Here is a 57,671-nt window from a genome sequence, read left to right on the forward strand (position 1 = left end):
TGCACCGCGAACGATGTGTTCTCGATCATTACTATCATCATTCGAAAGGAAGAAGCAGCTGCCTACGAACAGGCCATTGCTTTTATCACCCGTTTGCTGAAGCAGGGCTTCCCCAAAAGTTACAATATCAAGCTCAAATCCAGCGTGAAGCAATATCTGCCCGTTAAAGGCCTCGCGAAGTCGGATACGCACCGATTTTTTGCAAACGCGCTGGAGTACCCAGAGCTGCGTCCGCAGCTTGAAGAATATGCACGTGCAGCGATCGAAGAGTTCGAATTTTATGCGGATACAGAGGGTGAAAAGAACTGTATGCCAGGCAGTTATGCAACCTTCGGACTTGGATTGGCAGATGAGCGGTATTTCCCGTTGGTTGAATATTACATGGGTGAAGTGGATGATGAGCATCAGTTGGTACAGGATAAATTCACCGTTGCCTTTGCTGAGACACATGGTGTAACGGCCGGTTCCATACCTGCATTAGTTACCTGCCTGCGTCGTTCTACGGATTCCTTGAAGCTGAAGATCCAGCCTGAACTGGAGAATGAGGAGAAGCTTGAACTTCTGGTCCGATCGCTGCAAGGATTGGAAACTTATGAAGTGGAGCATGTGCTGTATCCGATCTGGGGCAAGGTGGAGAAACTTGCAACGCTGGCACGCAAGGCTGAGGGAAGACGGAAAGAATTGCTGTTAGAACTGTTAAAGGCCGCTGGGAAATAAGGAAAGGCCCATGACGGATTTTCAATGTTGATGTGATGTATAACGATACAATTAAGGTGGATGAGTATATGGGGCCATTGAATCGGGATGTATGGGAAGAACTGTCCGCTCAGGAAAAGGAGGAGCGGCTGCGTAATTTGGTCAGTCATTTTCCCCCAGGTATGAAATATGAAGGATTGGAGATATTTGAACGATTCGGTCAGCGAATCGAGACAGGTGTATTTTCGTATGATGCGCAGAAATTTGTGTTTGTGCCTGGTGATCAGGTGACACTTGGCTGGGATCGCTGGCAGGATGGAATGAATGAAGAGACTTCTGCGGATTTGCTGGAGACGGTTAGTGAATATGGTGTGGATGACGTGGATTCTTTTTTAAGTAGCCAGATGTCTCCGGTCAGGGAAGTGCACATTGCTCCCATGCTGGTGGAGTGCAGCAACCATTCCCTTGGTTGGATTGAAGTGACGGAAGCTGAAGCGATGGCGCAAGAGAGTGCCTATTTTGCAGAAGAGTTGGAGAAGTTTAAGTTGTCCGATCTGAACCAGTATGAGCTGCATCAAGAGTTCCGTCTGGTTCGTCAAGGTGAGGCAGTACAGATATTTTGGTTCAATGAAGATTTGACGTTGAATTATTTAATCAATGAAGAAGCAAAAGCGGGTTTTGGTTTGCTTACTGAAGATGAGTGGGAGTATCTGTATGGAGGGGGCTGCCGTACGTTATTTCCATGGGGAGACAGCTTCGACTACACGATGAAATTGAAGCATTTTGGAAGCCTCGAAGAGGTGGAGGGAATTGTGGATGAATCGGCAGAGCCTGACCCTTCTCTAGTAGTTGAGAATGACCGTCCGTATGATCTGGAGCTGCCCAACTTTTTTGGCGTCCAGTTTGCTGGAGATCCCTATAACTATGAGCTCACGCTTGATGCGTCTGGAAAATTGATGCCCAAAGGTGGCGACGGTGGCGCGATGATCTGTGGTGGCAATGGGCCATTGGTTGGGTTTCTACCCGCTGCAGCTGTATACTATCGTGATGGTAATGCAGGGGAGTTGGACTGGGAAGATATGATAGATTATATGAACTATCGGAGAGTGATTCGTTTACCGGATTGACGGCTGTGTTTACAGCAAGAAAATAAGTAGGGAAGGGGAACCAGAATGATAAAAGGACCGGGATTCAGCTGGATAAAACATTTGGGTTTCAATTGGCCCGAATAGATGGTACGCAAAAATCATTCCCCACAATCCCTAAACACAGATACGTCTGCTAGATACAAAGGAACATCCTATCGGCAGGATGCGTTTAATAAGTATTTGGTTTGTTATGCTGCGGAGGGCATTCGTTTCAGTGTAGGTACGCTGGTGTTCTTCTTTCTTAACGTATTTCTCCTTATTCCAATATTCAGTGTTCCGTTCCAATTCTTATATGCTTCTATTCTACTGCCAATTCTAGCAGTTATGAATGTATGGGCCATAGCTCTAATTATCGCGCCCCGTAGGCTGCAACTGAATTATGTCCTGTTTCGCGGAGTGTTTGGGGTCGTCTGTTCATTAGGCTTTATCATTATGGTTCAAAAGTTCGCCTATGGCATGTTGGGATTGACAACACCGTGGTATGCGATTGCTTCGTTTACTTTATATGGTTTGGCCTTATTTCAGTATTCCAAGTTTCATTTGCGCAAACTGCAACAGTCTACCCATGGGGAAAAAGCGCGTGTAAGCGCCCAAATGCCCCTCACTACGTTAGCCCTGCTGACCGGAGCAGGATATATACTGGCTAATATTTCTCTTGCTTTTGTCACGCAACAGACGGTTGTTGTTGTACTTATATGTGTGTATACTATGTTGGCGTTTGTTGTTTTTCATTTTATTATGGATTTGCATCGCTATTACTGGCTGCTGCACCATCGTCTTAAATAGGACAAAACACACATCGAATTTGTCCCCTTATCACTGGAGGATCAGAATGATGTGTGTTTGTTATGTTGTATGATTTTTAGTGTGAATTTTTGATTTTAGCTGCGAAATTATTTCACTTTGTGCACAGATACAGCCATTTGCTCCAGCTGTGTGTGAGTCAATGCATTATTTGCCGAGCTGAGAGTCACATAGCGATCATCCAGTTTGAATGTCAGCATGTTGGTTTGATCCGGTGTGTACCATTTGGCGGTAACGCCGTTTGGCAATTTAACATTTTTACCGTCATAGCTGAAGGAATAGTCTTTAGGCGACACAGTGACATTCATGTGATTGAAAACAAAGTTTACACCATCGCCGCCAGCAGCCACGCTTTTGAATGAATCTCCGGCAATCATGTGTTGTGGTGCGTATGCAGTCTCGAATCCTTGGAATTTGGCAAAGGCTTTGCGGATGGCAGCTGACTGCTCTTGGGTATATTTTACATCAGCGAAGCCCGTAACGCCCTGATCATTGCCTTGCACCTTTTGTACAGATACAGCCACTTGCTGCAACTGAGCCTGAGATAGCTTATGGTCAGGTGAGCTTATTGTGACATACCGATCATCCAGTTTGAACGTGAGCATACCCGTTTGATCGGGTGTATACCATTTGGCTGTGACACCATTGGACAGTTTTACGTCTTTGCCATTGTAACCGTCCGAATAGTCTCTTGGAGACACATCCACTTTCATATGATTAAAAGTAAAGCTTACTCCATCTCCGCCAGCGCCTACATTTTTAAACGTATCACCTGCAATCATCTGTTGAGGAGCGTATGCTGTCTCGAAGCCGTCGAACTGTGCAAATGCCTTTTGAATGGCTTCTTTTTGCGCTGCGCTATAGGTTACATTGCTCAATGTAGAAGGATTGCTTGGAGCTTCGCCGATGATCACCTGTCCTTTTTTACCGTCATACGATACAGGTACATGCAGCGCATCAGCAATGGCACGTACAGGCAGATAAGTTGAATTGTTGTAAGTGATTGGAGCGAGTTTCTTGCCATTGCCATCCGTTGGTGAGTACGCCGCACCGTCTACATTGAAACTGATCCCATGATTGAGATATGCTGAGATTTTCTCCAGTTGAGTACCTGCGAATACGCCCGTTGCTCCTGTTAATGTCATGCCCAGTACCATCATCGTTGCTGCGGATTTCTTCAAGTTTTTCTTCATGTGTATAACTCTCCTTTTAATTGTGTTATTTATAATGGCTTGCTGTCCTTATGGCTTTATATTACCCGCTGAACATATCCAGAATAATTCTGAATTATCTCCAACTTGTAAACATGTGTAAGGATCTAGGCATTTGGAATTTGTTATTTAGGAGAGCATTCACATTATAGATGTTGGAGAAGCAAGGAGAGAGAAGTGGGAGAGATAGTAGATGACTCTGAGCAGGGATATACACACGAAGATAATTCTTTCAGCAGGAAAAGTCTTTACGAACAATTACATACGTGGGTGGTACGTGGACTCTTGGCCATCATATGAGTGAGGGGAATGGTTCGCCAAACCATCCCATATGTACAACGTAACCTTGAATTAATCAAAAAGTTCAAAAATGTACTTTGCTGAGAGTATGCACTATTCAGTTCACTAAATACAGGATGAAACCGCCTATGCCGAGAACGATGGCACCAACGTATACATAGGTAAGTTTGCTCAGATTTTGCTTGGTCCTGCGATCATACTCGGGATTGCTGGTCTGATTCGCTTTTGAATTCCCGATGATCATGGTAGCAATTCCACCGAACAGGGCAATTCCAACAATTAAAATATAGGGCAGCAATGTCATGCGATGACCTCCTTCATTGAAATCAATCGTTCTTTTCATTGTACTTCAAGTTTACCTTGGATGTAAGCTTTTATTGATAAATTAAGGAAAATAAAGTCCTTCACTTACAGTAATTATGCAGTGCTGAAAGGAGTGGTTCACTATAATTTTAAAATTTTAAATTTGAGATAAACCTTGTTGTGGCGCGTATTTGCGGCTTTCCTGGACGGAGGCTGCAATTTTTTTGCCCAGAGAGGTGATCCAGATTGAAGAACCTTGCGTTACACCCTATGAAGACGACGACGAGGAAACAAAGGATAAACAAAACTAACCGAGGAGTGACCACGTAATGAAAATGAAAATGAAGAAATTTATCGCACCCATGCTGAGCTTGACGTTATTGATGCCGGGAATCGCAGGGGCTGCAGCAGCACCACAGACACCAATGACTACAATGAAGGCAAGTGTGAATACACCTGCTGCTGACCTGAGAGCGAGCCTGGATCACCTATTATCCGAACACTTTGCACTCGCAGTAACCGCAATGGCGAAGGCATATGACGGAGCAAAAGATGCAGACGCAGCTTATAAAGCACTCGACCAAAATGCATTGGATATGCAGCCGGCAATCGCTTCCCTTTACGGTGATGCAGGAGCCAAAGAATTCGAACGGATCTTCCGCGCGCATAACAAATATACAGATGATCTTGTGAAAGCAACTAAGATGAGTAACCAGGCTGGAATCAAACAGGCACAGAATAATATCAACGGTTTTGTAGAAGAATTCTCTACATTCCTGAGCACAGCAACGGAAGGCAAATTGCCAAAAGCGGCAGCTAAAAATGCTTTGAAAGTACATGAAGATCTCGTGCAAAAAGTATTTGATGAATATGTCGCTGGTGACTACACCGATGCATACAAAGCTTACCGTGAAGGTTTCAAAGAAATGTTCGATGTGAGTAAAGCACTTTCCACTGCAATCACAACACAAATGCCTGAGAAATTCGAGAACAGCAAAGCGGATACACCAGCAGCTGATCTGAGATCTGCACTGAACCACTTGGCTTCCGAGCACTTCGCATTGTCGGCTCTGCAAATGCAAGAGCAATATGATGGCCGCACAGCAGCATCCAATGCACTGGTTACAGCTGAAGCTGGAAACACAGCGGATTTCAAAGCAGCGATCGCTTCCATATACGGTAATGACGGTGCCAATGCGTTCGAGAAAATTTGGGTAACCAACCACGTGAATGCACAAAGCGACTATGTAACAGCCGTTAAAAACAATGATGCAACGGCTCGTGCAGCTGTCGAGAAACGTATTGACGTATTCACGACGGAGTTCGCGACATTCCTGGATTCCGCTACAGCGGGCAACCTGCCAAAAGCTGCCGGACAACAAGCATTGACTACACATGAGAAGCAAGTACAACAAGTATTGGATCAGTACGCTGCGGCTAACTACGAAGGTTCGTATACGACTAACCGTGAAGGGTTCAAAGTAATGTTTGGTGTAGGTCAAGCCCTTGGTAATGCAATTGTGACGCAATTCAATGATAAATTCCAAGAGCAACCCACTACACCAACAATGCCTGAAACAGATACAACTACCGTATGGATGCAGCTGAACAGCAAAACGCTGAAAATCAATAACAAGACAACCAACATGGACACCACGCCAATGCTCTGGAAAAACACAACCTACATTCCACTGCGCTTCTTGAGTGAAGGAATTGGTGCAACCGTGAAATGGGATAAAAAAGCACAACAAGTAACCGTTATGGCTGGTAATGATACATTGAAGTTCTGGGTGAACAACAACGTTATGGAAGTGAACGGTATGAAGAAAAATGTGGGTGCAACGGTCTTTGTTAACAAAGACGGACGTACACAAGTGCCACTGCGTTTCATCGCTGAGCTTCTTGGCTGGGATGTAAAATGGGCGCAAAAAGATGGCTCGATCACACTGACTAAATCCATGTAATTACTATTTATAAAAGAAGAACGAAAAAAGCTGCCCCATACGGCAGCTTTTTTCTATTGTCGGTTCAGTGCCTTTACCTTCATCATACTTGGTGAACCTGCAATCCAATCTGTATCACATGGACGCAAAAAGGCCACATCAAAATATTCAAATATTTGGTATAATCAAGACAGTCAGAAACCTCGCCGCAACGTGTTATTGATCATGGTTCGGTGGTGTACTGTACATAATCGTAATCACTAGCCCGTTGGAGTCATGTATGTTGTATTATTATTCGGTATGATCAAACAAGAAAAGGGGGTTCAAGCGGATGGACACAGCTTCAAAGCCTGAGCGACGGGCAAAACATATTGATACCCGTCTGTTTATTGCCTGGGCCGTATCAGTCATTGCGACTGGAGGCAGCCTTTATTTTAGTGAGATTAAGGGATACATACCCTGCGATCTATGCTGGTTCCAACGGATCTTCATGTATCCGTTAACGATTTTACTTGGCATAGCCTACTTTAAGGATGATGTGGGAATCACCAAGTATGTTCTTCCGCTGAGTTTTATTGGAGGCGGAATCTCGTTATACCATGTAACGATTCAGCGTATTTACTCGGCTACGGGCAGTTCAGTGGCATGCGGCCAAATTCCGTGTTATACCGATTACTTGAACTGGTTTGGTTTTATCACAATTCCGTTACTTGCACTGATCGCATTTATCATCATTATTGTTATGCTGTGGGGAATTGGCAAAACAGCAAAATCTTCTTCATAAGAAAGGACAGATGATTGATGAGCGGACAAGTCCGTTGGTTCATGCCCTTCATCATTCTGATCCTCCTGACTGTGGGTTGTTCGGAACAGAAGCAGTCCCAGTCAGGTGAGATGCCGGAGATGATCAAGGTGAAGCTCATGGTACCGGACAAGGTGTCCATTAAGGAAAATGTTTCCTTGCAGATCCAGCTTACACAAGGGGGGCAGCCTGTGAATGATGCGGACCATGTGCAGTTTCAGATCTGGAATGAACAGGATGAACCCGAGGCACCATCTCTGGAACAAGGCATGATGAGTGCAGAAGAGCTTGAAGCCAAGGGAGCCATCACCGCGAAATCAGCAGGTGAAGGATTATATGAAGCAAGCTACGCGTTTGAGCAATCCGGAGTCTATATCGTTCAGGTCCATGTCACTGCTGGTGCAATGCACACCATGCCCCGAACGAAGGTAACTGTGGAAGAATAAATCGATAAATACAGCCCGATAATGTTTACGTACAAGCCACTTCCGGCTGCGTCGTTTATCGGGTTTTTGTATGTGTAATTCGTAATTATAAATTTCTCATTTTTATACCTTGACCTTGAAGTATACTTCAAGGTTTATCCTTGATGTATTACAACATGTTGGAGGTAAGTCGATGAGAATTTTGGAATGGATATTGGTCATTGTGACGGTTATTAGCGCAGCTGTCATGTTGATGGCTCCCAAACGTCAGGCAGTGAAAGTGGGTACGTTGTCAGCACTGGCACTGGTTATTCTATTGCATGGGGTAGTCGATCATTTTCGTGTGCAGCTGCTGCCCACCTATATCGTAGCCCTTGTTTTACTGATTGTATTGGCGATTCAACTACGGAAGTCGGGACGCCGTATGCAGAACACACAAAAATCGAAACGTCGTTTGTGGTTCAAAACCATCTTGGCATCGATTCTAGTGCTGGCTCTCAGTGCAGGTTCAATTGTGCTGACGTCGCTTTTCCCTGCATTCACGATGCCTGAACCGACAGGTTCATTCGCCATAGGTACCTATTCGCAGCAGTTAACGGATGAATCTCGGGAAGAGACCAAGACGGCTGAAGCGGGTGATAAGCGAGAACTTATGATTAATGTCTGGTATCCTGTAGATCAGGAAACAGCCAAAGGATTACCGCTAGAACATTATCCTGCCGAGTTGGGAGAGGCGATCAGTCTCGTATTTGGAATTCCACCGATGGTGTTCAGTTATCTCGATACAATTCCCACGCATGTGGTTAAAGGCGCTGAGGTGTCTGCCGCACAGAGCAATTATCCAGTATTGCTGTTTTCACCTGGAATACGCTCTGCACGCTTTCAAAGTATGACCGCGATTGAAGAGCTGGTCAGCCACGGCTACATTGTTGTTGGGATTGACCATCCGTATACCTCTGCTCAAGTGACATTCCCGGATGGACATGTTGCTTCTTATGAGCCGGATCCTGACGATCTAACGTCAGAGGAAGTGTATCAACATAATATAGAAGGTGTTGGCATTCGTGCAGCTGACGCAAGCTTTGTACTGGATACGCTCACCCAGTGGAATAAACATGATCCGAATCAACTGCTCGAAGGCAAGCTTGATCTGGATCATGTGGGTATCTTTGGACACTCCTATGGTGGTGCGACAACAGCGGAAGCACTGGCCCAGGATAGCCGTTTCAAAGCAGGACTCAGTTTGGAAGGCGGATTCTGGGGAACTGTATCCACGACAGCCTTGCAACAGCCGTTTATGTATATCATGTCAGGTGGAACAGCCAAAAGTTTTGACCCGAACGCCACTGCCAAGGATAAAGTGTTTTATCCCGAGTTTGAAACGGATTTGGATCAGGTGATGACAAGCAGTCTCAATGACACGTATTACTTGACCGTGGATCATTTCTTCCATCAGAGTTTCACGGATATTCCGTTAATTTCACCTATCATGTTTGCCAAAGGCATAACACCAGAGCATAATGTGGACATTACAAGATCATATACATTGGCCTTCTTTGACCGTTATTTGAAGGGAGAAGGGCAGCAGCCTTTGCTGGAAGGGCCGTCAGAACGTTTTCCCGAGGCGACTTATGATACCAAGTATACCAAGCTGCGGAACTATCAGGCCGAATAACGTGGAGATGGATGGAGGAGTAGCATGAAAACCATGACAAGAGGAGAGTTAGCCAAACGTACGGGTGTGAGCATGGCAACGCTCCGGTATTACGAGGACAGTGGAATTCTGCCTGCTCCCCGTCGTTCGTCCAACGGATATCGTGTGTATACCGAGGATTATCTGGTTAAGGTCAAATTCATTAAGGATGCTCAATCACTGGGTTATTCCTTAAAGGAAATACATGATACGTTGCAACTGCTCAGCCAGGAGGACATGGAGAGTGAAGCACTAAAAACACTTGTACGTGATCGAATTGAAGAGATTCAGCTGCATATCGATAACCTGCAGCGGATGCAGACACTTCTTGCCGGGTTGCTTCTGACGCCAGAGCATGATATTCACAATTACATTGAATCTTTCCGAATCAACAAGGAAGATGGAAATTCATAAGATAACCCTTAAGCCAATAAACACCTTCGAAGATCATCTCTGACGCGTTTGGCGTGAGAAATATCTTTGAAGGTGTCTTTATGCTTCCGGCTATTTATAAAGATTCAAGCAATTCAAAACAGGCCTACTTCGCGCAGGAAATGGTGCACAATTTCCGTCTGATACTTGATCCGGTCTGATCGGTTCAGACTCCAGCAGGTCTCCACGGTAACGGAGCGGGCTTGAAGCAGGCGAGCTGCGGCTGTTCGTGCTGAACCGGGCAACTCATGCTGCTTCAGATTGAAGTGCCTGTCACGAATGGGAATCGACCGATTCATTCGTCCTATAATTCGTTTGCATACCGGAACAGCCTTGCTGCCTGGATTGGTAATCAAGGTTTGTCCCAGTACCCGTGAGCTGCGTTGGGATAATCCATTGGCTTCATGCAGGTCCAGCCACCAGGCAGGTCCATGTTGACTGGCAAGTTGAAAGACAGCCGAAGCAAGCGGATGTTTGGCTTTGCCAGAAATATGCCGCGGGAAGGTGCGATTTAAATCAGGTTTTCCTCGGCTTTTGTTACGATAAGCCTTCTGATTCACTCGTGGAATAATAATGAGGAGTCCGCGAACCACGTGTCGACGCCCGGCCATGCAGTCATTAGCCAGCTTCTGCGCAGCGGCCATGCTCGCGGTTTCATTTCCGTGAACTCCCGATGTAATCATGATGACGGGTCCGGGATTCGTGCCTCGAACGAGGTAATAGGGAGTGGCGTGTGCACTGGATGCAGCAAGTGTGTGTTTGGTAACAAGCATGACACTTCACCTCCGCTATTACAGTACGTCATGTCCTTCCCGCATGTAACGGCATTTGAACAGGCCCTCATCCAGTTCTGAATAAAATAGGCCAGTCAGTCAGTACACTCGATGAATAATATCCTCGAAATCCGGTTCCTTCATCTCGACATCCTCAATCTCGCCCCATTGTTCGAGCTGCTTCAGAATGTCCATCGTGCTCCACTCTTTTCGATTTACCTCCACAGTGACGATCTGGTTCTCTGCCCCTGTGATCTGAATGGCGGATGATATAGCGTCCGGGATGTGATACGAACCTCGATACGTAACTCGAATAAGTGTTGGCAGACCGATGGTGTCGCGCAGAGAGGGGATGGAGCCGTCATACGTAAGTTGACCGTGATTGATCACCATCACCCGATTGCATAGTTGCTCAATGTCGTCCATGTCATGGGTGGTCAGCAGAATCGTTTTGCCAAACTCTTCATTTAACGTACGAAGAAATTGACGAATGTTTCGCTTTGCGTTCACATCCAGTCCAATCGTCGGTTCGTCGAGAAAAAGCAATTCCGGGTCATGCAGCATGGAAGCTGCCAGATCGGCACGCATTCGCTGTCCAAGCGAGAGCTTGCGGACAGGCGTAGCCCAGAACGATTCCAGATCCAGCAGCTCGGCGAACTGGGCTAATCGTTTCGTTTTGTCCTCGGCACGGACTCCGTACATCTCGGCCAAAATATCATACGAATCCTTCACTGGCAGATCCCACCAGAGTTGGCTGCGCTGTCCGAACACGACACCGAGGCGCCCAACCGTGCGACGTCTTTCCTGGTGTGGATTCATACCACCGAGCAGCACCTCACCCGAGGTCGGATGAAGGATGCCCGTCAGCATTTTGATCGTGGTGGATTTGCCAGCCCCATTGGGGCCGATATATCCAACAAATTCTCCTTTGCCAATATCAAAGCTAATGTCTCGAACCGCTTCCTTGGACAGATACTCACGTGAAAACAAGGTGCGAAGCCCGGAAAACCGGCCCTCGCGTACCACAGGGGTTTTGAACTCCTTTTGCAGATGCCGCGCTGTAATCATAGTCATGACGATATTCTCCTCCTTAGCTACCTGTACTTTGATATTTGGTTAAACCAAATTTCCAGAAACGCAGACTTGCGGCCAGACTCAGGACGGCCACAATGACAATGGCACCAAGAACCCATGCACCTAGTTCGCCGCGAAGCAAATAGAGTGACGGAACATAGTTGACGAAACCCACCGGGATTACGGTCAGTAGAATGCCAGACATCCATTTGGGATACAACGTCAGCGGATATTGGGCAGCCGTACGCGCCGCATCCTCGGTGATGGTTTGCAATTCCTCAATGCGTGTGGTCCAAAATCCAAGCGTTGCCGTGGCAAGCCCAATCGAAAAAAGAATGATGGCACCGGTCAAGATGACGAGCAGTGAGAAGGGGATGACAGTCCAGCTGATCTGTCCGCTATGCATCATGCCTGCCAGAGACCAACAGAGAATAAACCCGCCTTGTAACACTTCACCAGCCATGATGCGGAAGTTTTGTGGCAGTAAAGCCAGCAATACGGGCATAGGACGGGTTAACAGTTGATCGAGTTCGCCGCCGACCAGATATTTTTCCAAATGATGCACTTCGTTGCCAAACGTTCGATATAACGTCTTGGACAGGGTCATGATCGCGAAGAGGTAACCAATCTCATGAAGGGACCAGCCTTTAATGGCTCCGAATTTGTGCAGCACCAGAGCAACCATCAGAAACTCGGAGATTTGAATCAATGCGGCCAGAACGGAGGCCATGACGAAATTGAACTTGTATTGCATCCGACTGCGGATGCTTGTTCGAATGAGCATTTTATATAAAGTGAACCAGGAAGTTGTTTTCATCCGCCCTGCACCTCCACTTTACGGCGCAGTACCTGGGTGATCGCCAGACAGACGAATGTCATGAGGACGCACCAAATCAAGGTTCCCCATAGTAAGGAGCCATTTTCATAACCCAGATAGATTCGGGTCGGGACATAGAGCAGGAAAGGATAGGGAGATAACCAAGCAATTCGTTCCAACCAGTCTGGCAGCCATTCCAGAGGAATGAAGAAACCAGCGAGCAGATTCATCATGGCGTGATTGCCCCAATGCAGCCAGGAGGACTCCGTCGTCCACATCGCGGTGGCGCCAATAATGTAATTCATACAGATGGATAAATAGGATGCGCCGGCAAGACCAATTGCGGCAAATAACAGGGTTGAAGCTTCTGAGGGCCATTGCAGAGAAAATACGATGGAGAAGAGTAGGTAAATTGGAATGCTTTTGTACACGAACTGGTAGGCAATCTGCCCCCATTCACGTGCCATCAGGTGGGTGAACAGATGAACCGGCCTCATGAGATCAAGCGCGATCTGCCCTGTCCTGACCGTGAGTGGAATACCAAGTCCATTGGTGAGAAAACCCGAGATCCAGAGAGAGGATTGCGTAAACGCAATGTAACTGATCATCCCCTGTGTCCCGTATTCTCCGAGAGAATGATCGGCCCCGATGCCAATCCAGAGACAGGCATACATGTAACCGAACATGGCGCTTGCCAGGTTATGTACCATGTGGGCCCCGCGGTATTGCAGGTTCCGGGAGTAGGCTTTGGAAGCCAGAGTGAAATAAAGCATGTGACACCTCCGATAAGTTGGTTGAACGGCGGTTCCGTTCACTTCAGTCAAGGCGAAAAAGAGAGAAGGACAACAGCATACCAATATATTCCTTCACAGGCAAGACATTTTTTTGGCATATACCGGAAGAAAAGAGGCTGTTCAACAATGCGCCACAAGACAGTGGTTTGTCCGTTCCTTTATAATTGGGGAGCAAAGACGCAAACGTTTACAATATGAACTATTCAAATTTTAAATAATCCGCCGGGCATGTGCCTGACGATTGAGGATACAGCTTCAACAATCCGGCAAGAGAGAAGGTTGGAATGAGGAAAATTGCATGGGTCACGGACAGTACGAGCACACTCGATCCGCTATTTGCTGAGCAGAATCATGTGTACATCGTACCGCTGCGCATCGTTTTTGGAGAGGAATGTTATCGGGAGACAGAAGACATCTCGTCGGAATTGTTCTATGAGAAACTGGATGGGGCTTCACGCGCAAGCAGTTCACAGCCGCCGATTGGTGAATTTATTGAACTGTATGAGTCGTTGAAGGACCAGTACGATGAGATCATTACCATTCATTGCTCCACTGCGCTTAGCGGTACGCTGCACACATCAATGCAGGCTGCCGAGATCGCAGGTGTGACGGTTACCGCCATCGATTCCAGAGCAGGCGCTTATCCGCTGCGGGAGATGATTTTGCAAGGACTGGAATGGCAGAAGCAAGGCCATACAGCTGCCGAGATCAAACTTCACATCGAACAGATGATAGATAACATGTCCTTTTACCTCATTCCGGCCAGTCTTCAGCATCTTCACCGCAGTGGACGTGTGTCGGGAACCCAGCTTATTCTTAGCCAATTGTTGAAAATTCATCTGCTGCTTCGATTCGAAGAGGGCAAAGTGGTTGTGAATGAGAAAATTCGTACGTTCAAACGGGCCAAACAGCGTATGCTGGATGTGCTCAAGGTGGATATGGGGAAAGTGAAGCATGTATGCATCATGCATGCAAACAATCAGGAAGAAGCCGTTACAATCAAACAGCAGATTGCTGATCTGCTTCCCCGCCTGAAGACGGAAATTATGCCTTTTATACCTGTGGTAGGAATTCATGCAGGTGCGGGAACGATTGGGCTGTGCTGGATACGAAGCGAGACGGTATAAGGTTGTAAATGAGACCTGGCAGGAGGTTCACTTTGAAACATGAAGTGGCGATCCTGTCGGGTTTTTCGTATTTCATTGCCAATTGATGCAAACTGTGAGGTAATAAAGGAAAACGTTCATGTTGGAGGGAATAGCGTGTCAAGTTATCGCTTGCTGCTTGTTGAAGATGATCGCTCAATTAGTGAAATGGTCGGTCCTTATTTGGAAAAAGAGGGCTATGACGTCTCTTATGCATATGACGGACTGGAGGCGGAACATCAATTCAGCCAATCACCGTCAGAATATGACTTGGTCATTCTCGACCTGATGCTACCACACAAAAATGGGATGGAAGTGCTCCAGACCATCCGTGCCACCAGTCTGGTGCCAGTGCTCATCCTGTCTGCTAAGGACGGAGAGGTGGACAAGGCCCTCGGCCTGGGATTTGGCGCTGATGATTACTTGAGCAAACCATTCTCGCTGATCGAGCTGACCGCTCGGATCAAGGCGGCTATTCGTCGTGCCAACTATACCGCACAGCCTGCAACGGAAACTACTCCAAAGCCACAGCGCATTCACATTGGCGGACTTGTGGTTGATACGGAAACGTATGAGGTCGAGCGTGATGGCATACCTGTAAAGCTTACTTCCAAGGAATTTGGTATTCTCAAAATGTTTGTCACCCACCCTGGCAAAGTATTTACCAAAGCTCAAATCTACGCTTCGGTCTGGAATGATCATTATTATGGCGACGAAAATATCATTAATGTTCATATGCGTCGTCTGCGCGAGAAGCTGGAAGTTGATCCCTCCAACCCCCGGTATATTAAAACATTGTGGGGTATCGGTTATAAGCTGGAGGTGGACCCGGCGTGACGTTGATCTTTGCCTTTTCTACCGGGATATTGGCTCTTATCGTCATTCTATTAAGCATAAGGCTGCATAAACGTAGTACACATCTAACTTACATACATGAGAAATTGACCTCTATTATAGATAAGAACACATTTGAACGCCTGCTCGTCTTCAACAGTGACCCCCAGATAAGCCAGCTCCTTAAGGACATGAATCAGTTACTGGATCATGCTCATCGGGCTGAGGCGGGTTATGCCAATCAGGAGAAGGAGATGCGCAACATGCTCTCCAATATCTCACATGATCTGAAGACGCCACTTACGGTTGTGCTTGGTTATAGTGAAACGCTGCTGCATAGCAATTCACTAACCGATCAGGAACGTGTGATCATGACCGGCAAAATCCAGGATAAGGCGCAGGAAGTGCTGCGTCTGATTCATTCCTTTTTTGATCTGGCGAAGCTGGAGTCGGGGGATAGCGAGCTTGCTCTGACCAGAGTTAATGTAAGCGAATTGTGTCGCTTGAAGATGATCTCTTTTTATGACATGTTAACGAATCTGGGGCTGCAAGTGGAGCTATCCATTCCGGAAAGTGATGTCTTCGTGAAAGGCAATGAGGAAGCGCTGGACCGTGTGCTAGATAATCTAATCACAAATGCTATGAAATATGGAGCAGATGGCAAGGTACTTGGCCTTTCACTGGAGTATTCAATAGGGGAACAGGTGACACTTAACATCTGGGATCGGGGCAAGGGCATTCCTGAACAGGAGCACAGCCGTGTATTTGAACGTATGTATACGCTGGAGGATTCTCGTAATCGTCTCTATCAAGGCAGTGGTCTGGGTCTGACCATTACGAAGCGGCTGGTGGAGCGGATGGGCGGAAGTATTGAGCTGCATAGCGTACCTTTTGTACGAACTGTATTTTCGGTTTCTTTGAAACCTTGTTAGGTGCATTTTATAGTTTTCACGATAAGCTTAAGGTTTTTGTAAGATTTGATTAATAAAAAAGAAGACTTTTCTCTTTACAATACAGATATAAGAACCCGTCAGGGACGAACGTAAAGGAGAATATGAACATGACCTATATTGCGCGGACGATAGGTGTGACCAAGACGTATGCAGGGGCAGAGGTTGTATCAAACGTCAATATGAGTATCAAGCAAGGGGAGATCTACGGGTTTCTTGGTCCGAATGGAGCGGGGAAAACAACAATGATGAAGATGCTCACCAATCTCGTGAAGCCGACTATAGGTGAGATTGAATTGTTCGGAGAAAAGCTCACGCCTACTTCCTATGAATTGCTGAAACGAATGGGCAGCATCATTGAATATCCTTTTTTTTACGATAATTTGTCCGCCAAGGAAAATCTGGATCTCCATTGTGAATACATGGGGTTTCATAACAAGAAGGTCATTAACGACATGATGGAAAGTGTAGGTCTCAAGGACACAGGCAAGAAGCCTGTTCGTGACTTCTCTTTGGGAATGAAACAGCGTCTGGGCATCGCTCGTGCGCTGATCACAACACCGGAACTGCTCATTCTGGATGAACCGATCAACGGGCTCGATCCCGTAGGCATCAAGGAGATGCGCGATTTGTTCAAACGTCTCAGCTCCCAGTATCGCATTACCTTGTTGATCTCCAGCCATATCCTTGGGGAAATCGAGCAGGTTGCAGACACCGTTGGAGTCATTCGAAATGGCCGTCTGGTTGAAGAAGTATCGATGGACAGCATTCGTGGGAGCCACAGCGAGTATATTGAGCTGCAAACGTTGGACCCGCGTAAAGCGACCTATGTGATGGAACATCAGCTGGGGTTGAAAAATTATAAAATGATCGATGACCATACCGTACGTATCTATGATCCGGGCATTGCTCCATCGGAATTGACAAGCAAGCTGATCGGGCATGGCGTTGAGATTGAATCCATTTTCAAACGAGCTCATTCATTGGAAGAACACTTCATGAGCTTAATGAAAGGGGATGGGGACGTTGCTTAAACTGATCCAGCTGGAACTGCGCAAACATCGGTTTGCCCGAAATTTCAGAACGGCAGGTATCGCCAATCTCGCCCTTATCCTGTTTCTCATCATGATTGGATTCACCGATCAGGGGGCTGAAGATTACGCTTTTGCCGATTACCACGTCTCCTTCATGTTAATAGATACGTTTGCCAGAGCCGTGTTTATTATCTTTGGCGGTGCGCTGATAGCGAAACTGATCATTAGTGAGTATCGAAATAAAACGATGAACGTCATGTTTACCTATCCAATCAAGCGCCAGAAAATTATTGCTGCCAAACTCATCATTGTCTTTGTGTTTACCTTTGTAATGATTTTGTTTACCGATCTGCTGATGGGAGCCTTGCTGGTTATCACAAACCAATTCTACTCCTTCATTCCCGACACTTTGACGATGAGTGATGCACTGGTACTGTTGCTGAAGTACACGATTAGTTCCTTGTCCGCTGCGGCCATGGCTTTGATCCCTCTATTCTTCGGAATGCGCAAACATTCGGTCACGACCACACTGGTATCATCCATTCTGCTTGTACTTGTGGTGTGTTCAGGATTCAACGGGCCTACATTCTCCATCAACACGCTTATCGTGATTCCATTAACACTGGGGGCAATCGGACTGTGGATTGCTTCGCTGTCCATGATTCGTCTGGAGACAAAAGATGTGAACTGATTCCTTTGGAAACCATACTCCGTATGGCTTCACATGCCATTGACATCTGCTCGTACAAGGGATAGGATAATGTCAACTGAAGGACGAAGGAGAATGCAACTACCATGACGATTCCAAAAACATTAACAATCGCTGGTTCGGATACGAGCGGCGGTGCTGGGATTCAAGCAGATTTGAAAACTTTTCAGGAGCTTGGTGTGTATGGCATGACTGTGCTGACTACTGTTGTGGCTATGGAGCCTGATACGTGGGATCACCAGGTCTTCCCTGTGGAATTAAATGTAGTCGAGGCTCAACTGCGTACCGTTCTGGATGGTATCGGCTTTGATGCAATGAAGACGGGTATGCTGGGTTCTGTAGACATCATTGAATTGGTTGCGAAGCACATCCGCCGGAGCGGACTGCCACAGATCGTTATCGATCCGGTAATGGTCTGCAAAGGTACGGACGAAGTGCTGCAACCTGAGAATACAGAAGCAATGATCGAATTCCTGTTGCCGGGTGCTGATCTGGTTACCCCAAATCTGTTTGAAGCATCGCAGCTCGCGAAAAGTGGACTGATCCGCTCGAAGGAGCAGATGGAAGCTGCAGCAGCTGTCATTCATGATCATGGGGCGAAACATGTCCTGATCAAGGACAGAGGCGTTATTAACCCGGGCAAAGCAATGGATCTTCTCTATGACGGAACGAACTACGAATGGTTTGAAGCCGATGTTGTTGGCTCCGGATATACACATGGTGCAGGCTGCACCACATCTGCGGCAATTACCGCAGGTTTGGCGCGCGGTCTTACCGTGAAAGAGGCTGTTCGTGAAGGTAAAGCCTTCGTGACCAAAGCGATTGCTGGCGGATTCCCGCTGAACCGCTTTGTTGGCCCAACGTTACATGTGGCACACCGACTGGAGAATCAACGCTAAGCGGTGCGCACATGTAGTGTGTAATCGCGGAGAAAAACGTGGTCTCAGCCGGAAGTAGCTGTCAATGAGCAGAGGATTGCTCGTTGACGGCTTCTTTTTTGTGCGAAAACGTATGGAATTTAGTAACTTTTGGTATATATTAATCGTATATAAGATGGAGTTCATTCCAGAACATGGCTGGACACACGGACGACACACGGAATCGTTATGTTAACAACAGAATGCTAAAAGGAGAGTCGGCCATGGTCAGAACAGTGCTTCTGGTGGAAGATGAAAGCCGCATTCGTGAGATTGTGGCCGATTATTTCATAAAAGAACAATGGAACGTTATTGAAGCAGAACATGGGGTAGAGGCGCTGGAATTGCTGGCACTGCATGAAGTGGATCTGGTCATCCTGGATGTGCTGATGCCGGAAATGGATGGATGGACCCTCTGTGGGCATATTCGTTCCCAGTCGACCGTACCTATTATAATGCTGACTGCCCGATCGGAAGATGATGACAAGATTCATGGCTTCCAGCTCGGCGTGGATGATTATGTTACGAAGCCATTCAGTCCTCGTGTACTGGTGGCACGTGCAGAGACATTAATGAAGCGAGTAGAGGGTGCCGTTAGCAAGGAGCAGAGTGTAATTCGGTTTGGGTGTGCCACACTTGATCCCTGGGCGCGGCGGCTTGAGAAGGATGGAATCGAAGTGGAGCTTGCTCCCAAAGAATATGACCTGCTGCTGTATTTAACTCGCAATCAGGGAATTGTACTGTCCCGTGATGCCATCCTTAATCGGGTATGGGGGTATGATTTTGAGGGTGATTCGCGTGTGGTGGATACCCATATCAAAAAGCTTCGCAGCAAACTTGGGGATGAAGCCAAGTGTATCCGAACGGTTATCGGTACCGGATATCGATTCGAGGCCGAGGCATGAGACGTAACGGTGTAACGATGAAACTGTTTCTGGTCATGGCTGGATTTCTGCTTCTTCTATATGGAACAACCGTGATTGCCCAACTGGTCTGGTTCCCGGACTTTTACCAACATCAGAAGATCAGCAGCATTAAGAAAAAATTGACGAAATTCGAACAACAATATTCCACTGGACATTGGAACGATGTGCAGCTGGCCAAGGAAACCGGGAAGTTCATGCGGCAGAATCAGTCGCATCTGGTCATCCTGACGAATACAGGTAAGCTGGTTAATGACCCATTCCACATCGTGCTTTTGCAAGAGGATGGCAAGCAGGTAAATATATCGCTGTCGTTGTTTATCAACAGTGAGAACGCAGGATGGCTTGCTTCACACTTGAAGTATGGTCAGCAATTGACCGTTACAGGTTCGGCAAGTGGAATGAATGATCCTATGGTTTATCCGCTGAAGATAAAGGATCAGAGCTCCGTAGTCAGCGGAACGGAAGATTTTCAGGAGTTAACGGAGCCGGTAGAAGAATGGTCAGGAACATTGAAGGATGTTGTTCTTCCCAACCTGGGGACATGGAGTCAGAGACAGGGTCTGCTCGTGCAGGCGCTGGATAGCCGCTTCCCACTATCTACGGAAGACCAGCTTAGTCTCGCCAATGGGAAAATGATTAATGAGGAATGGACCGATAGCTGGAGTGGTGTACGAAATGTGCTTACCATTGCTCCGGTGCACAGCTCGGGACCTCAGCAGCAACTCATTTTTTCCCTGACGTCCCTGCAGGAGATGAGGGAGGCGAGTGAAGCTACACAACTATTTTATGCGTATTTTGGTATTGCTGCATTTGTGCTGATTGTGTTCCTTTCACTGCTTCTGTCCCGAATTGTCACCAAGCCGTTGCTTGCCCTGAACCATGTTGCCAAAAAGATGTCGACCCTTGATTTCACTGTGAAATCGCCCATCCGCCGCAATGACGAGATTGGCAGTCTGTCCAATAGTCTCAACGCGCTGTCCACGACATTGGGTCAGACTTTGGAAGAACTAAGGCAGGCGAACAGTCAGATGCGCACTGATATGGAGATGAAGCAGCGAATTGAACAGCGTCAGCGAGAGTTTTTTGCCGATGCATCCCATGAACTCAAAACACCTATCAGCATCATCAAAGGGTATTCCGAAGGGTTAAAAGATGGAGTCAGTGAGAGCAAACGTGAGCGTTACATCGAGATCATTGCCGATGAAGCGGTCAAGATGGAAACGATGGTTGAAGAGATGCTGGATCTGGTACGGTTGGAATCCCAAGCGATTAAGCTGAACACCGATGCAGTGGCTCTTGGAGATATGATTGAAGATATTGCCGGACGTCTGGGTCCACAACTGAAGGAAAAGGAACTGGAAGTCGTCTTGGTCTCCACCACCGAACAGACCGTTGAGGGAGACCGCAGCAAGTTGGAGCAAGTCATCTATAATATGATGATGAATGCTATACGACATGCTGTCCCTAAGACCGATATTATGATTGAGATCAGCAGGCCGGAAGGGCAGGTTCGAATCTCCATCGAGAATCAGGGTGAGCAGATCTCGGAAGCGGAGCGGCAGTACATCTGGGAAAGATTCTACCGCGTGGAACGCTCGCGTAATCGCAAAATGGGGGGGACCGGGCTTGGCCTGGCCATCGCGAAGCAGATTCTCGATTTGCATGGATGCAGTTATGGTGTGGAGAACACGCCGGACGGAGTCCGTTTTTATATTATTTTTCCTAATGCTTAGTACGAAGGGGAGTCAAGTCTATGAAATCTTTACCGTCCATTCTAACGTTGGGCAACTTAACTTCAGGCATGTTGGCTGTCATTATGGCTATTCATGGCGAGTTTGCGTTAGCCGTGACGATGATCTGGGTAGCCATGTTCTTTGATCTGTTTGACGGGTTTGCAGCCCGCAAGCTGCATTGTGAGGGGGAATTCGGCAAAGCGCTGGATTCACTGGCTGATGTTGTTTCGTTCGGCACCGCACCCGTGTTGATCTTATATTTGAACTCCATGAATGAGGTAAGTGCACTGGGTATGGCGCTGACAGCATTATTCCCGGTTTGTGGTGCATTGCGTCTCGCCCGTTACAATTGCCAGAAGACAGCAAGCCATGGTTTTGTGGGTATGCCGATTACGTTTGCAGGCGGTCTTATGTCCTTTTTCGCGCTCTGGAGTCCTTATTTTACTCATGGTGTAGCCTATCTTGTCATTATCGTATTATCCGGTCTAATGGTTAGCCAAATCCGATTCCCGTCTCTAAAACAAGTGCTAGCCCCCCATGAGAAGGATATTGTGGAACCGAAATAAGGAGCGAGTCAGTATGGAATTTGCAAGAGAATTTATTGGTCAATATGGTTATTTCGCAATTTACGGACTGCTGGCTCTTGGCGTGATTGGCATGCCTATTCCGGATGAGGTGATGATGACCTTTGTCGGTTATCTCGCCTCCATCTCGGTGCTGAATTATTCGGTGTCCATCGTTGTCAGTTTTGGTGGAGCGTTTACTGGGGGTCTTCTGAGTTACACCATTGGCAAGAAGGCCGGCCGACCACTGGTTGAGAAGTACGGTAAATGGGTGGGGGTCAACGCCAAACGGCTGGGCAGGGTGGAGTCATGGTTTTTGAAATACGGGTACTGGTCCATTATACTGGGTTACTTCATTCCAGGTATTCGTCATCTGATGTGCTGCTTCTCCGGAATCAGCCGCATGGCAATAGGACGATACGTCCTTGTCTCCAGCATTGGCGCGTTTATATGGTGTGTTGTCTTTATATCGATCGGTTTTTACGTAGGTGTGTTAACTTAAAATGGGACAGCCTGTTATGAACAGGCGAGGATAAAGACCTTTTGCATGTGAAGGGGTCTTTTTTGTTTGTGTATTAATTTTAAATAATCCTGAACTGCAACGAACGATAGTCTAGCCTGCCTCAGCGAGCTTGAATACACGAGTACGGTTCTGACTGAAAGAACTTTGCAAGAGTGTGTAACGAGAGTATATGCATAAGCCTAAGTGCCTTTCAAAAGTAACCTTTTAGATTGCATCAATACTAACGAACTGGAATGCGCTTATTTATGCGATTAGGATACTTTTTAAATTCTAACGAATCCTATCATCCTTATTTCCATAAAAAGTTTGATATATGGCTGTAATTGAATCAATTTCGCAGAAATAAGGTGGCTTGGATTCGTTAAATGATGGAGATGATGAATTCTGGTGGAATAGAGTGTCTCAGGTTCGTAAGGCATACGATCGATATCGTTGTCTACCACCCACAACGTGCAGCATATGCTGCTCAACCAGCCTATGCAGAATTCTGCGAGAATGTTGATCGGTTATTCGCAAATGGACTGCTAGTTCGGAAGGGGTAAAGGGACGCAAGAGACGTCTGGCATAACGGATACACTCCGCTTCAAGCCAATTTAAAGATGCGGGGGTATCCGTGGTAACGAATTTCCCCATAAAGGAAAGTACCAGCTGTTGGCAGCGTTTGGGTTCTTCCTTTATTGACAGATAGGCTATAGGCAAAAATGTCCAATCATCAAGTGTTAGCAAACAATGCCGCCAACAGAGATCCTTAAAGCGCCGCACATCGAGATCACGGGCGTGGGGCCCATATCCTTGTATCTCTATACCTCCCTTAACTCCGTTAACTGGCAAATAAGCCAGATCAAGATATCGATAGCCGTTATGAAAATCCCGAACCTCCCATTCTGGTTGCAAATGGTTGAAGTTCCTGACAACGGGAAACCAAACCGAACGTAGAAATTCCAAAGTACCATGCTCGAGTCCATTTTCTATTCTTGAACGCACTCTAAGGTTCGTTTCCTTCTCCAGAAGTGAGTGTATCCATTCCTCATATGCCTGTTCAAATCCATTGCTCATCGTAATTATTTCCTCCTTATGTTCGTCGAACGAATATTATAAAAAGCAAAAAGCCGCTCTGAACATTTCCGACCTTCTTAATCGAAGGTGAAAAATGTATCAAAGCGGCGTGTGCTTCACGACCTAGGTTTAATATTTAAGAACAAGTATAACGTTAATGACCGAATAAATTCAACACTCTAAAAATTGACTCATCGATACAGCTCATGAATATCTTTTAATGCACATTAATATCCCTGTTTCATGTGGTACTTCAGTTCTGGTTATAAGGTATAATTCCAACATCTTACTGAGGAACAATATGGGGTACTGTGAACTATATTGTACAGCATCAGTACCTACATCTAATACTTACATCTGCATTAATAACTCGTACCCCGATTTTTATTTACCCACTTAAATGGGATTCCTCAATGCCTTTTTCAACACGAGTTTCCCCTTTTTTGCGTGCAAAGGTGATTTTGAGTAACGGTGGCGTTACCAGCGTTGTAACGATAACCATGATAACCACACTGGTGAAATACTCAGCGTCGAGTAATCCGGAAGCAAGTCCGGTGGAAGCAATAATAAGAGCAACTTCACCCCGGGAAATCATGCCTGCTCCAATGGCGAGGGAAGATGAGCGATCAAATCCGGTCAGACGCGCACCTGCTCCTCCGCCCAGAAGCTTGGTTACAATAGCAATCAGACTGATAACGATAATGAACCAGATTTGTGAACCCACGCCGTCAAAAGTCACGTTCAAACCGATGCTTACAAAGAATACTGGAACAAAAATCCCGTACGCGATCGGTTCAAGTTTCGTTTCGACCTCATGTTTGAAGTTCGTTTGTGAGATGGCGATACCTGCCGCAAAAGCCCCGATAATGCCTGCAACACCCATCCATTCCGCAAAGTACGAAAAGCCAAAACAGATGATTAATCCGGCTGTAATAACGGTCTCCGTGACCTTCAGCGGTGCCATCCACTTCATAATGCGAGGAACAAGGAACCAGCTGGCAGCGATAATGACAACAAAGAATAGCAACTTCTTGCCAATGAGCAGAGGGATTGAAGTATCAGTTGCCCCTGTTCCGAGCAAACTCATCATGACTGCGAGGATGACCACAACCAGTACATCATCGACGACAGCGGCTCCAAGAATCGTTGTACCCTCACGAGAGCTGAGCTGATTCATATCTTTGAGCGTTTGAACCGAGATGCTGACCGAAGTGGCACAGAACAATAGTCCAAAGAACAAAGCGTGTGTCTGCGACATGCCGAACGCAGCGGCAGCGCCATAACCTCCGATGAATGGCAGAATGATACCACCCACGGCAACCGCAAAGGCTGCCTTCCAATTTTTCTTCAATTGCTCCAGGTCCGTTTCGAGCCCAGCAATGAACATGAGTAGTAATACCCCAATTTCGGCCATATAGTGGATGAAATCATCCGGTTGAACCCAGCCGAGCAGGGCAGGTCCAAGAATAACACCGACGATCAATTTACCCAATACGGATGGCTGACCGAGTCTTACCGATAAATCCCCAGCCAACTTGGTAAAAATCAAAATAAGTGCAAGAACCAAAATAAATTCCATAGGTGTACTCCTCTCCAGCAGTAGCGTTTATAGGATTACCAGTCCAAGGGGGGATCATTCCAGGCCTAGAAACAGAAAAAGGCATAAAACGGCGTATGTCAGCGTGCCGCTTTATGCCTTAAAAAAAGACAAGGAGGGCCCTTGGTGACAGGCTCCTCCAGTTCAACGCGTATGTGATTAATTGCATTAATTATACCATGAATACAGGATGGGGTAAACCAGTGGTGGTGGGCTTTTAATGAAAATGGCCTGAAAGGGGCACTTTAAAGGTACCTGACGAGGCTTTTTGTTCAGAGTGTTGTCACTTAACAGTCGAGAAATGGCAAGATATAATGAGATAGAACATAGAAGTTAGGATATGAGGAGGATTTTTCATTGGGCAAACAGGACAAAGGGGACCCGAACATTCAATCCAATCAGATTGCCCCGACCAGTAATAAAAATTTTGCAGGTCTCATTATTACCATTTCCATTATCGCCAATGTCATTATTTTATTGTTGTTCTTTGCACCGTCCATCGGATACAAAGGCGATGTAGCCTTTGACATTACAGTGTTGCCGCGGTTTAACGCCGTGTTCAACAGCTTCACCTTTATCTTCCTGCTTGCGGCCTTGATTGCCATTATCAAGCGGAATGTGAAATTGCACAAACGTTTCATCCTTGCTGCATTTTCAACGACCCTTTTATTTCTCGTTACGTATTTGTCGTTCCACTATTTGTCTCCGGAAACGTCCAAATACGGTGGAGAAGGCATTATTCGTTCCATCTATTTCTTCATTCTGATCACACACAGCATTCTGGCAGCGATTATTGTGCCGCTTGCTTTGTTCACTCTGGTATGGGGCTGGACGAATCAATTGAAGAAACACCGTAAAATTGCTCGCTGGACGATGCCAATCTGGCTCTACGTGAGTTCCACGGGTGTAGTTGTATATCTGATGATGGCACCGTACTATTAATAATTTCACATATCATGGGCATATCCGGCTCGCCTTGCGGGTAATGGTTTCATGGAAGGAGGATTCACGCTTATGTACAGAGTCGTATTGATTCGCCATGGACAGAGTATGTGGAACGTGGAGAACCGTTTTACCGGTTGGACGGATGTGGATCTGACGACCGATGGTTACGGAGAAGCGCGTAAAGCGGGAAAGATCCTGAAGGAACAGGGTTTTGATTTTGACTACGCTTATGCATCAGTACTCAAACGCTCCATTCGAACACTGGATATTGCACTTGATGAAATGGACCGGATGTGGATTCCGATCACGAAGACGTGGAAGCTGAACGAACGTCACTATGGGGCGCTGCAAGGACTTAATAAACAGCAGACTGCGCTGAAGTATGGTGAGGATCAGGTGAAGGAATGGAGACGCTCCGTTAGCGTATCTCCCCCAGCACTGGACGAAACTGACGACCGGTATGTTCAGGATCAGGACAAGTATCAACGGCTGGGCTGCACCATCCCGCGTACCGAGAATTTGATGGATACATCGAAGCGGGTGCTGGAGTATTGGAATGCAGAGATCAAACCGGTTGTGTCAGCGGGCAAAAGGGTACTTATCTCCGCGCACGGCAATACGCTCCGTTCACTCGTCATGCATCTGGACCAAATGTCCGAAGCAGACGTAATGGCGCTTAATATCCCGACAGGCATTCCGCTGGTCTATGAACTGGATGAAGATCTGCATCCGATCGGGCATTTCTACCTGACTGCGGATGGATCCACGTACAAACATGAGGAAATGACTCATGTCGCACCGCCGTCCGATTGACCGGACAATTGTTATGACCAAGTAGGTTATACAGTAGTAACGATGATTTCGAATTATACTTATACTGCACGTTTGAAGATGGCTCCTGAATTCTCAGGTGGCCATCTTTTTAAGTTATAATAGCCATTCTCTAATTTTAGCGATTGCATCTGACGTTTCGTTTTTCTCCTAGAGGGTAATCTCAAGCAAGACACGATGTACATTAATCCTGAAGGAGGAACAACATATGTCTAAAAAAAGTGGAATTATTGTAACAGCCATTGGAGCAGGCGTGACTTACTTGATGAGGAACAAACAAGCAAGGGATAAGCTGTTCAGTACGGTGTCAGGACTGATGAAAAATTCAGGTTCATCTTCAAAACCGTCTTATGGAAGCAAAAAAGGTTCACGTGTGATTTAAAATAGATTTTGATATAGGAGTCAATTAGCATGAGAAGCCCGGAGCTGGTATGGTCCCGGGTTTTTGTATGCGCTCATATGTTACATGCGATTTTTGCCAGCAAGAATGATACAATGGAAACTTGCAGAACGTATGGAAGGGGATGTACAACATATGAAGAAAAATCGTCTGGGTTCATCCGAACTCATGGTAGGTGAAGTTGGTCTAGGCTGCATGTCGCTTGGAACCGAAGTGAAACCTGCCGTAGCCTTGATTCATGAAGCATTGGATCGTGGCGTTAATCTTCTGGATACCGCTGACCTGTATGATGCAGGATTAAACGAAGAAATCGTGGGCCAGGCTATCCAGGGACGCCGGGATCAGGTCATTGTGGCGACCAAGGTTGGTAATCGTCGCATACCAGGAAAAGAAGGCTGGTCATGGGACCCGTCCAAAGCCTATATCAAACAAGCTGTACGAGACAGCCTGAAACGGCTGCAGACGGATTATATTGATCTATATCAGCTGCATGGTGGCACTCTGGATGATCCAATCGAAGAGACGATCGAAGCCTTTGAGGAACTGAAGCAGGAAGGTCTTATTCGGTATTACGGCATATCCTCCATCCGGCCTAACGTGATTCGTGAATATGTGCAGAGAGCTTCCATTGTCAGCGTGATGAATCAATACAGCGTTGCGGATCGCCGAGCCGAAGAGGAAGTATTACCTTTATTAGAGCAAAAGGGGATTAGCGTTATCGCTCGTGGACCCGTGGCAAGTGGTGTTCTCGCCGATTCTGGTGCTGCCAAGGCAGATAAGGGTTATTTGGATTATACTCCTGAGGAGTTGCACATCATACGAGAAGGCCTGAGCCGGTTGGTTACAGACAATCGCAGCATGGCTCAAACGGCCATTCGTTATGCTTTGGCACATCCCGCTGTTGCGGCTGTCGTGCCAGGTGCCAGTTCGAGAGAGCAGTTGTTGCATAATATTGCTGCTTCGGAATCTGTACCACTTACGGCTGCGGAGATTAACGAAATACGGGAGCTAAGTCCCGCCAATCTCTACAAGCAGCACCGTTAAACGTTGGTAGCCTATTTTCAATTGTAACTATACGAGGTACAATGAAGGTCAACCATAAAGAATCAAATAAGGGAGAGAAGACATATGGAAAGAATTCAAAGTGAACAACAATATCGCGATACAATCAATTCTGACGGGCTGACCGTCATTAAATTTGATACAACCTGGTGTCCGGATTGCAAAAACCTGGATCGCTTTATCGGGGACGTTATCGACCAGCATGCGGATAAAACCTTCTATGCTCTCGATGCAGAAGAGTTCCTGCCGTTTGCCGAAGAGAACGGTGTACGCGGTATTCCAAGCCTGCTCGTATTCCAGAACGGCAAGAAAATTGCACATCTGCACAGCAAATGGGCAAAAACGCCTGCTCAAATCTCGGAGTACCTGCAGACTTTGGAGTCCAAGGTATAACCATAATCAGTTCGTTTAGATCGCAGTAGTTATATGGAACGCCTCCTATCGCTGATAGGGGGTGTTTATGTTATCTGGATGAGGGGGTAGGTGTGGTTCACAAATGAAATCGTTTGTTGATGAGGTTGTGCAAATTAAAAATGGCAGCCTAGTTCCGAAGGGAACAGGTTGCCATTGGCTTTATTGTTACAGGACTTGAAGATAGGGTTACATCATTAAAATGATAAAGAATACGGCTGCCAGCACGAAGCGATAGACTGCAAAGACGGTCAGACTCAGTTTTTTCAAAATAGATAGGAACGTCTTAATGGCAAGCATGGCTACGATAAATGCGGCAATGAATCCAATCGCGAAGATCGGGAAATCGCTGGTATTTAGATGATCGATACTTTTGTATAGATCATATCCTGTGGCTCCAATCATAATCGGCACAGAGACCAGGAATGTAAATTCTGCTGCAGCAACCCGGCTTACCCCTGCGAACAGACCGCCCGAGATCGTCGAACCGGAACGGGAGAAGCCTGGCCATAATGCGAGAATCTGAAAAAGACCCACTACAAATGCCTGTTTATACGTAATATCGTCTACATCATGGGTTGTAATGCGTTCGCTGCGGTGGCTCCAACGTTCAGCGACAATCATCAGAATACCACCAATAACAAGACTGTACAGCACCGTTTGTGCTCCAAACAGATGCGCCTTGATCCAATCCCGGAATACAAGTCCAATGACCACGGCTGGAACCATCGCCAAAAAGATATGTATGAGGTTCAGGCGGGAGGTGTAACTCCTTTTGCCTCCGGTGAAGCGGAACATATCAATGAATTTGTTCCAGTACAGCACAACGACAGCTAGTACAGCTCCGAGTTGCACAACCACCTCAAACGTTTTGACTGACTCGTTGTCCTCCGATAATCCCAGCAAGTGGGCAGTCAGAATCATGTGTCCGGTCGAGGACACGGGCAAAAACTCAGTCAAACCTTCGATGATGCCCATAATAATCGATGATATAAAGTCCAATTCTCTTCCTCCTTGAAATGCAGATGACAGCATATAGGCTGTCCTGCGTGACAATGCCCGCTCATTAGAACAAGGCTATCATCTATTATGATCACAAATGCGCTCAACTTCAACTTATGCTCGTAATGAATTGTTTAAAACCATATTGACAAAAACCTAGTTATCCAATAGGATATACATTAACTGACTGACTGATCAATCGGGAGGATAGGCAAATGTCTAAAAACAATCATTTGGAACCCGGAGAAGAACGCCGGGACCAAATTATACGCATAGCGATGGAACGTTTTGCGACCCAGGGCTACCATCAGACGAAAATTTCCGATATCGTCCGGGAAGCGGGCGTCGCGCAAGGCACTTTTTACTGGCACTTCAAAAGTAAGGAGGCCATTGCCTCGGAGATTGTGTTAACCGGCAGGGAGAAGTTGCTTGAAGCGATTGGACAAGGCTACCGCAAGGATGCCGGATCGGTTGAGGATATGGTAAGAGCTTCGGAACGACTGTTTACCGACTTATTCTCCTTTGCAGAGGACAATCGTTATTTTATGGAGTTGTTGCTTAAAGGTATCGTGTCGGAGGATTCGGTACGCCGTCTGGTCGAGGAGACACGGGGGGCAGTGGAAGAGGCGTTTCGCCACAACATGCAGCGGGCCATTGAGCTGGGCATGCTGCCGGATTCCATGAATGTACCGCTCCGTGCTGCGCTTCTGGTTAGCATGATTGAAGGCATGATTACGCGCTGGCTGTTTGGTTCGGAGCAGCTTCACAGCGAGTTCTCATCAATGTCAGCAACGACATTAGCTGCGGAGGCGGCAAGCTTTGAATTTTACGGACTGCTCGGCACATAAAGGTGTGTTGGCCCTGGAGCTTTATTTTCAACAACTGGATTAATTATTCACATGATTAAGCCAGCAGCAGGGAATAATGGGTACAACTGCGGTTTAGGAAGACAGGAAAAAGAAGTTTCAACAAGACATGACTACATGGATGAGAGGAAGTTAATGACATGAATAAAACATATGGAATGAAATCTCGCAAAGGCTGGACTTTAACAGCCCTGCTGCTAATGACGGTGCTGGTGCTCAGCGCTTGTGGCAGTAAAGCTACGGACAATGGAAGCAGCAATGGAGCACAGGCGAACAATGAACTGGAGCAGATCAAGTCTGCTGGCGTCATCAAAGTGGGCATGATGGGCACGTACGCTCCATACAACTTCCTGAACGATAAGAAAGAAATGGACGGCTACGATGCAGATATCGCACGTGAGGTTGCGAAGCGTCTTGGAGTTAAGGTGGAATTTGTATCCCAGGAGTTCTCCGGCCTGACACCAAGTCTGCAAGCCAAAAAGCTGGATGCCATTATCAGTCAGATGACCATTACTGATGATCGTAAGAAAGTACTGGATTTCAGTGATCCTTATATCACGAACGATGTGAAAATCATTGTCAAAAGTGATAAAAATGACATTACCAAGCTGGAAGATTTCAAAGGTAAAACGATTGGTGTAGGCCTCGGTACCAATGATGAAACTTATCTGCGTAACGAAGTGCTACCTAAAGTCGGCAATTTCACTATCAAGACCTATGACGATGTTATCACATCATTGAAAGATCTGGACGCTGGACGGATCGATGCAACGATCAACAACCTGTACGCGCTGAAACCGATTGTAGATGCTAACGGCTTCAACATCAAAGCCGTAGGTGAACCTATCAAGAGTGATCAGGCAGGTATTGCTGTGCGCAAAGACAATCCAGAACTCGTAGCAGCACTGAATGACGCTCTCAAAAGCATGAAAGATGATGGTACGTATAATACCATCTTCAAAAAATGGTTTGGTGAAGAGCCTGCGCAATAATGAACCTGCAAGGCGAAGGGAAGTTTGATCTATGGAACTGGTATTTGAGAATATCCCCTTCTTTCTGAAGGGGGCTTACTATACGCTGTATGTAACTGTGATCTCCATGTTTTTTGCCTTTATTATCGGAGTACTAGTCGCTATCGCTCGTCTGAAGGGGCCTATGTGGCTTAGGTTGATCGCAAGGTTTTATGTATCCATCATGCGGGGAACCCCGCTGCTGGTGCAATTATTCGTTATTTATTTTGGGTTGGTTGATTATGGCGTAACTTTAGGCTCCCTAACGGCAGCTTGTCTAGGGCTTAGTCTTAATGCGGGTGCATTTCTGTCCGAAACGTTCCGCGGAGCAATTCAAGCTGTACCAAAAGGGCAGACGGAGGCCGCATATGCTACAGGCATGACACCGGCTCAAACGATGAGAAGGATTATATTCCCCCAAGCGGTGCGTATCGCGATCCCTCCAATGGGCAATACGTTTATCGGCATGCTGAAAGAAACATCACTTGTGGCAGCCCTTGGGGTTACGGAGTTGCTTCGCTCGGCACAGCTACTGGTCGCGCAATATTACGTTAATATGCCGTTTTATCTGGCGATTGGCGTGATCTATTGGATCATGAGTATCGGATTCTCGGCCATTCTGGAACAAGTGGAGCGCCGGCTGGCCCGGGCTTACTGATAGGAGGGGAGAACCGGTGATTACAACTACAGGATTGACCAAACGTTTTGGGGAAAATGAAGTTCTCACAAATATAGATCTGCATGTCGATGCGAAAGATATTGTTGTTCTGCTGGGACCCAGTGGATCAGGCAAAAGTACGCTGCTGCGCTGTCTGAACGGCTTGGAGGAACTCTCTGGCGGCAAGATTGAAGTAAATGGTGTTGTAGTAGACAGTACCGACTCGCAGCGAATCCAGCGGGCACGGGTACTTGAAATCCGTCGGCAGACTGGCATGGTATTCCAGCAGTTCAATCTGTATCCGCACAAGACGGTGCTTGGCAATGTGATGGAAGGGCTCGTGACTGTGAAAAAAATCAAGCGGGACGAAGCGGCCGAACGTGGCCGGATTCTGCTGGATCGAGTAGGCCTATCGGACAAGCAGGATGCATATCCATCCCGTTTGTCTGGTGGACAGCAACAGCGCGTAGCCATTGCCCGCGCACTGGCCATGGAGCCTGAAGTGATGCTGTTTGACGAGCCTACCTCAGCCCTTGATCCTGAACTGGTGGGCGAAGTGCTCTCCGTTATGAAGGAGTTGGCACAGGAAGGCATGACGATGCTGGTCGTTACACATGAGTTGAAGTTTGCCCGGAATGTGGCTAACAAAATTGTCTTTATGGCGGATGGATCGATTGTGGAAGAAGCAAGTCCACAGGCCTTTTTTGAACACCCGACCCAAGAGCGGACACGTCGTTTCTTGCAGCAAATTACTGAATTCTAAGAAAGAAGGATAACATCATGAATGTAACAACGGTATGGAAAGGCAAACGCGCGTTTACTTCCGAAGGACCCTCTGGCTACGCAGTTGGCATGGATGCCACAGCAGCTTATGGTGGTGACAGCAAGGGTGCTACACCCATGGAATTGTTACTGGCAGGTCTCGGAGGTTGTATGGGGATCGATATCACGATGATTCTGGATGCTTTCCTGGACAAAATTACAGGCATTGAGATTGAAGCACAGGGTACACGCAGTGAAGGTATGCCGAAAGGTTTTACGGCCATTGACCTGATCTTCAAGGTAGACGGTGATATCCCGGATTACCGGATCTGGAAAGCCATCCAAATGGCTGAAGAAAAGTATTGTGCAGTTTCCGCTTCACTTAGCGCAGATATTCATCCCAAGCTAATTCTGAATGGGGTAGACACACCACGTCCATAATGGTACATGGGTAACTCCTAGTTAATTTATATAAAAGTATATACTGAAGAGGCGCTTCCAGGTATGGGAGTGCCTTTTTTTGAAGCCCTCTTGCAGGGCTTTTGCTGTTATGTGGTATGATGAATTGGAAGGGCAGGCGCAATATGTACTGACCTTTATATGTAAGCGCTTATAAGCGACGGAAGGTGCAGATATGTTTAGAAGGCTCATTCAAACATCCAACAATCTTAAATTAAAGCATAAATTGCTCATATCCTATGTACTTGTCGTCATGATTCCAGTACTGATTATTGGACTTGCTGTAACCGGATACTTTCGTAAGCAAGCGCTGGACAATGCAATAGGACAGACGATCAACAACGTGGAGAAGGTCAAGAGTCAGACCGCAACACTGCTGCGTGTACCCACAGATATTTCCAACATTCTGATGTTCAACAATGAATTGAAGGAAATTGTGAACAAACGGTACGAAAGCGTTGTGGAGCTGACATCGGCGTACCTCGCATACAAAGATTTTCAGGAATACAAGCGTCTGTACCGTGAGGTTGCGGGCATCCGGTTTTACTCGACCAATCCGACGCTGATCAACAATCTGGAGTTCATTCCGGTGGACAAGCAGACCGAGGAGAGCTACTGGTACCAGAAAGCACTGCAAACGACGAGCATCGGTTGGTTCTACATTCCTGACAAGGGAGATAATCCGGTGCACAAGCTTAGTCTGGTACGTAAAGTGCCTTTTGCCGAATATCGGACCGAGGGTGTACTGATGATTGTAATCAATCAGGATGAGCTGAATGGATTGTTACGTCAGGAACCGTTCGAGACGTTGATTACGGACGAACAGGGTTATGTGGTTGCTGCCAAGAATACCGAGCTTGTAGGCAAGACGCTGGACGAGCTAGATTTTGGTGTAGATCTGCAAAACCAGGCCAAAGGTACAATTGAAGCTGATTTTCAGGGCGAGCCGTCCAACATTATCATTGATGAGATCAGTCCTGGATCGAGCATGAATAGCCTGAAGATCATTTCCGTTTTTGCCACCAAAAATATTGTCAAAGACGCGAATACCATTAGCATGATCGGTATGCTCTTTATTACGTTAGTGTTGGTCATTGCATTGTTGCTTGTATATATCATTTCATTTCTCACATCGAACCGATTGTTACGCCTTAGCAAACACCTGAATAAGCTCGCGCTGGGCGATCTTAACGTTACTTCCCGCATTGATGGAAATGATGAGATCGGGCAACTGTCCAGGCAGTTCAATTACATGGTGAAGAGCATTAATGAACTGATGACTCAAGTGGTAGAGGCAACGGAACAGAACAATCAATTGGAAATCGCGCAGAAAGAGATTAAACTGAAAATGATGGCCAGCCAGATCAATCCTCATTTTTTGTTTAATGCACTGGAGTCGATCCGCATGAAAGCCCATATCAAAGGTGAGGCGGAGATTGCCAATATTGTTAGGCTGCTAGGCAAACTGATGCGCAAGAGCCTTGAGATTGGCAGCGGCAAAACTACGTTCAGAGCCGAGCTGGAGATGGTACGTTCTTATCTGGAAATTCAAAAATTCCGTTACGGTGACCGTCTTGCTTTCCAGATCCATATCGATCCGGAGGTAGAGAAGATATACATCCCTCCTTTGATTATTCAGCCTCTGGTTGAGAATGCGATTGTGCATGGTTTGGAAAATAAAGAGGGTACGGTCCGTGTGAATATAAATATTCGTTTGGTGGAGGATGTTGTTCAGGTGTGTGTCGATGATGATGGAGCAGGCATTACGCCGGAGCGTCTGGCTGAAGTGATGCAGTTCATCTGTGGACCGGAAGAACAGGAGAAGAGCCGGATTGGCATGCGTAACGTACATCAACGTTTAACGTTGACCTATGGAGAGCCATACGGGTTGCAGATTAAAAGTGTATACGGGAAAGGAACAGAGGTTTCTTTCACCTTGCCAGCAGGAGGAGACCAGCATGTATAAAGTGTTATTAGTAGATGATGAACCGAGCATACGTGAAGGACTGACAACGATCATTGATTGGGAAAAATACGGCTTTCAGGTAATTGCTACAGCTGCGAGCGGGCGTGAGGCTATTACCCGTTTCGAAGAGTTGGAACCGGACCTAACGATCATTGATATACGCATGCCCGGCATGACCGGACTGGATGTCATTGAGGAAGTGCGGCAGCACCATCCGAGTTCGCACTTTCTAATCCTGAGTGGGTACGCCGATTTTGATTATGCCAAGAAAGCCATTAGTTTTGGCGTGGATGGATATCTGCTCAAGCCGGTGGATGAAGAGGAGATTATCAGTGAGCTGGAGCGGATCTCTGTGATGCTGACACGGGAACGTGAGACACTGGCCCGCCATGCTGGTGAGGATACGGTCTACCGGGAGCATCAGATTGAAGCATTGCTTTTTGATAGTCTGGAAGGTACAGAAACGATGGAAGCAAATGCTCTAGGGTTGAACTGGTCGCAGTATCAGGTCGTGCTGCTGGAGATGCATGCCGAACCTGATTTACAGCGTGGTAGTGTGGTGAAACGCAGACTGGCGGAAACTTTTGACCAGAAAGATCGGGGCATTGTGTTTTCGTTCCATTCCGGACTGGGACTGTTATGTAAAGAGCCTATTTTGACTGTACAATCTGCCCAGCGTTTATATGATGAGTTGGAAGGGCTGCTGGGAGAGTGGAATATTCTCATGTACGCGGCAGCAGGTCAACCAGTAGACTCCACAGCAGACATCGCCCATTCCTATAATCAGGCCAACAGCATATTGGGCGGACGTTTCCTGTTCGCGGAACAACGTATTATGTTATGGAACGAAGACGAAAAGAGCAAGATTTCTTCTGCATCCATTGTTGTCAATGAGGAAGAAAGCGGTGAACCGGATGAAGCGGAGCTGGCGGACAAGCTGTATTATGCGCTCGACATTCGAAGTAGCGAGTCCGTGATGCGTGTGCTGACGGAGATGGAGGAACGACTGATTCCACATCACCAGACAGAACAGGCGATTAAGACGGCGTTCTCCCAAGTCTTTTCATTGGCGATTAACAAACTTGCAGCAACCAATCAGCATATGCAATCCCTTATGCAAGAGCATTCCGTTCTCATTACGGAGGTTTATCATCAATTAACGTTACTGGATCTCAAAGTGATGGCTGCTGAACACCTCAATCGGCTTATTCAACGCATGGGTGGAGGCAGCAAAGATACAGTACTGAAACAGATGATTGAATTTATCCGACGTAATCCGGGCGAAAATCTCAAGCTTGAGGTTCTAGCAGAGGTATTTAACTACAATAGCAGTTATCTGGGCAAGTTATTCAAAAATCATACCGGGGAATATTTCAATGCATTTCTCGATAAGGTTCGAATGGAGAAGGCAAAGGAACTGCTCGATGAAGGCTTAAAGGTGCACCAGGTTGCCGCGAGAGTGGGGTATGCCAACGTGGATTACTTCCACGGCAAATTCAAGAAGTATGTAGGGGAATCACCCTCCGCTTACAAACAAGCAAGAGAGCTTGCGAGATCACAGTCGAAGGATTCTTCAGGAGAGCCGGAACGGGAGTAGCTCATGTTCGGAGGGGAGTAGTGCCTTTTATCTTTGGGATTTCTCCTGATTAGGTAAAAACGTTTTCGAACTTATAGTCTATTGAAAGGACCCTGGAGGTCCTTTTTCTTTTTGATTTTACATAAGTAAACGATTTCTATAAAACGTTTTCGATAGTTACCATTTTCAAATTAATTTCCCTTTTAATTTCATTAATAAATAATAGACAGCGTCATTATCACTAATTTTATAGATATAATATCGGATTTTATAGGGGTATATCTAATTTTTATATGATTTTCTCTAAAATCCAGCTGGTATTTTGAAAACGCTCTATCAGGTATGATTATTTTATAAATCAGAGGAGGGGGAACGGAGATGGAAACGCTAACAGAAAAATCCGCTTCCGCGAAAAAAAGCAGTGACCCCAATCCGTCAACACAAAAACGGCGGAATAGAATTTGGGACAGCATGAAACAGCAAAAGTATCTCTATCTTATGTCATTGCCATTCGTAGCTTGGGTTTTTGTATTTAACTATCTGCCACTGTGGGGATGGACGATGGCTTTCCAAAACTATAAACCAGCTAGATCATTCGGTGATCAAGAGTGGGTTGGTTTTAAACACTTTGTAGAGCTGTTCAGTGATGATCGCTTCTATCTGGTACTTCGAAATACGCTTGCAATGAGCTTGATGGGACTGGTTGTCGGTTTTATCGTGCCGATTTTCTTTGCGATTCTCTTGAATGAGATGAGAGGCATGTTCTTCAAGCGCGCCGTGCAAACGGTATCATATCTGCCTCACTTTGTATCCTGGGTCGTAGTGGCAGGGATTATTACCAAGATGCTCTCCACCGATGGCGGGATTATCAATGACATTTTGGTAAACCTAAACATTATCGATCAGCCGATCCAATTCATGGCGAAGGGGAACTTGTTCTGGTACATTGTAACCGCTTCAGATATGTGGAAGGAAACCGGCTGGAATGCCATCATCTATCTGGCGGCCATTACCGGCATTGACCAAGAACTTTACGAAGCTTCCCGTGTAGACGGGGCGAACCGTTGGAGACAAATGTGGCATATTACGCTGCCAGGCATTCGGACTACAATCTCTGTACTGTTCATCATGTCTATCGGGCATTTGATCAGTATCGGTTTTGAGAAGCAATTTTTGCTGCAAAACAGTCTGGTGCTAGACTACTCGGAAGTACTTGATCTATACGCGCTCAATTATGGTTTGAATATGGGACGATTCTCGTATGGGACAGCCATAGGCATATTCAACTCCGTTGTCAGTATCATCCTTCTGTTTACAGCGAACGGATTGTTCAAAAAATTCACCAAAGAAAGCATCATGTAGGGAGGGGACGACATTATGGCGAACAAAGCATTCAATGCTACTCGGGGCGATAAGCTGTTCGATATATTCAACATCCTCGCGATGACCCTGGTGCTGATTGTAACACTGTATCCATTCCTGAACGTACTGGCTATCTCACTTAATAACTCGACAGATACCGTACGTGGTGGAATTTACTTGTGGCCTCGTGAATTCACATTGCAAAACTACAAAACGATTTTCCAATACGATGGATTGCTGCAAGGTTTGCAGGTATCCATTCTACGTACCATTGTAGGTACGTTGCTCGGCTTGATCAGTTCCTCAATGATCGCATTTACACTGAGTCGTCCTGACTTTAAGTTGAGAAAGTTTGTTTCCACTGCACTTGCACTCACGATGTATTTCTCCGGTGGTCTGATTCCGGTGTACATCCTGATGCGTGACCTGAACCTGATCGGTACGTTCTGGGTATATGTATTGCCAGGTATGATCAGTGCGTTTAACGTGTTCATTATCCGTTCCTTCATTGACGGCTTGCCGTATGCCTTGCAGGAATCTGCGAAGTTGGATGGCGCGAATGACTTTAAGATCTACTACAAAATCATTTTGCCGCTCTGTAAACCGGTTCTTGCAACCATCGCGTTGTTCTTGGCTGTAGGCCAGTGGAATGCTTGGTTCGATACGTACCTGTATAATGGTTCGAAGGCGCATCTGACCACGCTCCAGTACGAGCTGATGAAAGTACTGCAAAGTACACAGCAAGGCTCAGGTGCCGGACGTAACGCCAATGATATGGCTCAGCAGATGACACAGATTTCACCGGAATCCATCAAAATGGCGATCACGATCGTTGTTACGGTTCCAATCCTGATTGTGTATCCATTCCTGCAAAAGTATTTTGTAGGTGGTATGACACTGGGTGCAGTAAAAGCTTAAGCAAGTGTATACAGGCCGCCACATAGATAGAGTGGCCGTATAATAAAAGAAGCATCAGAATGCCCGAAGCGCAGCCATTTGGCCTGCGCTTCACCGTATAGGGCTGCGGAGTGGCATTCATGAAGCTATAGACAGGGACAAAAAAGTCCCGGATAGACAGACATATGAAACGGGAGGATTACCATCATGGCAAGAAACAAAATGAAGATTGCACTGGCTCCAGTGCTTGCGATGTCTTTGCTCGCAGGTTGCGGTGGAGGAAACAGCGGCGAAACGTCGTTTAAGGACACTAGCGGTGATACGTCTCCGATTACTTTTGACTTTTTTAGCGTCGATCCTAGTCCGAACTGGAACGGTATGAAGGATGAAGTAGGGAAGGTCCTTACAGAGAAAACAGGAGTAACCCTTAACGGTGAGTTTGCCGTCAGTGGTGGTCAGGATAAAGTATCCTTAATGGCAGCGAGCGGAGACTATCCCGATATCGTGTCACCCAAAGGAGAGCTAAGCAAGCTCGTGGATGCTGGGGCAATGGTCGATCTGACTGATCTGATCGAGCAATATGCTCCCAATTTGAAGAAGCTGTATGGTAATTACATGGACCGGCTGAAATATAGCAACGAAGATCAAGGGATTTATGTGCTGCCTACGTATTATGCGGTAGACCAGAAGTATTTTGATGCAGGTGGCGGATTTGGGATTCAGCAGCGTGTGTTGAAAGAGCTGGGATACCCTGAAGTTCGTACACTCCAGGATTATGAGAATGTACTGAAAGCATACAAAGAGAAACATCCAACAATTGACGGTCAACCAACGATTCCGTTATCCCTGGACGCAGATGACTGGAGAATCATGATTACGGTAACGAATCCGGGCTTCCAGGCAACAGGGGCTCCGGATGACGGCGAGTACTATATTGATCCTGAGACATATGAGGCAAGTCTGCATTACAAACGTCCAGAAGAGAAAGAGTATTTCCGTTGGTTGAACCATATGTACGCAGAAGGACTGCTCGATCAGGACAGCTTCGTACAGAAAACGGATCAATACAAATCCAAAATTGCAAGTGGACGTGTACTAGGTGTCATTGACCAAGATTGGGGTTATTCCGATGCGGAGAACGCATTGAAAGCAGCGGGTAAAGATGAAGCGACATATTCACACTTCCCGGTAACTCTGTCTAAAGATATCAAGGATCATTCCTTCCAGGACCCTGGTTTTGTATCTGGATGGGGTGTAGGGATTACAACATCGAATCCAGACCCGGTTCGTACAATTAAATTCTTTGATTACCTAGCTTCTGAGGAAGGCCAAGTGCTGATGAACTGGGGGATTGAAGGTAAGCAGTACGAAGTGAAAGATGGTAAACGTGTTATTCCGGCGGATATTCAGGACCAAAAAACGAATAATGCTGCCGTATTCCAGAAAGAAACAGGTATTGGCCTCTATACCAATATGTCTGGTCACTATGGAGATGGCGTTAAAGATTCCACCGATAACTATTACACAACGAATTTCCCTGAGCAGATTGTAGCGGCCTATTCCGATGCGGAGAAAGAGACACTCAAAGCATACGGCGCAACAACGTGGAAAGATCTGTTCCCAAGTGAAGATGAGTTCCCGGTTAAACCATGGGGAGCAGCGTACAATATGCCGACTCCAGGTGACTCGAATTACAACGTTATTTTCCAAAAAACACAGGATATTATCCGTAAACGGATCCCAGAAGCAATCCTCAGTTCACCAGAGCAATTTGATGCCATCTATGACGGTATGATTGCTGAACTTAACAAAGCAGGAGCAGAGGACATGGAAAAACAATACACCGAGCTGGTGCAAAGCCGTGTTCAATTGTGGAGCGGTGAAGAGAGCAAGTAATACGTTTTAGCAGAATAGTTTTTTCGAAAAAAGGGCCCAGGAAACAGGGTTCTTTTTTATACCTAAAACGTTTTCCGAAAAACGTTTTCAATTTTGTTAATTCGCTATTGACAAGGACTTTTAGAGGGATTATTATTCAAATATGAAAGCACTTTCATTACTAATTTATCAAGGCATGTACACGAATCTTTTCAGTCAAAAGGAGTAAGGATTGGTCCTCAAATTACTGGATAGAGTGAGTCTTTTTCACTTCATTTAGAAAACGCTTTTTATGTTATAAAATCAAACGTTTTACAATCAGAATCACCCGATTACGGTATGTGCAGGTCAGCCTGTTCTACAATAGATAGCTTCATTTTATCCATAAGGGGGATTACACATGAAGGGCAAAACACCAAAAACATTCGCAATGCTTCTGTTAGCCAGCGCTCTTGCCATTACAGCAGGATGCAGTGGTAGCGGAGGAGGAACTACGGCTTCTGAGACACCAACGGACACTGGTGATACGACCAGTCCAATCACCTTTACGTTCTTTGGTGCTGACGCAAGTCCAAACTGGAACAATATGAAGGACGCAGTCGGCCAAGAAATTACGAAACAAACAGGTGTTACAATTGAAGCGGAGTATGATGTGAATAATGGTGGCGACCAGAAGATACCTTTGATGGCTGCCAGCGGTGATTACCCTGATATTATCTATCCTAAAGGTAACTTGTCTAAGCTTGTGGATGCAGGCGCGATGCTTGACCTGACCGATCTGATTGATCAATATGCACCAAACCTGAAGAAAATCTATGGGGACCAGATGAACCGTCTGAAATACAGTTTGGAAGATCAGTCCATTTACACAATCCCAACGAACATGGGTGTAGATAATGTTGCGTTTGACGCTACAGGCGGATTTGAGATTCAGCAAAAGGTATTGAAAGAACTTGGCTACCCAGAAGTAAAAACGCTTGAGGATTATGAGAAAGTACTGAAAGAATACTATGCTAAACATCCAACTATTGACGGACAGCCGACCATTCCGCTGACTCTGAATGCAGATGACTGGAAAATTATGATTACTGTAACGAATCCAGCCTTCCAGGCAACCGGTGGACCGGATGACGGTGAATATTACATTAACCCTGAAACGTATGAAGCGGTGCTGCACTATAAACGTCCAGAGGAAAAAGAATACTTCCGCTGGTTGAACAAAATGTACAATGAAGGCATCCTGGACAAAGATACATTTGTGCAGAAGGATGACCAATATAAATCCAAAATCGCAAGCGGTCGGGTACTGGGACTGATTGACCAGGAATGGAACTATGGCGAAGCTGAGAATGCATTGAAATCAGTGAACAATGGCGAGAATACGTACGCTCACTTCTCTGTATCCCTCAACAAGGATATTGTGGACCATACATTCCAACCAACCGGATTTGATGGATACGGCATCGGTATTTCCACAACTGCGAAAGACCCTGTACGTATTATCAAATTCATGGATTGGCTCGCCTCGGATGAAGGTCAGGTGCTGAGAAACTGGGGTATTGAAGGCCAACACTACAATGTTGAAAATGGCAACCGTGTCATCCCTGCTGATGTGCAGGATCGCAAAGTCAATGACAACTCGGCGTTCACCAAAGAAACAGGTATCGGAATGTACAACATCTTCAGTGCTAGATACGGCGATGGTGTCAAAGATTCCACAGGTAACTACTACACAACGAACTTCCCTGAACAGATTCAAGCAGGTTATACTGCCGCAGAGAAGGAAACATTGAAAGCCTATGGCATTACAACGTGGAAAGATTTCTATCCTTCTGAAGATGATCTGAAGTTGAAAGATTGGGGCGCAGCATATAATATGCCAGTACCTTCGGATACAGATTATAACGTAGCGTTCCAGAAAACACAGGATATTGTCCGCAAACGTATTCCTGAAGCGATCCTTGCCAAACCTGAGAACTTCGATAAAGTTTATGATGATCTCCTTGCTGAGCTAGATAAAGCTGGTGCGGTAGAGATGGAGAAACAATACACCGTTTGGATCAAAGAACGCGTAGCTCTGTGGACAGGTAAAGACGTGAAATAAAAGTGAAAACAAGACATAATATATGATCATTTTCATAGCAAAAAAGGTCCCTCGAAAGGGGCCTTTTTTGTTGTTGACGAAAGGGATAGGATAGCATATAATCGTTAATGTAAGCACTTTCAGTAAGCGTTTTAAATTATTTTACGAAAACGTTTTACGTATTTTGAAGAGAGTTTTAAGAGTTTAGGTTTTGAGAAAAAAAGAGTACAAAATTAAATTTTTAGTAAGCGCATACAGAAATGTGTCTTACGAGCGGTATCCTCAGGCTTAAAGCCTGTTATACAGATAAAACCTTCATAAATAATAGGGGGACTAGACAATGAGAGGCAAAATGAAAGGCAATACACCCAAGACGTTTGCAATGTTGATGCTCGCAAGTGCAATACTGGTTACAGCTGGCTGCGGAAATTCGGGAAGCAAAGAAACCTCCGAGTCCAGTGGAACCGAACCGGTTACCATTACATTCTTTGGTGCGGACGCCAGTCCAACCTGGAACAAAATGCAGGATGCAGTCGGTAAAGAGATTACCAAGCAAACAGGCGTTACAATTGAGGCTGAGTATGACGTGAACAATGGTGGCGATCAAAAAATTGCGCTTATGGCTGCTAGTGGTGAGTACCCTGATATTGTTTTTCCAAAAGGTAACTTGTCTAAACTTGTGGATGCAGGCGCGATGCTTGACCTGACCGATCTGATTGAGGAGCATGCTCCAAACCTGAAAAAAATATATGGGGACCAGATGAACCGGCTGAAATACAGTTCGGAGGATCAGGCCATTTATACAATCCCAACAAATATGGGTGTTGATAATGTTGCGTTTGACGCAACAGGAGGATTTGAAATTCAGCAAAAAGTACTGAAAGAGCTCGGATACCCTGAAGTGAAAACACTTGAGGATTACGAGAATGTATTGAAAGAATATGTGAAAAAACACCCAACAATTGATGGACAGCCGACTATTCCATTGACGCTGAATGCAGATGATTGGAAGATTATGATTACGGTAACGAACCCGGCATTCCAGGCAACAGGAGCACCGGATGATGGAGAATATTACATCGATCCTGAGACTTATGAAGCCACGCTCCATTACAAACGTCCAGAGGAAAAAGAATATTTCCGCTGGTTGAATCATATGTACAATGAAGGACTGCTGGACAAAGATACATTTGTGCAGAAGGATGACCAATATAAATCCAAAATTGCAAGTGGCCGTGTACTCGGTCTGATTGACCAAGAGTGGAACTACCAAGAAGCTGAAAATGCACTCAAATCAGCGGGCAAAGATGACAGCACATATGCTCACTTCTCTGTATCTTTGAACAAGGACATTGTGGACCATACATTCCAACCAACTGGATTTGACGGATATGGTATCGGAATCACAACTTCTGCCAAAGATCCGGTTCGCATTATCAAATTCATGGACTGGCTCGCTTCGGACGAAGGTCAAGTGTTAAGAAACTGGGGTATTGAAGGCCAACACTACAATGTAGAAGATGGTCAACGGGTGATTCCTCAAGATATCCAGGATCGTAAAACCAATGACAACTCCAACTTCACCAAAGAAACAGGAATCGGGATGTATAGCGTGTTTAGTGCTAGATACGGTGATGGTGTGAAAGATTCCACGGATAACTATTACACAACGAACTTCCCTGAGCAGATCCAGGCTGGTTATACGGCGGCAGAGAAAGAAACGTTGAAAGCCTATGGTATTACAACATGGAAAGAATTTTATCCTTCTGAAGATGAGTTGCAACTGAAAGATTGGGGCGCAGCATACAACATGCCTGTACCTTCAGGTACAGATTATGAGGTAACTTTCCGAAAAACACAGGATATCGTGCGCAAACGTATTCCTGAAGCTGTTCTGACAACAACTGCGAACTTTGATAAAGTATATGATGATTTCCTCGCTGAGTTGGACAAAGCCGGCGCAGTTGAAATGGAGAAACAGTATACCGTTTGGGTTAAAGATCGTGTTTCCCTGTGGACAGGTAAAGACGTAAAATAACTTATGTTTTAATTGAATAGGCGGAGATACAAAAAAGACCCTGAGATAGGGTCTTTTTTTGCTGCCATGTGATGTTTAACATTGACGCGATTTTCGAAATCAAATATAATTTGCTTACTGTAAGCACTTTCAGATAAACGAAGATTTAGCCTTATAGGTAAGCGGGTTAGGTACAAGTAAAACAGCATTTATAGTGATTATTTAGTTATATAGAAAACGTTTTAGTAATGATTGAAAAATAGCTGATTCATGAACAGGAGTTATCTATGTCCCCATTTAATGAGAGAACAAAAGAAAATCGTCTGTGGTACCGTCAGCCCGCTACTCGCTGGGAAGAGGCGTTGCCTATCGGTAATGGTCGCCTTGGCGGTATGGTGTACGGTGGAGCAGCGGATGAACAAATCCAGCTAAATGAAGATACATTGTGGTCCGGATTTCCGCGCGACACCATTCAGTACAGCAGTCAGCGGTATCTGAAGCAGACCCGTGAACTGATTATGTCCGGGCAATATAGCGAAGCTGAACAATTGCTGAACCGCGAAATGCTGGGACGTGATGTGGAAGCTTATCAGCCGATGGGCCACTTTAAGTTGCAGCACGATGAACTGGATGGGAATACGTACGATGAGTTTGAGCGGGAGCTGAATCTCCACACCGGCATTACAACAACGAAGTATTCATATAAAGGCATTCATTATGTACGTGAAGTATATGCCAGTGCGCCAGATGATCTCATGATCTGTACCATCATTGCTGATCGTGAGGGATCTGTAAACGTAAGTGTTACGTTGGACAGTCCACATCCTTATCATGTTCAGGCTTCGGGCGATGCACTTACTTTGTTCAGTCGCTGTCCGAGTCATGTTGAATCGAATTATTTCAGGGATCATCCGGAGTCTGTCATCTACGAAGAAGATCGGGGAACGGCTTATGCTGTGCAATTGGCCGCAACTGCGACGGGAAAAAATTTCGAAATATCGGTTATGGATGGGAAACTTCATATTGAGGGAGCGGACCAGGTTGTTTTTTATCTGGCAGCGGCGACTGCTTTTGAGGGCTATGATGTGACGCCTGTTAAGGATAGTATGCTTCTAGATCAGGAGTGCAGTGAGGTAATCACTAAAGCGATGGCTCATGGCATAAAGGTTCTGCGAGAGCGACATGTAATGGATCATGGAACTTTATTTTCAAGAGTAACAATTGATCTTGGCGCATCAGCCAACGAAGAATTACCTACAGATGAGCGACTGCAAGCTTACCAGGCTGGAGCCGATGATCCCGGCTTGGAGGCACTCTATTTTCAGTATGGCAGATATCTGTTAATGGGTAGTTCACGTGAAGGAAGCCAGCCAGCGAATCTGCAGGGAATCTGGAACCATCAGGTGGAGCCGCCTTGGCACAGTGATTACACGATTAATATCAATACGGAGATGAATTACTGGCCGGCAGAAGTATGCAATCTGAGCGAATGCCATGAGCCACTGTTTGGTTTGTTGGAGGATTTAAGCGATACCGGAAGAAGGACGGCGCGCATTTTGTACGGAGCACGCGGCTGGACAGCCCATCATAATGTGGATATTTGGAGAACATCCACGCCTACAGGCGGAGACGCAAGTTGGGCGTTCTGGCCAATGGGTGGCGTGTGGTTGACTTCACATCTATGGGAGCATTATCTGTTTACTCGTGATCAGCAGTTTCTCGCGGAACGCGCGTATCCAATCATGAAGGAAGCGGCACTCTTCTGTCTGGACTGGCTGGTAGAGGGGCCAGACGGATATCTGGTTACCGCTCCATCAACCTCTCCGGAGAACAAGTTCCTTACTGAGGAAGGAGAGGCTCGCAGCATCTCCATGGCTTCGACGATGGACATGACATTGATTCGTGAGTTGTTCGATCGATGCATTGAGGCAACCAAACAACTGGATGTGGATCAGCAACTGGCGAACGAGTGGAGCGAGGCACGTAGCAAGCTCTATCCATTCCAGATCGGAAGCGAGGGGCAACTGCAGGAATGGTTTAAGGATTTTGCTGAATCCGAACCGGGGCATCGTCACGTCTCCCATCTGTATGGTCTATATCCGGGGGAGCAGATCAATCGACTGGATACGCCGGAACTGGTGGAAGCAGCACGAGTGTCACTTGAACGTCGTATCTCACAAGGTGGCGGGCATACAGGTTGGAGCTGTGCCTGGTTGATCAATCTGTATGCGAGGCTGCTGGATAGCAAGCTTGCACATCAGTTTGTCCGTACGCTGCTGGCTCGATCCACGCATCCTAATCTGTTCGATGATCATCCGCCGTTCCAGATCGATGGCAACTTTGGTGGCACTGCCGGTATTGCCGAGATGCTGTTGCAAAGTCACTTGGGTGAATTACATCTGCTGCCAGCGCTGCCTGTGCATTGGGCCAATGGCAGTGTGAAGGGACTTCGGGCACGTGGTGGATACACGGTGGCAATCGAGTGGACAGAGGGCAGACTCTCAAGTGCCGAAATTAAGGCTGATCACACTGGTTCGATAACCATTCGGAGTGCGTGCCCACTGCGTGTGGAAGGAAACGATCAGGTCAAGGCGCGGCTTACACCTCAGGGTGATTATGTAGTTATTTTAACCGTGACCGCAGGACAGATGATCCGCGTGTCATATGAGACGGAGGAGTAAACGATGACAATTTTTCAATTCCCACAAGATTTCCGCTGGGGAACAGCAACAGCTTCTTATCAAATAGAAGGGGCAGCGCAGGAAGGTGGACGCGGGGTATCGATCTGGGATACGTTTGCCCGTACGCCCGGCAAAGTTTTTAATGGAGACAATGGTGATGTGGCTTGTGACAGTTACCACCGTTACGAGGAAGACATCGAGCTGATGAAAAAGCTTGGGATCAACACCTACCGATTCTCCATCGCCTGGCCGCGTATTATTCCTGATGGAGATGGCGAGATCAATCGGGAAGGATTGGATTTCTATCATCGATTCGTGGATAAGCTGCTTGAAGCAGGAATCGAACCTTTCTGTACACTGTATCATTGGGACCTGCCTCAGACACTTGAGGATATCGGAGGTTGGGGCAATCGCAGGACGGTGGATGCATTTGTAAAATATGCTGAAGTTATCTTCAAGGAGTTTTCTGGAAAAATTAATTTCTGGCTGACTTTCAATGAACCATGGTGTATTGCGTTTTTGTCCAACCTGCTTGGCATTCATGCGCCAGGAAATAAGGACCTGCAAACATCCATTAATGTTGCTCATGGATTGCTCGTTGCTCACGGTAAAGCCGTTCAATCGTTCCGTCGCTTAGGCACAACAGGACAGATTGGTATTGCACCCAATGTATGCTGGGCTGAGCCTTACAGCAAATCTCCAGAAGATCAGGCAGCCTGCGACCGTTCCATTGCACTGAATACCGATTGGTTCCTAGACCCGATCTACAAAGGATCGTATCCACAATTTATGGTGGACTGGTTCGCAGAAGCTGGAGCTACCGTCCCAATTCAAGAAGGCGATATGGAAATCATCTCGCAACCCATTGATCTGTTGGGCATTAACTATTACACCATGGGAATCAATCGTTTCAATCCAGAGGCGGGTGCATTGCAATCCGAAGAGGTGGATATGGGACTTACCAAGACCGATATTGGCTGGCCTGTGGAATCACGCGGACTGTATGAGTTCATGCACTATTTGCAAAAGTACGGAAATGTGGATGTCTACATCACAGAAAATGGAGCTTGCATCAATGATGATTTGGAAAACGGTAAAATCAATGATGATCGCCGGATTGCATACTATGAGCAGCATTTGGCCCAAATTCATCGGATTATCAATGACGGCATTAATCTGAAAGGGTACATGGCTTGGTCTTTGATGGATAACTTTGAGTGGGCGGAAGGATACCGTATGCGCTTTGGTCTTGTGCATGTGGATTACCGTTCGCTGGTTAGAACACCTAAAGAAAGTTTCTATTGGTATCAGAATGTGATCAAAAATAATTGGGTGGAAACACGAATTTAGGCTGCTCTTCAATGTTGAGGAAGTAACGTTGTGAACTTATCATTAAATAAGTAATTTAAGGTTAGTTCAATTGTTAAATGCAGGGACAAACGTGTTTAATTAGATAGAAGGCGGTACATCGGAAATCCGATGCACCGTCTTTTTTTGTTATTTAATTTCAGCGAAGAGAGCACATGTTCATGAAGGTTTCATAAGGTCTGGGCTGTTTCATGTTATGAGAAGAGCGTTTTTGGGTTATAAGAAGTAAGAAGAAGTGATCTGGTCCTTGTCAACAGTTAAAATACAAATAAAGTGTCCAAATTGCGAAAGAAATTTGAACATTTGTTGACTAAAAATCATACTGATGTGGTATATTGGTATAAGGAAAGCACTTACAAAAAGGGAAAAGGAAGTGTTTACTATGGCATCGAAGACAGCAATGGTAAGCCAATTGGAGCGCAAAGATAAAAATATGCGGCGTGCAGTGTTAACGATGACAGTTCTGGCTTGGGTTGCCCTCATTACGGGAGTAATCATGTGCCTGATTAACCTGAATGATTTTAATGATCGTAACCTCGGATTAATGGTGGGTATCGGTTTCTTGGTGGGTAGTGTATTTATTTACGTAATTGCCAAATCGATTGGACTTGTTCATACACGCCGGGAAGACGAAGGCGCCGATTAAATAATCTAGCGTTATTTCGTTCATAATAAGACTGGATGAGCTCCCGGAATCCCAGTCAATAAAGCCCTTTGCGGATTCGTTGATACTGTTCAACGGGACTGCAAAGGGTTTTATTTTGTGACTTGAAGTGTAAAGATTACAATGAGGAAATATCAAGTGTGCAAGCGATTTGTGAGAAAAAATTCACACATTTAAGGTGCAAAATCGACAAATTTGTTAACATGAACAAAAAAGTTGCTCATTTCTGATATCTTTAGAAGGAAGAGAGTAGTATACTGTTTTTTCAGTATGAGCGAATTTAAGGAGAGGGGATCAAGATGAACAAGAAACCTAGGTCGCTAATTCGGATAATCATTCCGGTTGTCCTGACGTTGGTTACAATTGCATTGATTGTCTGGCCAATGCTGGCAGGCGGGCAGTACGTTGTTCTGGATCCGAAAGGGCCTATTGGCGCTTCGCAGAGAGATTTGATTGTCATTTCGACAATTCTGTGTGCAGTCGTTATTGTGCCTGTATTGATTTTGTCTGCTGTAATTGTATGGCGTTACCGCGACAAACCGGACAATAAATCTGCTTATGAGCCTAACTGGTCTCATAGCACTAAAGCGGAGGCTATCTGGTGGACCATTCCGATCATTATTATTGGGTTGTTGGCGGTTGTAACCATTCGCTACACCTATGATCTGGAACCTTCGAAGCCATTGGCTTCCGAGAAAGCACCGGTGACCATTCAAGTATCTTCACTGGACTGGAAATGGCTGTTTATGTATCCGGAGCAAGGTATTGCAACGGTCAACACGTTGAATATCCCGGCAGACCGGCCCGTAAAATTTGAGCTCACCGCGGATTCACCGATGAACTCGTTCTGGATTCCGCAGCTTGGTGGACAGATTTATACAATGTCGGGTATGGCGATGACCTTGTACTTGCAAGCTGATCATGAAGGTCAATATTGGGGTTCAGGTGCCAACTTTACCGGAGAACACTTCGCCCAAATGCGTTTTGACGTCAATGCCACATCGGAGGAAGACTTCGATAAATGGGTGACTGAAGTGAAACAACAATCCCAACCGCTGACGCAAGAAACGTATAAAACACTGGCGGAACCGGGAACAAGCAATGTAGCTTATTATTCTTCCTTCCCTGAAGGACTGTTCCAAGACATCGTGACCAAGTATGTTATTGACGGTCAAAGTGCTCATAGCAAGCATGGTGAAGCTTCAGGTGTCAAAGAGATTACTACGCAAGACGTGGACAAGAGTGCTAACTAAAGATTCGAAAGGAGGCCCCCAATGTTAGAGAGACTTAAGGAGTTTGCATCGGAGTTTTTCGTTACCGGTGATCCGCTGATTTATGGTGCGGACGTGGCGATCGGAATTACGATGATTACCATCGTAGCGGTGCTGACTTATTTCAAAAAATGGGGCTGGCTCTGGCGTAACTGGTTAACTACCGTCGATCACAAAAAGATCGGTATTATGTATATTATTGCTTCCATAATCATGCTTTTCCGTGGTGGTGTGGATGCACTGATGATGCGTCTTCAGCTAGCTATGCCTAACATGGATTTCTTACATCCCGAGCATTATAATCAGGTCTTTACGACTCACGGTACCATCATGATCCTATTCATGGCGATGCCGTTTATGTTCGGTTTATTTAATGTTATTGTACCGCTTCAAATCGGGGCAAGGGACGTTGCGTTCCCATTCCTTAATGCACTAAGCTTCTGGTTATTCTTCCTGGGAGCAATGTTGTTCAACCTGTCTTTCGTTATCGGTGGTTCACCGGACGCAGGTTGGCTCAGTTATCCACCTTTATCGGAGCTATCGCATAGCCCGGGGGTGGGACAAAACTTCTATATATGGGGTATTCAGATTTCGGGTATCGGTTCCCTGGCTACCGGTATCAACTTCCTGGTTACCATCATTAAAATGCGTGCGCCAGGCATGAAATGGATGAAAATGCCGATGTTTACATGGTCGGTATTCTCCACTTGTATTATCATTCTGTTTGCATTCCCAATCTTGACAGTGACACTTGCATTGCTCTTCCTCGACAGGTTTGCGGGGGCGCATTTCTTCACACTTGATCTGGGCGGTAATCCGATGATGTATATCAACTTGATCTGGATGTGGGGTCACCCTGAGGTATATATCGTTGTCTTGCCGGCATTCGGCGTGTTCTCCGAGGTTGTAAGTACATTCTCGAAGAAAAAATTGTTTGGTTACAAATCAATGGTATTTGCGATGCTGATCATTAGCTTCCTGTCCTTCTTTACATGGGCGCATCACTTCTTCACGATGGGCTCGGGAGCAGACGTCAATGCATTCTTCGCCGTTACCACGATGTTGATTGCCATACCAACAGGGGTTAAGATATTTAACTGGCTGTTTACCATGTTCCGAGGAAGGATACGCATGGATACCCCGATGCTATGGACAATAGCATTTATACCATGCTTTATCGTCGGGGGGATGACGGGGGTTATGTTGTCCGTTGCACCTGCTGACTTCCAGTTCCACAACAGTTACTTCCTGATTGCCCACTTCCACCAAGTATTGATCGGTGGTGTAGTATTCGGATACTTTGCAGGTCTGTACTACTGGTGGCCTAAAATGTTTGGATTCCAACTACCTGAAAAACTGGGTAAATGGGCTTTCTGGACTTGGAATATCGGTTTCTATGTCTGCTTCATGCCGCAGTACGCTGTCGGTTTGATGGGTATGACACGTCGTCTGAGCACCTATGGCTGGGATACTGGCTGGTGGGAACTGAACTTTGTATCCACAATCGGGGCATTCCTGATGGGTGTCGGATTCTTGTTCCAGGTTGCACAAATCGCAGACGGCATTCGGAAATACAAAACACTCAAAGCTTCTGGCGACCCTTGGGGTGGTCGTACGCTCGAGTGGTCGATTCCTTCACCTGCTCCTGAATATAACTTCGCCATTACACCGCGCGGAGATGATATTGATGAGTGGTGGGAAGAGAAAGAACGTCGTGCCAAAGGAATTTATCCACCTGAACAGCCGCTTGAGCCGATTCATATGCCTAAGAATTCCGCGATTCCGTTCATCATGTCTATATTCTGGTTCATCGCCGGTTTCGGCTTTGTATTCGGATGGCTGTGGATGGCGATTCTTGGACTCGCTGGCGTAGGAATTTGCATGATCGCTCGTTCATTCTCATACGATACGGATTATTATATTCCGGTTGACGAAATTAAGCGTACCGAAGCGTCGTTAAGGGGGTCGGTATAAATGGCTCAAGCAGCCGCGAAGCACGGTCATGACCATGCACATGATCATGACCATGGTCACCATGACCCGCAAGAATTGAAAATACTCGGATTCTGGTTCTTCCTGATTTCCGACGTTATCCTGTTCTCCGTATTGTTCGCAACCTTTATTGTGTTGCGTGACAATACGGCGGGCGGACCAGTGTTGTCTGAATTGATCAAAATGCCTGGCGTTATTGCCGAAACATTTATTTTGCTCACAAGTTCATTCACAAGTGGACTTGCAGTTCTTGCCATGAATCAGGGCAAGGTGAAGCAATTGATCAGCTGGCTGGCAGTTACAGCTGTTCTGGGTGCGAGCTTTATCGCCCTGGAAGTAACGGAGTTTATTGAGCTGATTCACGAAGGGTTCAGTTATACAACGAGTGCAGCTTCTGGTGCATTCTTCACCCTTGTGGGTACTCACGGACTTCACGTATCTCTCGGTCTGATCTGGATGATCGGATTGATGCTGCAACTGAAAAAACGTGGAATTACCGATGTAACTCGCGGTAAAATCAACGTAATCAGCTTGTACTGGCACTTCTTGGACGTCGTCTGGATTTTCCTCCTGTCGATCGTCTATCTGATGGGGGTGATGTAGATGGCAGAGCATAACTCACATGAGTCCCATGGCCACGAACAGCATGGTTCACTCAAGTCCTATGTCATCGGCTTCATTCTGTCCGTTGTCCTGACCATTATCCCTTTGGTAGTGGTTCTGAATGACATGATGGGCAGAACAGCAGCGCTGAGTGTCGTTCTGGTAACAGCAGGACTTCAGTTTGTGGTTCAACTCTTCTTCTTCATGCATATCCGTGAATCGGAGAAGCCACGCTGGAATGTAATGGCTTTGATCTTTGGTCTGTTGATCATGTTGACCATCGTTATTGGTTCCATCTGGATCATGTTGAACAATACAGTTGCACATTAAGTTTTAGGCAATAGCTTAAGGGATCTCCCGACTTTATTTAAAAGTCGGGAGATTTTTTTGCCCTATTTGATTGCACGCAATGCGGGTAGAATAAGGTAAGGGATAGACGAGTTCCAAAAAGTCGAAAATAATGTCGAAAAAAGTTCTTGATTTTTCTTCTCGAATCCGTATACTCAGAAATATAAGTAATCCGAAACGTTTTGGAGGAAAGCAATTGGCTACAATCAAAGACATATCACAAATGACGGGATTTTCGATTACGACCGTATCCAGAGCTCTGAATGGGTACTCGGACGTCAGCGATAGTACGCGCAAACGGATTAAAGAAGTCGCCGAATCCCTGAATTATAGTCCGAATGGTCTAGCGAGAGGCCTGGTCATGAAGGAAACCAAAACGCTGGGGTTGCTCGTATCAGGCATGACGTACAAAAACATCGATAACAACTTTGTTTTCGAAGTGCTTTGCGGAATTAATGATAGCGCTGCCAATTCAGATTATGATCTGATTTTGTTCAGCACGAATACAGCGAAGCAAAAGATGAAAACGTACACACAGCTGTGCAGGGAACGAAAGGTGGATGGTGTCATTCTTCAGGGTGTGAAGACGGATGATCCGTATTTGCAGGAAGTATTGGATAGTGACATTCCTTGTGTATTAATTGATATCCCCATTCACAGTGAGTACGTTGGTTTTGTATCAACGAATCACAAACAAAGTGCACAGACTGCTGTAGAGCACCTTATCAGTTTGGGTCATCGGCAGATTGCCATGGTGAATGGTTACCCAGAGGCTTTTGTTTCCAAGGAGCGCTATGAAGGATATTCCGATGCAATGAGCAACGCAGGATTCAGCTTAGAGCCTGAATGGATCGTAAACGGGAATTTCACGGAAGAGGAAGCACAGCAGCAAGCAGCAGAGTTGTTGAAGGCTTATCCGGAAATTACAGCAATCTTTTGTGCAAGCGACATGATGGCTCTGGGTGTAATGAAGGCTGCGAATGAACTAGGTATCACTATACCGGATGAATTGTCTGTAGTGGGATTTGATGACATTCCGACAGCCGCTTATTTTCAACCACCACTAACCACCATCGGACAGAACATGTATCAGTTGGGACATGAAGCTGCAAACCTGCTGATGGGCATGCTGAGATCGGAAAACAGCCCCAAATTTAATATTTTGCAAAATGAATTGGTTTTGAGATCCTCGACAGCCAAACCAGGTCGCTGAGTTTAGCTGAGAAATACGGTTCGCGAGGGATTGCAAAATTACCGAAATGAAGAGAGCACCGAAATGTTTTATAAAATCCGAAACGTTTCGGTATTATTTTCACTCAAATCCAAAACGTTTCGGATACATCATAAGATAGACATAGGGGGAATACACATTGCTGAAATACGATGCAGGACAAGGAGAATGGAGTAACTGGCTGGTAACTGAAACCGGGTTTGATCCGGCTCATCAAGGGAAAGGCGAAGCTGTACTCTCACTTGGAAACGGCTACATGGGACTTCGCTCCGCAACGGACGAGAATTATGTTGGACAAGTGCGGAACTGGTTCGTAGCTGGAACCTTCAATAAGTTTGACGAACATGAAGTAACTGAACTCCCTAATGCAGCAGATGTGACGGAGCTTTCAATCACCCTAAATGGGGAAACCTTCAGCTTGGAAAAAGGAAGAACGATCAGCTACAGTCGTCAACTGAATCTCAAAAATGGTGAGCTGACTCGTAACGTGGTATGGCAGAGCCCAATAGGAGAAAGCTTTGAACTTCAATTCCGTCGTTTTGTTTCCTTGAGTAACCGTCATCTGGTTGGTTCCTCCGTAAGCATCAAGCCACTGGATGGTCAGGCGCGTGTTCACATTGCATCCGGTATTAATGGACAATGGACGAACTCGGGTGCGCAGCATTTCACAGAAGGCGAAAAACGGATATTTGAAAAGACATATATTCAAATGACGTCAACGACGACACAATCTGCTATTGATTTTGTAACTAATACGGTGCACCACTGGCAGCTGAATGGTGAAAAGGTTGAGCCGGAACTGCGTCAAACGATGGGACGTCGCAAGGTTGGCATCGAAGGCACAGTGACCGTGGAAGCTGGACAATCGGTAACACTGGAAAAAATCTCGAATGTGCATACTAGCCGCGATCTGGTGTACAGCAACGGTGGATATTCACTGGATCAAATGCGTGAATCGGCGCTGACAGAGCTGAAGCAAGAGTCGCAAAAAGGGTATGATCAGCTATTTCGTGAAAGCGCTAACTCCTGGGCGGATACTTGGTCCACGTACAACATTGAAGTGGACAGCACAAGTGGTTATGACCAGCTTGCCATCCGTTTTGCCATCTATCACCTCGTCATTATGACACCAGCGCATGATAATCGCATGGGCATCGGTGCGAAAGGATTAAGTGGTGAAGGGTACAAGGGACATTCCTTTTGGGATACGGAAATCTTCATCCTTCCATTCTTCAACTACAGCAACCCCAAGATCGCAAGATCCTTGCTGGAATATCGATATCAGGGGTTGGATGGAGCTAGAAGTAAAGCCAAGGAGAACGGATTCGAAGGAGCCATGTATCCGTGGGAAGCAGCCTGGATCGAAGATGGCGAAGTTACACCGGTATGGGGAGATGTAGATATCGTAACCGGAGAACAGACGAAGATCTGGTCCGGCTTCATTGAACAGCATATTACCTCTGACATCGCTTATGCCGTTTGGCATTACGTCCAGTCTACAGGTGATGAGGCGTTCATGGATCAATGTGGCTACGAAATCATTTTTGATACAGCAACGTTCTGGGCCAGTCGTTTGGAGTGGGATGAGGCCAAGGGCCGTTATCATATCAATGAGGTTGTTGGACCGGATGAGTATAAGGAACATGTGGACAACAATGCATTCACCAATCATATGGCTCACTTCAATATGGAACTTGCCATTCAATATTATGAAAAGCTTGAGCAGGAAAAACCTGAGTTGCTCAAGGCATTGTCTATGAAGCTTGACCTGACATCCGCTCGGGAAGCGTGGAACAAGCTGGATCAAATGTATCTGCCAGGGCCAAATGAACAAGGACTTATTCCACAAGATGATACGTACTTGCAGAAGAAAGTCATTGATCTTACCCCTTATAAAAATCAGACGAAAGTCGCCAGTATCTTCAATGACTACAACCTGGATCAGGTTGGTGAAATGCAAATTTCGAAGCAGGCTGACATTATGATGCTTTTCTTCCTGCTTGAAAATAAATTTGAACCCGCTATCAAACGTGCGAACTATGACTACTACGAGGAAAAAACATTGCATGATTCCTCACTGTCCCTATCGACGCACAGTATCCTTGCCAGTGATTTCGGTGATCGTCCGC

At 46.1% G+C, this 57,671-nt stretch carries 53 protein-coding genes (2 of these 53 cut by a window edge); 44 read left to right on the plus strand and 9 right to left on the minus strand.

Going from position 1 to position 57,671, the window contains the following annotated elements; genetic code table 11:
* The 3 genes from CS562_RS25265 to CS562_RS25275 form a co-directional block, all read left to right on the plus strand.
* Nucleotides 1-717, plus strand: the 3' portion of a protein-coding gene (locus tag CS562_RS25265; protein WP_099858535.1) for a DUF6138 family protein. Its footprint begins 972 nt before the window's first position; 717 of the gene's 1,689 nt are visible here — the last part of the coding sequence; the start codon falls outside the window, past its left edge; its stop codon occupies nt 715-717.
* A 68-nt stretch (nt 718-785) separates the two neighbouring features.
* Complete coding sequence (locus tag CS562_RS25270) at nt 786-1,823, plus strand: hypothetical protein (protein WP_099858536.1); 1,038 nt, start codon at nt 786-788, stop codon at nt 1,821-1,823.
* Nucleotides 1,824-1,928: 105 nt separating this feature from the next.
* On the plus strand, nt 1,929-2,630 hold the full coding sequence (locus CS562_RS25275) for a hypothetical protein (protein ID WP_125477327.1): 702 nt from the start codon (nt 1,929-1,931) through the stop codon (nt 2,628-2,630).
* A 107-nt stretch (nt 2,631-2,737) separates the two neighbouring features.
* Here CS562_RS25275 and CS562_RS25280 read toward each other — a convergent pair whose 3' ends face one another.
* Nucleotides 2,738-3,841, minus strand: a complete 1,104-nt coding sequence (locus CS562_RS25280; protein WP_099858538.1) for a stalk domain-containing protein — start codon at nt 3,839-3,841, stop codon at nt 2,738-2,740.
* Between the two features lie 415 nt (nt 3,842-4,256).
* Nucleotides 4,257-4,463, minus strand: coding sequence for a hypothetical protein (locus CS562_RS25285; RefSeq protein WP_076291194.1), 207 nt, complete (start codon nt 4,461-4,463; stop codon nt 4,257-4,259).
* A 334-nt stretch (nt 4,464-4,797) separates the two neighbouring features.
* On the opposite strand from CS562_RS25285, the gene CS562_RS25290 reads away from it, so the two are divergent.
* From CS562_RS25290 to CS562_RS25310, 5 genes are all read left to right on the plus strand, one after another.
* Nucleotides 4,798-6,426, plus strand: coding sequence for a copper amine oxidase N-terminal domain-containing protein (locus tag CS562_RS25290; protein ID WP_099858594.1), 1,629 nt, complete (start codon nt 4,798-4,800; stop codon nt 6,424-6,426).
* Nucleotides 6,427-6,736: 310 nt separating this feature from the next.
* On the plus strand, nt 6,737-7,189 hold the full coding sequence (locus CS562_RS25295; RefSeq protein ID WP_099858539.1) for a disulfide oxidoreductase: 453 nt from the start codon (nt 6,737-6,739) through the stop codon (nt 7,187-7,189).
* 17 nt (nt 7,190-7,206) lie between these two features.
* A complete protein-coding gene (locus tag CS562_RS25300; RefSeq protein WP_099858540.1) occupies nt 7,207-7,653 on the plus strand; it encodes a FixH family protein in 447 nt (148 codons plus the stop codon).
* 172 nt (nt 7,654-7,825) lie between these two features.
* Nucleotides 7,826-9,307, plus strand: coding sequence for an alpha/beta hydrolase family protein (locus CS562_RS25305; RefSeq protein ID WP_099858541.1), 1,482 nt, complete (start codon nt 7,826-7,828; stop codon nt 9,305-9,307).
* 24 nt (nt 9,308-9,331) lie between these two features.
* Nucleotides 9,332-9,739 carry a MerR family transcriptional regulator gene (locus CS562_RS25310; RefSeq protein WP_099858542.1) on the plus strand — a complete coding sequence of 136 codons (408 nt, stop codon included), beginning with the start codon at nt 9,332-9,334 and terminating at the stop codon, nt 9,737-9,739.
* 113 nt (nt 9,740-9,852) lie between these two features.
* On the opposite strand, the gene CS562_RS25315 is transcribed toward CS562_RS25310, so the two are convergent.
* The 4 genes from CS562_RS25315 to CS562_RS25330 all read right to left on the minus strand — a co-directional run bounded on the left by CS562_RS25315 (nt 9,853) and on the right by CS562_RS25330 (nt 13,194).
* Entirely contained in the window at nt 9,853-10,530 is a 678-nt protein-coding gene (locus tag CS562_RS25315; RefSeq protein WP_099858543.1) for a M14 family metallopeptidase, read from the minus strand.
* 99 nt (nt 10,531-10,629) lie between these two features.
* A complete protein-coding gene (locus CS562_RS25320) occupies nt 10,630-11,598 on the minus strand; it encodes an ABC transporter ATP-binding protein (RefSeq protein WP_076291288.1) in 969 nt (322 codons plus the stop codon).
* A 22-nt stretch (nt 11,599-11,620) separates the two neighbouring features.
* Nucleotides 11,621-12,421 carry an ABC transporter permease gene (locus tag CS562_RS25325; protein ID WP_099858544.1) on the minus strand — a complete coding sequence of 267 codons (801 nt, stop codon included), beginning with the start codon at nt 12,419-12,421 and terminating at the stop codon, nt 11,621-11,623.
* Nucleotides 12,418-13,194 carry an ABC transporter permease gene (locus CS562_RS25330; protein WP_024631448.1) on the minus strand — a complete coding sequence of 259 codons (777 nt, stop codon included), beginning with the start codon at nt 13,192-13,194 and terminating at the stop codon, nt 12,418-12,420. Before CS562_RS25330 ends, CS562_RS25325 begins: the two co-directional genes overlap by 4 nt.
* A 305-nt stretch (nt 13,195-13,499) precedes the next feature.
* Between CS562_RS25330 and CS562_RS25335 the strand changes: the two genes are divergently transcribed.
* The 10 genes from CS562_RS25335 (at nt 13,500) to CS562_RS25380 (ending at nt 22,528) form a co-directional block, all read left to right on the plus strand.
* Complete coding sequence (locus tag CS562_RS25335; RefSeq protein ID WP_076291201.1) at nt 13,500-14,342, plus strand: DegV family protein; 843 nt, start codon at nt 13,500-13,502, stop codon at nt 14,340-14,342.
* Between the two features lie 135 nt (nt 14,343-14,477).
* On the plus strand, nt 14,478-15,197 hold the full coding sequence (locus CS562_RS25340) for a response regulator transcription factor (protein ID WP_306555075.1): 720 nt from the start codon (nt 14,478-14,480) through the stop codon (nt 15,195-15,197).
* Entirely contained in the window at nt 15,194-16,126 is a 933-nt protein-coding gene (locus CS562_RS25345; RefSeq protein ID WP_373561761.1) for a sensor histidine kinase, read from the plus strand. Before CS562_RS25340 ends, CS562_RS25345 begins: the two co-directional genes overlap by 4 nt.
* Before the next feature lie 128 nt (nt 16,127-16,254).
* Nucleotides 16,255-17,178 carry an ABC transporter ATP-binding protein gene (locus tag CS562_RS25350; RefSeq protein ID WP_076291202.1) on the plus strand — a complete coding sequence of 308 codons (924 nt, stop codon included), beginning with the start codon at nt 16,255-16,257 and terminating at the stop codon, nt 17,176-17,178.
* Nucleotides 17,171-17,869, plus strand: a complete 699-nt coding sequence (locus tag CS562_RS25355) for an ABC transporter permease (RefSeq protein ID WP_076291203.1) — start codon at nt 17,171-17,173, stop codon at nt 17,867-17,869. Before CS562_RS25350 ends, CS562_RS25355 begins: the two co-directional genes overlap by 8 nt.
* A gap of 104 nt (nt 17,870-17,973) precedes the next feature.
* Nucleotides 17,974-18,786, plus strand: coding sequence for a bifunctional hydroxymethylpyrimidine kinase/phosphomethylpyrimidine kinase (gene thiD / locus CS562_RS25360; protein WP_063567104.1), 813 nt, complete (start codon nt 17,974-17,976; stop codon nt 18,784-18,786).
* A 242-nt stretch (nt 18,787-19,028) separates the two neighbouring features.
* Nucleotides 19,029-19,709 (plus strand): response regulator transcription factor, encoded by a 681-nt coding sequence (locus CS562_RS25365; RefSeq protein WP_076291204.1) that lies wholly within the window; start codon nt 19,029-19,031, stop codon nt 19,707-19,709.
* On the plus strand, nt 19,658-21,463 hold the full coding sequence (locus CS562_RS25370) for a sensor histidine kinase (RefSeq protein ID WP_125477328.1): 1,806 nt from the start codon (nt 19,658-19,660) through the stop codon (nt 21,461-21,463). The genes CS562_RS25365 and CS562_RS25370 overlap by 52 nt, the downstream gene beginning before the upstream one ends.
* A gap of 20 nt (nt 21,464-21,483) precedes the next feature.
* Complete coding sequence (pssA, locus tag CS562_RS25375) at nt 21,484-22,029, plus strand: CDP-diacylglycerol--serine O-phosphatidyltransferase (RefSeq protein ID WP_063566539.1); 546 nt, start codon at nt 21,484-21,486, stop codon at nt 22,027-22,029.
* A gap of 13 nt (nt 22,030-22,042) precedes the next feature.
* Nucleotides 22,043-22,528 carry a DedA family protein gene (locus CS562_RS25380; RefSeq protein WP_053780148.1) on the plus strand — a complete coding sequence of 162 codons (486 nt, stop codon included), beginning with the start codon at nt 22,043-22,045 and terminating at the stop codon, nt 22,526-22,528.
* Between the two features lie 423 nt (nt 22,529-22,951).
* Here CS562_RS25380 and CS562_RS25385 read toward each other — a convergent pair whose 3' ends face one another.
* Nucleotides 22,952-23,605, minus strand: coding sequence for a transcriptional regulator (locus CS562_RS25385; protein WP_099858546.1), 654 nt, complete (start codon nt 23,603-23,605; stop codon nt 22,952-22,954).
* A gap of 388 nt (nt 23,606-23,993) precedes the next feature.
* The gene (locus tag CS562_RS25390) at nt 23,994-25,184 is read right to left on the minus strand and encodes a cation:proton antiporter (RefSeq protein ID WP_076291207.1); all 1,191 of its coding nucleotides are present in this window, start codon (nt 25,182-25,184) and stop codon (nt 23,994-23,996) included.
* Nucleotides 25,185-25,559: 375 nt separating this feature from the next.
* Between CS562_RS25390 and CS562_RS25395 the strand changes: the two genes are divergently transcribed.
* The 5 genes from CS562_RS25395 (at nt 25,560) to CS562_RS25410 (ending at nt 28,833) form a co-directional block, all read left to right on the plus strand.
* Nucleotides 25,560-26,144, plus strand: coding sequence for a DUF420 domain-containing protein (locus CS562_RS25395; protein WP_170867957.1), 585 nt, complete (start codon nt 25,560-25,562; stop codon nt 26,142-26,144).
* A gap of 72 nt (nt 26,145-26,216) precedes the next feature.
* On the plus strand, nt 26,217-26,960 hold the full coding sequence (gene gpmA, locus CS562_RS25400; protein WP_063566542.1) for a 2,3-diphosphoglycerate-dependent phosphoglycerate mutase: 744 nt from the start codon (nt 26,217-26,219) through the stop codon (nt 26,958-26,960).
* A 226-nt stretch (nt 26,961-27,186) separates the two neighbouring features.
* Nucleotides 27,187-27,360 carry a hypothetical protein gene (locus tag CS562_RS33090; RefSeq protein WP_175381661.1) on the plus strand — a complete coding sequence of 58 codons (174 nt, stop codon included), beginning with the start codon at nt 27,187-27,189 and terminating at the stop codon, nt 27,358-27,360.
* A 153-nt stretch (nt 27,361-27,513) separates the two neighbouring features.
* Nucleotides 27,514-28,422, plus strand: coding sequence for an aldo/keto reductase (locus tag CS562_RS25405; protein ID WP_076291209.1), 909 nt, complete (start codon nt 27,514-27,516; stop codon nt 28,420-28,422).
* An 84-nt stretch (nt 28,423-28,506) separates the two neighbouring features.
* Nucleotides 28,507-28,833 carry a thioredoxin family protein gene (locus tag CS562_RS25410; protein WP_024631432.1) on the plus strand — a complete coding sequence of 109 codons (327 nt, stop codon included), beginning with the start codon at nt 28,507-28,509 and terminating at the stop codon, nt 28,831-28,833.
* A 207-nt stretch (nt 28,834-29,040) separates the two neighbouring features.
* Here the strand turns inward: CS562_RS25410 and CS562_RS25415 are convergent, their stop codons facing one another.
* A complete protein-coding gene (locus CS562_RS25415; protein ID WP_064641143.1) occupies nt 29,041-29,829 on the minus strand; it encodes an undecaprenyl-diphosphate phosphatase in 789 nt (262 codons plus the stop codon).
* A gap of 239 nt (nt 29,830-30,068) precedes the next feature.
* Here CS562_RS25415 and CS562_RS25420 point away from each other — a divergent pair, with 239 nt between their 5' ends.
* From CS562_RS25420 to CS562_RS25520, 21 genes are all read left to right on the plus strand, one after another.
* Nucleotides 30,069-30,701, plus strand: a complete 633-nt coding sequence (locus CS562_RS25420; protein ID WP_099858547.1) for a TetR/AcrR family transcriptional regulator — start codon at nt 30,069-30,071, stop codon at nt 30,699-30,701.
* 176 nt (nt 30,702-30,877) lie between these two features.
* Nucleotides 30,878-31,711 (plus strand): substrate-binding periplasmic protein, encoded by an 834-nt coding sequence (locus CS562_RS25425; protein WP_076291291.1) that lies wholly within the window; start codon nt 30,878-30,880, stop codon nt 31,709-31,711.
* Between the two features lie 31 nt (nt 31,712-31,742).
* Nucleotides 31,743-32,387: an amino acid ABC transporter permease gene (locus CS562_RS25430; RefSeq protein WP_076291212.1), complete on the plus strand. Its 645-nt coding sequence runs from the start codon at nt 31,743-31,745 to the stop codon at nt 32,385-32,387.
* A gap of 16 nt (nt 32,388-32,403) precedes the next feature.
* Nucleotides 32,404-33,150, plus strand: coding sequence for an amino acid ABC transporter ATP-binding protein (locus CS562_RS25435; RefSeq protein WP_076291213.1), 747 nt, complete (start codon nt 32,404-32,406; stop codon nt 33,148-33,150).
* A 17-nt stretch (nt 33,151-33,167) separates the two neighbouring features.
* Nucleotides 33,168-33,590: an OsmC family protein gene (locus CS562_RS25440; protein WP_053780142.1), complete on the plus strand. Its 423-nt coding sequence runs from the start codon at nt 33,168-33,170 to the stop codon at nt 33,588-33,590.
* Between the two features lie 193 nt (nt 33,591-33,783).
* Nucleotides 33,784-35,574 carry a sensor histidine kinase gene (locus CS562_RS25445; RefSeq protein ID WP_076291214.1) on the plus strand — a complete coding sequence of 597 codons (1,791 nt, stop codon included), beginning with the start codon at nt 33,784-33,786 and terminating at the stop codon, nt 35,572-35,574.
* Complete coding sequence (locus CS562_RS25450) at nt 35,567-37,171, plus strand: response regulator transcription factor (protein WP_099858548.1); 1,605 nt, start codon at nt 35,567-35,569, stop codon at nt 37,169-37,171. The genes CS562_RS25445 and CS562_RS25450 overlap by 8 nt, the downstream gene beginning before the upstream one ends.
* Before the next feature lie 357 nt (nt 37,172-37,528).
* The gene (locus CS562_RS25455; RefSeq protein WP_076291216.1) at nt 37,529-38,512 is read left to right on the plus strand and encodes an ABC transporter permease; all 984 of its coding nucleotides are present in this window, start codon (nt 37,529-37,531) and stop codon (nt 38,510-38,512) included.
* 15 nt (nt 38,513-38,527) lie between these two features.
* The gene (locus CS562_RS25460; RefSeq protein WP_099858549.1) at nt 38,528-39,430 is read left to right on the plus strand and encodes a carbohydrate ABC transporter permease; all 903 of its coding nucleotides are present in this window, start codon (nt 38,528-38,530) and stop codon (nt 39,428-39,430) included.
* A gap of 186 nt (nt 39,431-39,616) precedes the next feature.
* A complete protein-coding gene (locus tag CS562_RS25465; RefSeq protein WP_099858550.1) occupies nt 39,617-41,305 on the plus strand; it encodes an ABC transporter substrate-binding protein in 1,689 nt (562 codons plus the stop codon).
* A 379-nt stretch (nt 41,306-41,684) separates the two neighbouring features.
* A complete protein-coding gene (locus tag CS562_RS25470; RefSeq protein ID WP_076291219.1) occupies nt 41,685-43,388 on the plus strand; it encodes an ABC transporter substrate-binding protein in 1,704 nt (567 codons plus the stop codon).
* A 319-nt stretch (nt 43,389-43,707) separates the two neighbouring features.
* A complete protein-coding gene (locus tag CS562_RS25475; RefSeq protein WP_373561762.1) occupies nt 43,708-45,405 on the plus strand; it encodes an ABC transporter substrate-binding protein in 1,698 nt (565 codons plus the stop codon).
* Nucleotides 45,406-45,671: 266 nt separating this feature from the next.
* Nucleotides 45,672-48,065: a glycoside hydrolase family 95 protein gene (locus tag CS562_RS25480; protein WP_099858551.1), complete on the plus strand. Its 2,394-nt coding sequence runs from the start codon at nt 45,672-45,674 to the stop codon at nt 48,063-48,065.
* A 3-nt stretch (nt 48,066-48,068) separates the two neighbouring features.
* Nucleotides 48,069-49,415, plus strand: coding sequence for a GH1 family beta-glucosidase (locus CS562_RS25485; RefSeq protein WP_076291221.1), 1,347 nt, complete (start codon nt 48,069-48,071; stop codon nt 49,413-49,415).
* Nucleotides 49,416-49,815: 400 nt separating this feature from the next.
* Entirely contained in the window at nt 49,816-50,079 is a 264-nt protein-coding gene (locus CS562_RS25490; RefSeq protein ID WP_076291222.1) for a hypothetical protein, read from the plus strand.
* 317 nt (nt 50,080-50,396) lie between these two features.
* Nucleotides 50,397-51,350 (plus strand): ubiquinol oxidase subunit II, encoded by a 954-nt coding sequence (cyoA, locus tag CS562_RS25495; RefSeq protein WP_076291223.1) that lies wholly within the window; start codon nt 50,397-50,399, stop codon nt 51,348-51,350.
* Between the two features lie 21 nt (nt 51,351-51,371).
* Complete coding sequence (locus tag CS562_RS25500; RefSeq protein WP_076291224.1) at nt 51,372-53,342, plus strand: cbb3-type cytochrome c oxidase subunit I; 1,971 nt, start codon at nt 51,372-51,374, stop codon at nt 53,340-53,342.
* A complete protein-coding gene (gene cyoC, locus CS562_RS25505) occupies nt 53,343-53,963 on the plus strand; it encodes a cytochrome o ubiquinol oxidase subunit III (protein WP_064640614.1) in 621 nt (206 codons plus the stop codon).
* Nucleotides 53,964-54,293, plus strand: coding sequence for a cytochrome o ubiquinol oxidase subunit IV (gene cyoD, locus CS562_RS25510; RefSeq protein ID WP_076291225.1), 330 nt, complete (start codon nt 53,964-53,966; stop codon nt 54,291-54,293). It begins immediately after the preceding gene.
* Nucleotides 54,294-54,507: 214 nt separating this feature from the next.
* Nucleotides 54,508-55,524, plus strand: coding sequence for a LacI family DNA-binding transcriptional regulator (locus CS562_RS25515; RefSeq protein ID WP_180287216.1), 1,017 nt, complete (start codon nt 54,508-54,510; stop codon nt 55,522-55,524).
* Between the two features lie 157 nt (nt 55,525-55,681).
* On the plus strand, nt 55,682-57,671 hold the 5' portion of the coding sequence (locus tag CS562_RS25520; RefSeq protein ID WP_099858553.1) for a glycoside hydrolase family 65 protein. 341 nt of this gene lie beyond the right edge of the window; only the first 1,990 of its 2,331 coding nucleotides appear in the window; it begins with the start codon at nt 55,682-55,684; its stop codon lies beyond the right edge, outside the window.

The sequence above is a fragment of the Paenibacillus sp. LK1 genome (genome assembly GCF_002750415.1).
GTDB lineage: Bacteria > Bacillota > Bacilli > Paenibacillales > Paenibacillaceae > Paenibacillus > Paenibacillus taichungensis.

Coding starts and splice junctions, on each gene's coding strand:
- CS562_RS25270 (WP_099858536.1), top strand. CDS start 786: ATGGGGCCATTGAATCGGGATGTATGGGAAGAACTGTCCGCTCAGGAA.
- CS562_RS25275 (WP_125477327.1), top strand. CDS start 1,929: ATGGTACGCAAAAATCATTCCCCACAATCCCTAAACACAGATACGTCT.
- CS562_RS25280 (WP_099858538.1), bottom strand. CDS start 3,841: ATGAAGAAAAACTTGAAGAAATCCGCAGCAACGATGATGGTACTGGGC.
- CS562_RS25285 (WP_076291194.1), bottom strand. CDS start 4,463: ATGACATTGCTGCCCTATATTTTAATTGTTGGAATTGCCCTGTTCGGT.
- CS562_RS25290 (WP_099858594.1), top strand. CDS start 4,798: ATGAAAATGAAGAAATTTATCGCACCCATGCTGAGCTTGACGTTATTG.
- CS562_RS25295 (WP_099858539.1), top strand. CDS start 6,737: ATGGACACAGCTTCAAAGCCTGAGCGACGGGCAAAACATATTGATACC.
- CS562_RS25300 (WP_099858540.1), top strand. CDS start 7,207: ATGAGCGGACAAGTCCGTTGGTTCATGCCCTTCATCATTCTGATCCTC.
- CS562_RS25305 (WP_099858541.1), top strand. CDS start 7,826: ATGAGAATTTTGGAATGGATATTGGTCATTGTGACGGTTATTAGCGCA.
- CS562_RS25310 (WP_099858542.1), top strand. CDS start 9,332: ATGAAAACCATGACAAGAGGAGAGTTAGCCAAACGTACGGGTGTGAGC.
- CS562_RS25315 (WP_099858543.1), bottom strand. CDS start 10,530: ATGCTTGTTACCAAACACACACTTGCTGCATCCAGTGCACACGCCACT.
- CS562_RS25320 (WP_076291288.1), bottom strand. CDS start 11,598: ATGATTACAGCGCGGCATCTGCAAAAGGAGTTCAAAACCCCTGTGGTA.
- CS562_RS25325 (WP_099858544.1), bottom strand. CDS start 12,421: ATGAAAACAACTTCCTGGTTCACTTTATATAAAATGCTCATTCGAACA.
- CS562_RS25330 (WP_024631448.1), bottom strand. CDS start 13,194: ATGCTTTATTTCACTCTGGCTTCCAAAGCCTACTCCCGGAACCTGCAA.
- CS562_RS25335 (WP_076291201.1), top strand. CDS start 13,500: ATGAGGAAAATTGCATGGGTCACGGACAGTACGAGCACACTCGATCCG.
- CS562_RS25350 (WP_076291202.1), top strand. CDS start 16,255: ATGACCTATATTGCGCGGACGATAGGTGTGACCAAGACGTATGCAGGG.
- thiD (WP_063567104.1), top strand. CDS start 17,974: ATGACGATTCCAAAAACATTAACAATCGCTGGTTCGGATACGAGCGGC.
- CS562_RS25365 (WP_076291204.1), top strand. CDS start 19,029: ATGGTCAGAACAGTGCTTCTGGTGGAAGATGAAAGCCGCATTCGTGAG.
- pssA (WP_063566539.1), top strand. CDS start 21,484: ATGAAATCTTTACCGTCCATTCTAACGTTGGGCAACTTAACTTCAGGC.
- CS562_RS25380 (WP_053780148.1), top strand. CDS start 22,043: ATGGAATTTGCAAGAGAATTTATTGGTCAATATGGTTATTTCGCAATT.
- CS562_RS25385 (WP_099858546.1), bottom strand. CDS start 23,605: ATGAGCAATGGATTTGAACAGGCATATGAGGAATGGATACACTCACTT.
- CS562_RS25390 (WP_076291207.1), bottom strand. CDS start 25,184: ATGGAATTTATTTTGGTTCTTGCACTTATTTTGATTTTTACCAAGTTG.
- gpmA (WP_063566542.1), top strand. CDS start 26,217: ATGTACAGAGTCGTATTGATTCGCCATGGACAGAGTATGTGGAACGTG.
- CS562_RS33090 (WP_175381661.1), top strand. CDS start 27,187: ATGTCTAAAAAAAGTGGAATTATTGTAACAGCCATTGGAGCAGGCGTG.
- CS562_RS25405 (WP_076291209.1), top strand. CDS start 27,514: ATGAAGAAAAATCGTCTGGGTTCATCCGAACTCATGGTAGGTGAAGTT.
- CS562_RS25410 (WP_024631432.1), top strand. CDS start 28,507: ATGGAAAGAATTCAAAGTGAACAACAATATCGCGATACAATCAATTCT.
- CS562_RS25415 (WP_064641143.1), bottom strand. CDS start 29,829: ATGGGCATCATCGAAGGTTTGACTGAGTTTTTGCCCGTGTCCTCGACC.
- CS562_RS25420 (WP_099858547.1), top strand. CDS start 30,069: ATGTCTAAAAACAATCATTTGGAACCCGGAGAAGAACGCCGGGACCAA.
- CS562_RS25425 (WP_076291291.1), top strand. CDS start 30,878: ATGAAATCTCGCAAAGGCTGGACTTTAACAGCCCTGCTGCTAATGACG.
- CS562_RS25430 (WP_076291212.1), top strand. CDS start 31,743: ATGGAACTGGTATTTGAGAATATCCCCTTCTTTCTGAAGGGGGCTTAC.
- CS562_RS25440 (WP_053780142.1), top strand. CDS start 33,168: ATGAATGTAACAACGGTATGGAAAGGCAAACGCGCGTTTACTTCCGAA.
- CS562_RS25445 (WP_076291214.1), top strand. CDS start 33,784: ATGTTTAGAAGGCTCATTCAAACATCCAACAATCTTAAATTAAAGCAT.
- CS562_RS25450 (WP_099858548.1), top strand. CDS start 35,567: ATGTATAAAGTGTTATTAGTAGATGATGAACCGAGCATACGTGAAGGA.
- CS562_RS25455 (WP_076291216.1), top strand. CDS start 37,529: ATGGAAACGCTAACAGAAAAATCCGCTTCCGCGAAAAAAAGCAGTGAC.
- CS562_RS25460 (WP_099858549.1), top strand. CDS start 38,528: ATGGCGAACAAAGCATTCAATGCTACTCGGGGCGATAAGCTGTTCGAT.
- CS562_RS25465 (WP_099858550.1), top strand. CDS start 39,617: ATGGCAAGAAACAAAATGAAGATTGCACTGGCTCCAGTGCTTGCGATG.
- CS562_RS25470 (WP_076291219.1), top strand. CDS start 41,685: ATGAAGGGCAAAACACCAAAAACATTCGCAATGCTTCTGTTAGCCAGC.
- CS562_RS25475 (WP_373561762.1), top strand. CDS start 43,708: ATGAGAGGCAAAATGAAAGGCAATACACCCAAGACGTTTGCAATGTTG.
- CS562_RS25480 (WP_099858551.1), top strand. CDS start 45,672: ATGTCCCCATTTAATGAGAGAACAAAAGAAAATCGTCTGTGGTACCGT.
- CS562_RS25485 (WP_076291221.1), top strand. CDS start 48,069: ATGACAATTTTTCAATTCCCACAAGATTTCCGCTGGGGAACAGCAACA.
- CS562_RS25490 (WP_076291222.1), top strand. CDS start 49,816: ATGGCATCGAAGACAGCAATGGTAAGCCAATTGGAGCGCAAAGATAAA.
- cyoA (WP_076291223.1), top strand. CDS start 50,397: ATGAACAAGAAACCTAGGTCGCTAATTCGGATAATCATTCCGGTTGTC.
- CS562_RS25500 (WP_076291224.1), top strand. CDS start 51,372: ATGTTAGAGAGACTTAAGGAGTTTGCATCGGAGTTTTTCGTTACCGGT.
- cyoC (WP_064640614.1), top strand. CDS start 53,343: ATGGCTCAAGCAGCCGCGAAGCACGGTCATGACCATGCACATGATCAT.
- cyoD (WP_076291225.1), top strand. CDS start 53,964: ATGGCAGAGCATAACTCACATGAGTCCCATGGCCACGAACAGCATGGT.